Source organism: Paenibacillus sp. FSL R5-0623 (assembly GCF_037974265.1).
GTDB lineage: Bacteria > Bacillota > Bacilli > Paenibacillales > Paenibacillaceae > Paenibacillus.
On the sequence record NZ_CP150233.1, the window covers coordinates 5,997,835 to 6,055,505 of the forward strand.

35 protein-coding genes and 1 riboswitch (2 of these 36 only partly in view) are annotated in these 57,671 nt (G+C 47.7%); of the genes, 11 read left to right on the forward strand and 24 right to left on the reverse strand.

The features are described 5' to 3' along the window. From MKY92_RS26420 to MKY92_RS26470, 11 genes are all read right to left on the reverse strand, one after another. Positions 1-1,478, reverse strand: the 5' end (the start) of a protein-coding gene (locus tag MKY92_RS26420; protein WP_339298199.1) for an SDR family NAD(P)-dependent oxidoreductase. The gene continues 7,630 nt to the left of window position 1, outside the view; 1,478 of the gene's 9,108 nt are visible here — the first part of the coding sequence; its start codon is at positions 1,476-1,478; its stop codon lies beyond the left edge, outside the window. Positions 1,479-1,492: 14 nt separating this feature from the next. Continuing rightward, positions 1,493-5,509: an SDR family NAD(P)-dependent oxidoreductase gene (locus tag MKY92_RS26425; protein ID WP_339298200.1), complete on the reverse strand. Its 4,017-nt coding sequence runs from the start codon at positions 5,507-5,509 to the stop codon at positions 1,493-1,495. A 13-nt stretch (positions 5,510-5,522) separates the two neighbouring features. Then, a complete protein-coding gene (locus tag MKY92_RS26430; protein WP_339298201.1) occupies positions 5,523-13,229 on the reverse strand; it encodes an SDR family NAD(P)-dependent oxidoreductase in 7,707 nt (2,568 codons plus the stop codon). A gap of 19 nt (positions 13,230-13,248) precedes the next feature. Next, positions 13,249-17,052 carry an SDR family NAD(P)-dependent oxidoreductase gene (locus tag MKY92_RS26435; protein ID WP_339298202.1) on the reverse strand — a complete coding sequence of 1,268 codons (3,804 nt, stop codon included), beginning with the start codon at positions 17,050-17,052 and terminating at the stop codon, positions 13,249-13,251. 4 nt (positions 17,053-17,056) lie between these two features. Further along, positions 17,057-17,926 carry a phosphopantetheine-binding protein gene (locus MKY92_RS26440; RefSeq protein ID WP_076212947.1) on the reverse strand — a complete coding sequence of 290 codons (870 nt, stop codon included), beginning with the start codon at positions 17,924-17,926 and terminating at the stop codon, positions 17,057-17,059. Positions 17,927-17,951: 25 nt separating this feature from the next. Next, on the reverse strand, positions 17,952-18,668 hold the full coding sequence (locus MKY92_RS26445; RefSeq protein WP_179088547.1) for a thioesterase: 717 nt from the start codon (positions 18,666-18,668) through the stop codon (positions 17,952-17,954). Between the two features lie 14 nt (positions 18,669-18,682). Continuing rightward, positions 18,683-19,678, reverse strand: a complete 996-nt coding sequence (locus MKY92_RS26450; RefSeq protein WP_339298203.1) for a ketoacyl-ACP synthase III — start codon at positions 19,676-19,678, stop codon at positions 18,683-18,685. 295 nt (positions 19,679-19,973) lie between these two features. Then, the gene (loaP, locus tag MKY92_RS26455; protein WP_339298204.1) at positions 19,974-20,492 is read right to left on the reverse strand and encodes an antiterminator LoaP; all 519 of its coding nucleotides are present in this window, start codon (positions 20,490-20,492) and stop codon (positions 19,974-19,976) included. A 300-nt stretch (positions 20,493-20,792) separates the two neighbouring features. After that, positions 20,793-21,242 (reverse strand): nuclear transport factor 2 family protein, encoded by a 450-nt coding sequence (locus MKY92_RS26460; protein WP_074096526.1) that lies wholly within the window; start codon positions 21,240-21,242, stop codon positions 20,793-20,795. A gap of 222 nt (positions 21,243-21,464) precedes the next feature. Then, complete coding sequence (locus tag MKY92_RS26465; RefSeq protein WP_017692155.1) at positions 21,465-21,872, reverse strand: Rrf2 family transcriptional regulator; 408 nt, start codon at positions 21,870-21,872, stop codon at positions 21,465-21,467. Between the two features lie 106 nt (positions 21,873-21,978). Further along, complete coding sequence (locus tag MKY92_RS26470; RefSeq protein WP_339298205.1) at positions 21,979-22,818, reverse strand: helix-turn-helix domain-containing protein; 840 nt, start codon at positions 22,816-22,818, stop codon at positions 21,979-21,981. Positions 22,819-22,936: 118 nt separating this feature from the next. Between MKY92_RS26470 and MKY92_RS26475 the strand changes: the two genes are divergently transcribed. Then, positions 22,937-23,941 carry a Gfo/Idh/MocA family oxidoreductase gene (locus MKY92_RS26475; RefSeq protein ID WP_339298206.1) on the forward strand — a complete coding sequence of 335 codons (1,005 nt, stop codon included), beginning with the start codon at positions 22,937-22,939 and terminating at the stop codon, positions 23,939-23,941. 20 nt (positions 23,942-23,961) lie between these two features. Next, positions 23,962-24,909: an aldo/keto reductase gene (locus MKY92_RS26480; protein WP_076212957.1), complete on the forward strand. Its 948-nt coding sequence runs from the start codon at positions 23,962-23,964 to the stop codon at positions 24,907-24,909. A 126-nt stretch (positions 24,910-25,035) separates the two neighbouring features. Here the strand turns inward: MKY92_RS26480 and MKY92_RS26485 are convergent, their stop codons facing one another. Together MKY92_RS26485 and MKY92_RS26490 are read right to left on the reverse strand one after the other, a co-directional pair. Beyond that, positions 25,036-26,055: a Gfo/Idh/MocA family oxidoreductase gene (locus tag MKY92_RS26485; RefSeq protein ID WP_062836369.1), complete on the reverse strand. Its 1,020-nt coding sequence runs from the start codon at positions 26,053-26,055 to the stop codon at positions 25,036-25,038. Positions 26,056-26,110: 55 nt separating this feature from the next. Next, complete coding sequence (locus MKY92_RS26490) at positions 26,111-26,887, reverse strand: sugar phosphate isomerase/epimerase (RefSeq protein ID WP_339298207.1); 777 nt, start codon at positions 26,885-26,887, stop codon at positions 26,111-26,113. Between the two features lie 412 nt (positions 26,888-27,299). On the opposite strand from MKY92_RS26490, the gene MKY92_RS26495 reads away from it, so the two are divergent. The 5 genes from MKY92_RS26495 to MKY92_RS26515 all read left to right on the forward strand — a co-directional run bounded on the left by MKY92_RS26495 (position 27,300) and on the right by MKY92_RS26515 (position 33,798). Continuing rightward, positions 27,300-28,130: an AraC family transcriptional regulator gene (locus MKY92_RS26495; protein ID WP_221820625.1), complete on the forward strand. Its 831-nt coding sequence runs from the start codon at positions 27,300-27,302 to the stop codon at positions 28,128-28,130. Positions 28,131-28,366: 236 nt separating this feature from the next. Next, positions 28,367-29,068: a response regulator transcription factor gene (locus tag MKY92_RS26500; protein WP_221820623.1), complete on the forward strand. Its 702-nt coding sequence runs from the start codon at positions 28,367-28,369 to the stop codon at positions 29,066-29,068. 20 nt (positions 29,069-29,088) lie between these two features. After that, entirely contained in the window at positions 29,089-30,531 is a 1,443-nt protein-coding gene (locus tag MKY92_RS26505) for an ATP-binding protein (protein WP_339298209.1), read from the forward strand. 103 nt (positions 30,532-30,634) lie between these two features. Further along, a complete protein-coding gene (locus MKY92_RS26510) occupies positions 30,635-31,393 on the forward strand; it encodes an ABC transporter ATP-binding protein (protein ID WP_339298210.1) in 759 nt (252 codons plus the stop codon). Between the two features lie 11 nt (positions 31,394-31,404). Continuing rightward, the gene (locus MKY92_RS26515) at positions 31,405-33,798 is read left to right on the forward strand and encodes an FtsX-like permease family protein (RefSeq protein ID WP_339298211.1); all 2,394 of its coding nucleotides are present in this window, start codon (positions 31,405-31,407) and stop codon (positions 33,796-33,798) included. A gap of 83 nt (positions 33,799-33,881) precedes the next feature. Here MKY92_RS26515 and mmuM read toward each other — a convergent pair whose 3' ends face one another. The 8 genes from mmuM to MKY92_RS26555 all read right to left on the reverse strand — a co-directional run bounded on the left by mmuM (position 33,882) and on the right by MKY92_RS26555 (position 42,770). Then, a complete protein-coding gene (mmuM, locus tag MKY92_RS26520; RefSeq protein ID WP_339298212.1) occupies positions 33,882-34,949 on the reverse strand; it encodes a homocysteine S-methyltransferase in 1,068 nt (355 codons plus the stop codon). Then, positions 34,927-36,339, reverse strand: a complete 1,413-nt coding sequence (gene mmuP, locus MKY92_RS26525; RefSeq protein ID WP_339298213.1) for an S-methylmethionine permease — start codon at positions 36,337-36,339, stop codon at positions 34,927-34,929. Before mmuP ends, mmuM begins: the two co-directional genes overlap by 23 nt. Before the next feature lie 91 nt (positions 36,340-36,430). Then, a riboswitch (SAM riboswitch) is annotated at positions 36,431-36,532 on the reverse strand. 70 nt (positions 36,533-36,602) lie between these two features. Further along, complete coding sequence (locus tag MKY92_RS26530) at positions 36,603-37,811, reverse strand: Ger(x)C family spore germination protein (RefSeq protein ID WP_339298214.1); 1,209 nt, start codon at positions 37,809-37,811, stop codon at positions 36,603-36,605. Further along, positions 37,808-38,908: a GerAB/ArcD/ProY family transporter gene (locus tag MKY92_RS26535; RefSeq protein WP_339298215.1), complete on the reverse strand. Its 1,101-nt coding sequence runs from the start codon at positions 38,906-38,908 to the stop codon at positions 37,808-37,810. The genes MKY92_RS26530 and MKY92_RS26535 overlap by 4 nt, the downstream gene beginning before the upstream one ends. Before the next feature lie 34 nt (positions 38,909-38,942). Next, a complete protein-coding gene (locus MKY92_RS26540) occupies positions 38,943-40,655 on the reverse strand; it encodes a spore germination protein (protein WP_339298216.1) in 1,713 nt (570 codons plus the stop codon). A gap of 149 nt (positions 40,656-40,804) precedes the next feature. After that, a complete protein-coding gene (locus MKY92_RS26545; RefSeq protein ID WP_221820605.1) occupies positions 40,805-41,710 on the reverse strand; it encodes a PAS domain-containing methyl-accepting chemotaxis protein in 906 nt (301 codons plus the stop codon). 91 nt (positions 41,711-41,801) lie between these two features. After that, on the reverse strand, positions 41,802-42,026 hold the full coding sequence (locus MKY92_RS26550) for a hypothetical protein (RefSeq protein WP_339298217.1): 225 nt from the start codon (positions 42,024-42,026) through the stop codon (positions 41,802-41,804). Positions 42,027-42,326: 300 nt separating this feature from the next. Next, a complete protein-coding gene (locus tag MKY92_RS26555; protein ID WP_076253518.1) occupies positions 42,327-42,770 on the reverse strand; it encodes a VOC family protein in 444 nt (147 codons plus the stop codon). Positions 42,771-42,856: 86 nt separating this feature from the next. Between MKY92_RS26555 and MKY92_RS26560 the strand changes: the two genes are divergently transcribed. Further along, positions 42,857-43,825: a YafY family protein gene (locus MKY92_RS26560; RefSeq protein ID WP_339298218.1), complete on the forward strand. Its 969-nt coding sequence runs from the start codon at positions 42,857-42,859 to the stop codon at positions 43,823-43,825. 38 nt (positions 43,826-43,863) lie between these two features. Here MKY92_RS26560 and MKY92_RS26565 read toward each other — a convergent pair whose 3' ends face one another. Continuing rightward, positions 43,864-45,045, reverse strand: coding sequence for an MFS transporter (locus MKY92_RS26565; protein ID WP_339298219.1), 1,182 nt, complete (start codon positions 45,043-45,045; stop codon positions 43,864-43,866). A 169-nt stretch (positions 45,046-45,214) separates the two neighbouring features. On the opposite strand from MKY92_RS26565, the gene MKY92_RS26570 reads away from it, so the two are divergent. Both MKY92_RS26570 and MKY92_RS26575 read left to right on the forward strand, forming a co-directional pair. Beyond that, positions 45,215-46,096, forward strand: coding sequence for a LysR family transcriptional regulator (locus tag MKY92_RS26570; RefSeq protein ID WP_083684888.1), 882 nt, complete (start codon positions 45,215-45,217; stop codon positions 46,094-46,096). 21 nt (positions 46,097-46,117) lie between these two features. Beyond that, complete coding sequence (locus MKY92_RS26575; protein ID WP_339298220.1) at positions 46,118-46,792, forward strand: VOC family protein; 675 nt, start codon at positions 46,118-46,120, stop codon at positions 46,790-46,792. Between the two features lie 43 nt (positions 46,793-46,835). Here the strand turns inward: MKY92_RS26575 and MKY92_RS26580 are convergent, their stop codons facing one another. Beyond that, a complete protein-coding gene (locus MKY92_RS26580; RefSeq protein ID WP_339298221.1) occupies positions 46,836-47,201 on the reverse strand; it encodes a MerR family transcriptional regulator in 366 nt (121 codons plus the stop codon). A gap of 129 nt (positions 47,202-47,330) precedes the next feature. On the opposite strand from MKY92_RS26580, the gene MKY92_RS26585 reads away from it, so the two are divergent. After that, the gene (locus tag MKY92_RS26585) at positions 47,331-47,981 is read left to right on the forward strand and encodes a nitroreductase family protein (RefSeq protein WP_339298222.1); all 651 of its coding nucleotides are present in this window, start codon (positions 47,331-47,333) and stop codon (positions 47,979-47,981) included. Between the two features lie 358 nt (positions 47,982-48,339). On the opposite strand, the gene MKY92_RS26590 is transcribed toward MKY92_RS26585, so the two are convergent. Further along, positions 48,340-57,671, reverse strand: the final stretch of a protein-coding gene (locus tag MKY92_RS26590) for a non-ribosomal peptide synthase/polyketide synthase (RefSeq protein WP_339298223.1). 9,655 nt of this gene lie beyond the right edge of the window; only the last 9,332 of its 18,987 coding nucleotides appear in the window; the start codon falls outside the window, past its right edge; its stop codon occupies positions 48,340-48,342.

Genomic DNA, 57,671 nt, shown 5'->3' on the forward strand with positions numbered 1-57,671 from the left:
GCTGACTCAGACTTGGCGGACAACACGACCAGACCTTCCTTCGCATAAGAAGCGTCAACAACCGTGGCAACCGGTGCTTCTTCCAGCACCAGATGACAGTTCGTCCCGCTAAAGCCAAAACTGCTGACCGCACAGCGCATCGGGGACTCTTTCCGCTCCCATTTGCGGAGTCTTGTGTTAACATACACAGGTGATGTCTTGAAATCGATCTGTCCATTGGGTCTGTCAAAATGAAGAGACGGCGGAATTTCGCGATTTTTGATTACCAGTGCTGCCTTGATCAGACTGACCAGACCTGCCGCTTCATAGGGATGACCCATATTCGATTTCACAGTACCAATCGGACAAAACTGTTTCTTATCCGTGTACTTCTGAAAGGCAAGTTCCAAGCCTTCAAGTTCCAGCGGATCTCCCAGCTTAGTACCCGTTCCATGGGTCTCAATGTAGGACAGGGTCTCGGGGTGAATTCCCGCCTGATCCCACGCCCTAGATATCACATCAGCCTGGGCCACCGGGTTCGGAGCAGTAATCCCAATGGAAGCTCCGTCCTGATTAATGGCGCTGCCTTTGATGACTGCATAGATCTGGTCCTTGTCCTTGAGTGCTTTACTCAACGGTTTCAGTAATACCGTAGCAACCCCTTCGCTGATTCCAGCACCATCCGATGAATGGTCAAAAGCTCTGGTTCGTCCATCCGATGCTTCAAGTCCCCCGCGGTAATATTCCGTATCCAGAGGCATCAGGTTCACACGCAATCCACCAGCAAGTGCCATATCACAGTCACCATTCCGAATGGATTGGCAGGCAAGATGCACGGCCACCAATGAGGATGAACAGGCGGTGTCCACCACCATCGAAGGGCCTTTCAGATCCAGAAGATACGAGATTCGTGCAGGCATCATGGCAGAAATATTGCCCACAGCCGCATCCGAAGTTAACTGGATATCAATATCCTGGATCATTCGCAAGTAGCTGTCCTTAATATTGCTGGCAAATCCCAGGTACACACCTGTCCGGCTGCCAGCCAGGCTTTTCCCACCATATCCCGCATCCTCAAGAGCGCTCCAGGCTGTTCGCAGGAACAGCCTCTGAAAAGGATCCATTAGTGCCGCGTCCCGTGGGGGTATCCGAAATAATTTGTAATCAAATTGATCGATGTCTTTCAGATAGGAACCATCACTATATTTGATGTCCTCTCCATAGCCCGCATATCGGAGGTACGCATCAATATTTTGACGACGAGAGTCCGGAAAATTGGCAATGGAATCACAGCGATCACGGATGTTGTCCCAAAACTCGCCGATATTATCCGCAGACGGAAGCATGGCCGATATGCCAACAATGGCGATTCCCTCAGAGTCGCTTCGCTTCCCCTCCGATTTCAATCCTTTGAGCAGTTGGGCGGCAACTTGCTTATCAATCTTGCCCGCAGCTGCATTCTCAATAATGATTCTCAGCATCTGGCTTGTTTGGTTCATCGGGTTCTCCTTCCTCAACGATCCTCGAAGCTCTTGACTGCATCGTCAATGCTCAGGCTACCAGCTTCAATATCCTTAAACAGTTGTTCAAAATCATCCACCGGTGGGGCTGGCTCAGCAGCCGGTTTTATATCCAGCTTGGTCATGACAAATTGGGATAGCGCATGTACACTGGTGTACGAAAACAGATGGATTAGTTTCATTTTGCCTGGATAGGCTTCTTCAAGCAGAGAGAATAACCGATTTAACAGAATGGAATCTCCGCCCAGATCAAAAAAGCTATCGTGGATATCCAGCTCTTCAAAACCAAGCACTTCGTTATACATGCCTGCAATCTGCCTTTCGATGCTGTTGTAATCCTCGCCGTCTTTTCCTTTGAGTTCAACATGTGCATTCGCCGATTTGTTTCGTTTAGCTGCAGCAGGAGCCACCTGACGCGACTCTTCCAACTTCTCGGCTTCTTTCAGTCTGTTCGTCATCTCTTCGGAGAATCGGAATGGAAATTTGGTCAACAGTGCTTTGGCAAACCGTGGGTGGTATGTAAATTCCCCGATCAACACACGCGGCACCTCTTTGTTCAATGCTGCAAAAAATCCGGCCGTTGCCTGTTCGGTCGGAAGGGCTTTTGTAATGGCGTCCACATTAAAACCATAATCCACAGACATGCCCGCTTCTTTCCATGAAGACCAGTTAATAGACAAGGTCTTCAGGCCGCTTTTGCTGCGCGAGTAAGACAAAGCATCCAGATATGCATTGGCCGCTGAATAATCTCCTTGTCCAACCTCACTTGACAGCGACAGACCGGAAGAGAAAAAGACCAGGAAATCAAGCTCATCCTGACGGGTCAGTTGGTCCAGTATCCAGGCTCCCTGCACTTTTGGATGAAGGACTTCGTCAAACGTTTCCTGCGTTTTGCGGATCAAATATCCAACCGCCGGTACACCTGCACCGTGGATCACTCCTGTGATGGACCCATGCTTTTCCCTGACATCGGCCAGTACATCCAGCATCGCTTCATAATCCGATACATCGGCTGCATAACAGGATACTTCTGAACCCTGTTGTTCAATCTCCAGGAAATTGCGGAGACGAGCAGCCGTCTTGGATTCAAGCTCAGGGTCATTAAGCAGTGTCTCCCATTCCGATCTTGCAGGCACTGGGGTACGCCCAATTAACACAAGTTTGACCTCTGCTTGGGAAGCGAAAAATTTTGCCATTTCCTGACCAATCCCGCCTGTACCCCCAGTAATGACATACACACCACCCTGTTGAATATGGACAGGAGAATCTGTCAGCTCATCGGCTTGAACTTCACCCAATTCCTCGATATAACGGACCCCACTACGATAGGCAGAGGTATAACTCTGATCTTGGGAACCCATTTCCTGAAGCAGTTCATCTGCCCCTGCGCTTTCGTCCAGATCAATGCTTCGACAGGTAATATGCGGATATTCTAAGGCGAGCACTTTACCCAAACCGTATAACGAGGCCGCTTCAGGAGAAAGTCGACTCTCATCCGTTGTAACTTCGTAGACCTGTTCGGAGACCAGCATCATATTCAGTGCGTTGTCACTTCCGTGTTCAATGAGTGCACGAATCAGATAAAACAGGCTATATACGCCCTTTTGCTGACTATGTTCCAAGTCCTGAAGTGTATGAATTTCCGCAGAACCCGGCACCGCAAAGAGATGTACAATGTCACTTATGGATGTATTCCCCAGCGCTGCAAATAGCTCCGCAAAGTTGTTTTCCGAACCATTCACCGTGAACGAACCGTCCGGTTCATGCTTGAAAGATTCTCCGTAACGCACCTCAATTACTTGTCGCCCTGACTGCTTAAGGCGTTCAATCAATACACTTCCCCGATTACCCTCGTCCTTCAAAATCAAAACTGCACCTGTTCCTTGAATCGGTTCAGGCTCATTTAGATCCGCTCTCCTCCAGTTCATCCGATAGAATCGGGCTGGCGTCGGTTCTTCCGAGACCGCACTGTTGCACTTTACGGTAGCGGCGGTACGAGCCGTCTCAGGAACTTCAAACCAGCAGCGGGTTCGGGTAAATGGATAGGTTGGCAGACTTGTTTTGCGCAGTCCGTCTCCTGTGTATAGAAGCTCCCAGTTCAGTTCTGCACCTTGTACATAATGCAGTCCAATCTGGTTCAGGATGTCCTGTACAGCCTGCTGACCTTTGCCCATCTTCGCCAGTTCCGGATTCAAACTCGCAGTCTGACGGCTCTTCTGCCCTTCTTCGCCTGAATCTGGACGGTTTTGATCGCTGCTAACCTTGTGATAACCGTAATAGATCCCTGGGCTTTGGTGCCCATTGGGACCAGTACTTTTGCTTAAATTCTCATCGGCTCCGATCATTCGTCCAGCTTCATTTAATCGAAGCAAGAGCTCTTCCGCATCCTGCCCGGTGACCAGTAAACGGTAGGCGTAGTGCCCCCTCCCAGTGTTGGCGGTATAACACAGAGAAGGTACATTCTGAGCTTCAACTTGAGAGAGAACGTGAGTATATTCCGTAATCAGCGTCTGGAGCGCTGCCTGCGTTTTGGCCGATACGGTTAGAAGATGTTCTCCGCGTATTTCCAGCTCTTTAACCGTAGTGGTCGGCGCTTCTTCCAGCACAATGTGACAATTGGTCCCACTGATGCCAAATGCACTAACACCGCTACGTCGTGGCGTGGCAGCGTTATCCCACTCCCGCAACCGGGCATTCACATAGACCGGGGATGCCGCAAAATCGATGGCCCGATTCGGTCTGTGAAAATGTTTGGAGGCAGGAATCTGTTTATGTTTCAGTGACAAGGCCGATTTGATCAAACCCACGACACCAGCCGCCTCTGACAGGTGACCGATATTCGTTTTGACCGAGCCGATTCCGCAAAATTGACTTTTACCCGTGTGACGCCGGAATGCCTGCTCAATCCCTTGTACCTCAAGCGGATCGCCCAGCATGGTGCCACTGCCATGAGTCTCAATATAAGAGACCGTCTCGGGATCGATACCCGCATCCGCCCAGGCTTGAAGAATCGCTTCCGTCTGTGCCTCCGGGTTCGGGGCAGCGATACTGATGGATTTACCGTCCTGGTTTACGCCATACCCTTTGATAACAGCGTAGATCTGATCACGGTCTTCCAACGCTTTATCCAATGGTTTGAGCATCACCACCCCTGCGCCTTCACCAATACCCGATCCGTCCGAATCGTCATCAAACGCTTTGGTTCTCCAATCGGTGGACTCAATCCCAATTTTGATATGATCACTCTTTAGCGGAACCAGATTAATCTTGATTCCCCCAACGAGCGCCTGATCGCATTGCCCCTCCTTGATCGCCTGACACGCCAGTGTAATGGCCACCAGAGAGGATGAACAAGACGTATCCACCACCAAGCTCGGCCCTTTTAAATCCAGTAAGAAGGATAACCGACCAGCCGCTACAGAAGCCAGATTACCCACAAGCGAGTACGCAAAGGATTCCGGTTCCGCATCGTAGATAAAACGTGAGTAAAGATCCCGAATATTGTTGGAAAGGCCTAGGTATACCCCCGTGCGGCTGCCAACCAGTTTCCCTCCCCCATACCCTGCGTCCTCGATCGCTTTCCATGCCGTTTCCAGAAACAGCCTGTGATTGGGGTCCGTCAGACTGGCTTCTTTGGGTGACATTTTAAAATAGGCATAATCAAATTTATCAATCTCATCCAGATAGGCATTTTCGTTGAATTGAATCTCGTCTGGCGACATACCTAGATATTGCAGATACGAATGAATGTCCGGCACTCTGGATGCCGGAAAGGAACGAATGCTGTCCGTACCACTGACGATGTTGTCCCAGAATTCTTCGGGAGAATCAGCTTGCGGCAATTTCAAAGCCATGCCCACAATGGCAATATCTTTGGCAGTATTGGTTGACCCGGACGCAGTATAGGCGTCCTCCTCCGATTTGAGTTTTTTGAGCAGCTGCACGGCCACTGTTTTGTCCAAGCTTCCGTCTTGCAGATGTTCCATGACAAACTTGTATACACTCTCCACCACAGTTCCTCCTTTACAGGTTAATCAGGTTATTCAAAGCCTGCTGCAGCGTAACGTCGCCACTTTCCATCTGGTCGATTACACGCTTCAGATCCTGCTCCATGTCTTGTGGCTTCGAAGTAGCCTTCTCATCCATAAACCGAGCCAATCTGCTAATATTGGAGTTCGCAAACAAATCCGTGACTTTGGTCAAACCAGGAAACTGCTGATCAATCCGGGCCTGAACCTGTATAAGCACAATGGAATCAGCACCCATCTCGAAGAAACTGTCCCCTACATTAATCTCATGAAAACCAAGCATCGTTCGACAGATGGAAGCGAGTGCCTTTTCAGTTGGTGTATAGGATGCGTCTGATTTACCTGTCAAAACCACTTCTCCCTCACGTTCCTCTGACGAGGATACCCGGAGATGCTTGTTGGCCATTTGCTTCATCCGTTGGTCCAGTTGAACGCGAATAGCGGAAGAGAGATCAAACGGACTTTTGGCCAGTGCCGATATCAATTGACCCTCATAATGAATCTGACCAATAAGTACTCGGCGAACCGATGATTGCCGCATCACAAGAGATAATTGATTCATCGCTTGTTCCGTAGGCATGGCTTTGAACAACGTATCCACAGCAAACCCGTGCTCTGCTGACATACCCGTTTCCTTCCAGGTAGACCACTGCACAGTCAGCGTGCGCTTGCCCATCATTGATCTGTAGTCAGCATATGCATCTAGGTAGGCATTGGCAGCAATGTAATCCGCCTGTCCCGGGGCGCTGAATACCGAAGCGATCGATGAATATAGCACCATAAAATCGAGATGGTCCTGTTCGGTAAGTTGATCCAATACCCAAGTACCATGTACTTTGGGAGAGAATACCTCGGTGAATCCCGCCTGTGAACGGCTTGTGATCATTTCCGAGCTTCCAACCCCTGCGCCATGGACAACCCCTTTAATTTTCCCGAACGTTGCCCGAAGCTGATCCAGAACTACACGCATGGCATCCAGATCCGACACATCTGCAGCATGGCAACTAACCTGATGTCCCCGGCTCTCCAGTTCACGAATAACTGTAATTTGATGAATCACCTTGAATCTCGATTGTTCTGCAACAATGGCATCCCATTCCTCACGTGCAGGCATCGGTGTACGGCTGATTAATGCTAGGTTCACTGGAGCGTCGGAAGCCAGATATCGCGCGGTTTCCAAGCCAATTCCGCCGGTACCACCGGTAATGATGTACACACCATCGTTGTCAAAAATAAAGGCATCTTCAGCAGGTGCAGATTCATTCAATGCTCTGAACTCCTGAACATACCGTGTTCCATTACGATAGGCCACCTCATAATAGGAAGATGTTGTACCGATCTCTTGCAACAAATGCTCCAGAGAAGAGTTCTCATCCATATCTATACAACGGCAATGAACCTGTATGTTCTCCTTGCCTACCACTCTGCCCATTCCAAAGGCAGAAGCCAGATAAGGCTTTATCCGCTCCGTACCGGTAATGTAATTGACCTCACGGGATACCAGAACTAACTCCATGGGCTGGCTCAGAGAACTGGACAACAGCGCTCGAATAAACCGGAAGAACCCATATACACGTTCATCTAGAACAGACTCTAATGATTCCATGTCACTAGATACACTTGCTGCATGTTCATCACTGCCCACACCGTTTAGATACACCACTCTGGAAAGTTGGTCTAGGCCCGCCTGTTGCAGCACACGCTGATAGACTTCCACCTGTTCCAGATTTCGACTGTCCGGGTCAGATTGCAGAACATCCGCCTGAAGTACGGTATATACCTGCATCCCCGACTGTTCCATACGTGCTGCTATCTCAGCTGCATAATCGGACCCATCCAGAAGTACCAGTGTAGTACCATGGCTCGCTTCGATCAGCTGATCGGAATCCTCTTTCGCTATCTCCTTCTGCTGCCATACAAGCTCGTAGGCCTCCGGTACCGATCTGGTGCTCGCTTGTGCATACACTGAAGACTGCTCGGGAAGATCCACCCAGCAGCGTGTATTATCGTATGGATACAATGGAAGACTGATTTTACGAATTTCCTCTTCCCTGTACATCAGGCTCCAATCCACTTCACTGCCTGTAGTGTACAGTCTGCATAATTCATGTAATAAACCCGGATCTGGAGACTCCATGTATCGGGATAGGCAATCTCTGCCCTCCTGCTTCAAGATGGACTTCTCCTGCCCCGTCAATTCGTGGTCTTTCCCTTCGATCTTCTCTGTGACTACTTTATGCACGCCATAATAGAGCTGATGCTCACCTATGGATTCGAGACCTGATGTAGCGAGTAGCCGCAACTTCATGAGCAGATCGGATGTGTCCGTCACTCCAAAGGCAATCCGATATACATGATGCCAGCGCCCCGTATTCGCGGTATAACATATGTTTTTGAGCGAAAGTTCCTGCTGACGTTCTGAGATAAAACGGATATAGTTATCAACCAGCGCAAGTAATGACTTGCGGCTCTTGGCACTTAGCGTGAACACTTCCACATCTCTGGTAATCTTCCGTTCCTGGATCACAGGCGGCTCTTCCAGTACGAGATGGCAGTTGGTTCCGCTAAATCCAAAGGCACTGACTCCGCAGCGAAGCGGCTCCCCGTTCCCGTCCCATGGTCTCGATTTCGTGTTGACATACAACGGCGAATCCTGGAATGAAATGGATGAGTTAGGCTTATCAAAATGAAGCGTAGGTGGTAATACCCGATGCTTCAAGGCCATAGCCGCTTTAACCAGACTGCCTACACCAGCTGCTTCAAACAAATGGCCTATATTGGACTTGACCGAGCCTATAGCAACAAACTGATGCTTGTCTGTATATCGGCGCAGTGCTGTGGTAAGTCCATCCATTTCAATTGGATCGCCGAGCTTCGTCGCTGTACCATGCGTCTCCACGTAACCAATGGTCGAAGGATCAATACCGGCATCCTGCCATGCCTTCACAATGACATCCGTCTGTGCTTCAGGATTCGGAGCCGTAATGCCAATCGAAGCTCCATCCTGATTAATGGCACTTCCTTTGATAACCGCATAAATATTGTCTTTATCCGCAATCGCCTTGCTTAGCGACTTCAATACTACGGCGGCTCCGCCTTCACCAAGCCCCGAACCATCTGCTTCTTGATCAAATGGCTTGGTTAATCCATCCGAAGATTCAATGCCGACTTTCAAATAATCATGATCCAACGGACTGAGGCTGATCCGTGCACCTGCGACAATCGCCATCTCGCAATCACCATTACGAATGGCCCGGCAGGCCAGATGGGTAGCGACAAGTGATGCAGAACATGCCGTGTCGATCACCATCGTAGGCCCCTTGAGATCGAGTGGATAGGCAATACGAGTCGGCATCATGGCTGTGATGTTCCCGACAATGGACATCGGATATTGATAGGGGTCCAGATCACAGATCATTTTGAGATAAGAATCGTTCAGGCTACTGGCAAAACCCATATAGACACCTGTATTTGTTCCTTCGATGCGCCCTCCGTAACCTGCATCCTCTACCGCATGCCATGACGTCTTCATGAATAACCGCTGAATCGGGTCCGTTAATCCAGCCTCCTTCGGAGACAAACGGAAATACTTATAATCAAACTGATCAATATCATCCAGAAATGCACCCTGAAGGTACTGCACTTCTTTGTCCGCACCCAGCTTGGCATTCATCCATTGATGATAGGCATCCATGTCTTTTTTGCGTCCCTCTGGAAAATCCGTTGTACAGTCCACACCGTTCAAGATGTTGTCCCAATACTGCTCTGCCGTATCAGCCATTGGCATTTCCGCAGCAATCCCAATAATGGCGATGGCCTCATCCTGTTCAACGATTGGTTTCTTTTGCTCCAGAGGAGCAGCCGCTTTTGCTTTTACAGCCGTGCCGTTACCCTGGTTCACATGCAGTGCCAGCTTATGGATAGACGTATGTGCAAATAAATGAGCAATCTTCACTTTACCCGGAAACTCCTCGTTCAGCCTCTCATGCATACGGATCAGCATAATGGAGTTGCCCCCGAGATCGAAGAAATTATCATAGATATTGATCTCCTGATAACCCAGAATCTCACTGTATATGCGTGCTACCTGCTGCTCGGTTTCCGAATAGAGTCCCCCTTCATTCCCTGAAAGATCTACGGGCCCCGTATGCTTCTCCTGTGGTACGGTCCGGTTGGAACGATTCGATGCTCCCTGGTCAGCGATTTCCTTACTCCGCTTCACTCCAGCTTCCAACTTATCCGACAAACGGAACGGGAACTGCCCAAGTGCAGCGAGATGTTTACTTCCATAATTCATCGCACCGATGAATACTCGCGAGAGTTGTCTGCTCATGGCTGCTTCCATCGCTGCGATACCATCTGTTGTAGGAATGGTTTTAAACATGCCATCCACATTGATACCAAATTCCACGGACATCCCGGTCTCTTTCCACGATACCCAATCAATGGAGAGTGTTCTGCGACCCTGCCCCGTCCTCCATGCCGCGAAGGAATCCAAATAACAATTGGCAGCCGTATAATCCCCTTGTCCAATTTCACCGACCACAGATATACCGGATGAGAACAATACCATAAAGTCCATGTCTTGATCTCGCGTCAGTTTCTCCAGAATCCAGGTTCCCTTCACCTTGGGTCCAAGAATGGTCTGGAACTCCTCATCGCTTTTGCGATATATAAATCCGTCTCCGGGAATACCTGCTCCATGAATAACACCATGTATGTCCCCGTAGCGGTGGGTGATATCCTGAATCACTTCCGTCATGCCCGCAACATCGGCAAGATCTGCATTATAATAATGAACGGTTGCGCCCAATGCTTCCAGTTCAAGGATGCCTTGCATCTTGGAACCGCGGGAATCTTCGCCTGCTTCCAATATGTCTTCCCACTCCTCCTTTGCCGGAAGAAGTGTCCGACCAACAATCGCCAGCTTCACTTGCTCCGAAGAAGCCAGAAACCGTGCTGCTTCCAGACCAATACCACTTGTACCGCCTGTCACGAGATATAAACCGCCTGGACGCACCTTGAAAGGTACGCTCTCATGTTCATTAAGATCCATCTCTGTAAAGGTCTCCGTATAACGCTGGCCTTCACGATACGAAACAGCATAAGCTTCACCGTTGATATGTCTTTCCTTGAGGATATCCTTCACAGATATGGACTGATCCACATCTATAAACTTGCTCCGAATATGTCCATATTCCTGCTGAATCACTTTACCAAGTCCCTTTAAGAGTGCATTATGAGGGGTAATCCTCTCTTCTCTTCCTGTGACTTGTCCAGCGTACTCAGCAATCAGGTTCAGATGAATTTCTTCAGCAAAGCCTTTGCTCATAAGCGCCTGAATCAGATAGACCGGTGAGTAGAAAGCTTCCTGTTGTCTGGCTTCAATAGCTGCCAAATCTTCAGGATATAATGAATTGCCCATCATGGATAAATAGATGATTTCAGTAATTTCACCGTCTGTGAACATGTTTAACAGCTCAGTATAGGCCGCCGGAGCAGCTCCGCCGACTTCGTATTGATTCTCCGATATTTGCCGGAACTGGTTACCCGGTCTCACATGGACTACCCGCTTGCATTCGCCCTCCAGTTCTGCCGACAGTTCCTGTTCCAATTCGGTACCATTACCGATCATCATGACTGTGCCTGAAGAGGAAGGCACTGAGGTATACAAAGTCGTATCCCCATCGTCCTCTATCCAGCGCACCGTATGAAAATAGTCCTTTAACGACACAGCAGTCGGGTCTTGAATATCAATCCAGCATCTGCTGGGCTCAAACGGATACGTAGGTAAACTTAACTTCCGTACTTGTCTCCTTTGATATAGCTGCCCCCAATCCATCGTTGCACCCTCGGCATAGAGTAAAGCCAGCTCCCGAAGTGCTGATTCATCCCATACAAGAGGACTGGAAGCAAGTTCTTTGATCCGTTCCTGTGCCTGAGACGATTGACGTCTGGTGCGCTCACGTTCTTCCGATCCCATACGCTCGGCTCCTGTAGGCTTAGGAGCGGGAGCACCGGTATAGACTCCCTCTTGTGTCTTCAATTGGGTCCACGGTTGTTCCAACAGGTGAATCAGTTGAGCCGTGTCTTCCACAAGCAGGGACAGACGATGTTCATAATGCCCACGACCTGTAGCTGCCGTATAACAGACATTCGCAACAGGAACTTCACGATTCTCCTTCAGGAAACGCTCATACCGCTGGAGCAATCGAATAAGCGCTTCTTCCGTCTGAGCCGAACACACAAACAGCTGCTTGCCTAAAGCCTGATCCTCTCCTGGGTCTTGAGCAGTAACGGCTGGAGCCTCCTCAAGCACGACATGACAGTTGGTTCCGCTGAATCCAAAAGCACTGACACCACATCTGCGCGGGATTCCCTCTTCCGCTTCCCAGGGTCGGAGTTGTGTATTCACATACACTGGCGTTTGCTCAAACCGGATGTTGCGGTTGGGTTTGGCAAAATGAAGAGACGGCGGCAGCTTCTGATGTTTCAAGGCCATCACTGCTTTGAGCAGCCCGGTTACGCCTGCACATTCATATAAATGACCGATATTGGATTTCACAGAGCCAATCGCGCAAAATTGTTTTTTGGCGGTAAACTGTTCAAAAGCATTGGTAATCCCTTTAATCTCAATCGGGTCTCCCAGCTCCGTCGCTGTACCATGGGCTTCAATATAACGGATGGTCTCAGGGTCAATCCCCGCTTCTTCCCATGCCTTCACGATCGCTTCGGATTGGGCACGCGGATTCGGTGCAGTCAACCCAATAGAGGTTCCATCCTGATTGGCAGCAGTTCCCTTAATGACGGCGTAGATATGATCCCCATCCTCAATGGCCCGACTTAACGGTTTCAGAAGAATGGCGGCCACACCTTCACCCACACCTGCCCCATCTGAGGCATCATCAAATGTCCGCGTCTCCCCGTCGGAGGACTCAATGCCAAATTGCTCATATTTATTAAAAACAGGGAGCGTATTCACCTTCACCCCACCCGCTATGGCTGCATCACACTCACCACTTCGGATCGACTGACAGGCCATATGAACAGCAACAAGAGATGATGAACATGCAGTATCCACCACCATGCTGGGGCCTTTCAAATTCAGCAAATAGGATATTCTCCCCGCCAGTACCGCAGTCACATTGCCCGTTACCGAGATGGAGATGGATTCCGGTTCTACATCGGCGATAATATTGGCATAATTGTCTCGGGTGCTGCTGTAATACCCTACATACAATCCCGTATTGCTACCGGATAACTTTGCGCCTCCATAACCTGCATCTTCCACCGCTTCCCATGCCGTCTGGAGAAAAATTCTCTGGTCAGGACTCATCAGGGCTGCTTCTTTGGGTGTCAGCTTAAAGTAGCGATAATCAAATTTGTCCACTTCATCCAGGTAGGAACCTTTAATAAAGCTCAGCCCATCTTCATCCTGCTGTTTGAAACGTACATATTTCAGCACATCCTCTTGTCTCGCTTCAGGGAACTCCACAATGGAATTCACTTTGTTCTCGATATTGTTCCAGAACTCCTCCACATGATCAGCCATGGGCATATGCGCAGATATGCCGATAATGGCAATATCTTCACGAGTGTTCTTTTTCTGCTGTTTCAACAGCGTAATCATATCAATCGCCGTTTTTTTGTCGATTTTGCCACCAGATGTATTCTCAATAATGTATTTAAGCAACTGTTCCAATGTATCGTCCCCTTACATATCAGATATGTTTTAATCCTTTGAGCATATCCTCCATGCTGATCTTGCCATCTTCCAACTGATCAAAAAGAGAATGGACTTCCTCGTCCAGCGCAATTGCACCACCTACAGGCTCCTCTACCTGTTTCTTCTCCCGTTTGTGGCCCTTTTTATCAGCGAGATATCCACCCAATCGGTGCACAGACGGATGTTCGAACAGATCTGCAACAACGAGCACCCCCGGGTACTGACGGTCAAGTTGTGCATACATTTGTTTCACCAGAATCGAGTCAGCTCCAAGTTCGAAGAAACTGTCATGGATATCAATTTCATTAAAGCCCAGAATCGCTTGGCACACTTCGGCAACCTTTCTCTCCCATGGTGTGTATTCTCCGTCATCCGCACCATTCAGCACGGTATCCTGCCGGGCTACACTTTGCGGGGTCACTGGCGCTGGCGCCTTCGGTGATGAAGTTCTCTGTAGACGTGAATCAATCCAGCTCTCCACTTGAGGAGAAAGTCTAAACGGATAGTTGCGAATCATCTTCAACATGCCACGGTCTGTCGACATCTGTCCTATCAATACACGTTCAATCTGACGTCCTTCCACCTGATCCAGCCAAGTCAGAGCCTCTTTATTGGTCATGGCTTTGAAAAGGGTGTCTACTCCGTAGCCCGTTGCGGCAGCTGCGCCTGTTTCTTTCCAGGTTGACCAGTTGACCGTCATCGTTCCGTCCATCTCTTGGTTGCGATAGGCTGCGTAAGCATCCTGATACGCATTGGCAGCAACATAATCGGCCTGTCCCGGTCCGCTAAATAACGTTGCAATGGATGAAAACATCACAAAAAAGTCTGGATTGTCCTCTCTGGTGAGTTGATCCACGACCTGGGTTCCTTGCACTTTAGGGCATAATACACGTTCAGCTTCTTCTATCGTTCTATCCTTAAGTGGATGATCTCCACCTACAGCGACCCCTGCTCCATGAATGACACCTGCAATGCGAACGTATTTCTGACGTAATTCACTCAAAATCATTCGCATGGAAGCTTCATCTGAAATGTCTGCTTGGTAAGGAAGAACTGTCGCACCAGCAGCTTCCATTTGTTGCACAGATCGGATTTTCTGAGCTAACACTTCGTTGGAATGTGTAGCAACAATGCTATCCCACTCTTCTCGTGCGGGAAGCGAAGTTCTGTTCACCAGTGCGAGTGTAATTCCCGGGTATCGCTCCGCGAGTTGTAATCCAAGCTCCAGCCCAATGCCGCCCAGTCCGCCAGTAATGAGATACAATCCGTCATTGCGAATGTTGTAGTTCCATTTAGGATACGCACTCGGGTCCAGCGCTCCAAACTGCTGAATGTAACGCGTACCTGCACGATAAGCTACACCATAATCATCACTTTCATGATCCAGTTCAGCCACAATATCCTGGAGTGAAGTCTCAGCGTCCACTTGGATGGATCGGCATTGCAGGCGCGCATCTTCTTTTCGTCCAGCCAAACCCAGACCAAACATCAGGGCAGCCTGAGGAAATACATTTTCCTCAGTCCCAGTGATGGAATGGATTGGATTCGTCAACAACACCAGGTCAACAGGCTCCAGCGATTGGGCACCTATCATCTCCTGAAGGAGATAGAAGAATGGATGAAAGGACTGATCCTGTTGAAGATAGATAATCCGGGTGATCGTCAATTTTTCCAAATGAGCCCACAATTGTTCCATGCTCTCACGATGGTCTGAAATGACATACTTCTCGGAAGATACTTGAAGGAACGAAGGTCCATCAAACACTTCAATAACCTGATGCCCTTGCTGCTGTAGTGTCTTACGAAGAGATAGATCTTCTCTTTTTTCCTCTCTTTTTTCGTCCATAAAAATAACGATATGACCTTCCGATAACTTCCGATCGGAATTACGTTCCGGTTCAGGAACCCAACCCAACTCATAATGGTGAATGTTCTCCATAGCGCTGGCATCCGTCTTGGTTTGGGACGTTGGAGCAGATAGCTCAATCCAGCAGCGATGAGCTTCAAATGGATACGTCGGGATGCTGATTCGGCGAACATCCTCACCTGAATACAGGCTTGGCCAGCTTACCTCCCCACCCCCAAGATAGGTTTCACAATGAGCGTTTAAATGTAGCTGACTGGACTCCGGGACTCGCTCTCGAATGGATTCCAATCCGCCTTCTTCAAGTTCGGCCAGTTGGGCGAGCAAATCCTCTTTGCTGGAAGCAATCCGTACCAGACGGTGTTCATAATGGGTTCGGGAGGTGCCTGCCGTGTAACATATATCAGCTAACGTGTCATCGGTTGTTTTCAGATATTTCGTATATTTGGATATATATTGTTGCAGGGCTTGAAGCGTCTTGGCTGAAAGAGGGAAGAGGTACTCCCGCGTCTCAGTCTCGCTGTTGGTTTCCATTGCACCCGCCTGCTCCAGAATGAGATGGCAATTGGTTCCGCTGAATCCAAATGCACTGACACCCATTCGTACAGGTTCACCCTCAGCAGGCCAGATTCGGTTACGTGTATTTACATACACAGGCGTTCCACTAAAATCAATATTGCGATTCGGGCGATCGAAATGCTGCACCGCAGGTAAAATTCCTTTTTTTAAGGACAATACGGATTTAACAAGTCCTGTAATCCCAGCACTTTCATACAAATGTCCGATATTGGACTTCACCGAACCGATCGCACAAAATTGCCTCTTATCGGTATATTGCTCAAATGCTCCCTTAATGCCATCGATTTCAATCGGATCTCCCAAGACAGTCCCGGTTCCATGGGTTTCAATATAAGCGATACTTTCCGGATCGACCCCCGCAGCTTTCCACGCCTTCACAATGACCTCACTCTGGGCTCTGGCATTCGGCGCCGTAATCCCCATGGAGTTCCCGTCCTGGTTAATGGCACTGCCCTTGATGACTGCATACACCTGGTCCTTGTCCTTGATAGCATCCTGAAGTGGTTTCAGCATAATGACTGCCGCACCTTCACCTATTCCGGAACCATCTGAGCTATCATCAAAGGGGCGTGTCATGCCATTCGATGATTCAATGCCCATTCGGTAGTAATCCTTGTCCAGAGGAAGCACGTTGAGTTTTACGCCTCCTGCCAGCGCCATGTCACACTCACCCAAACGAATGGCATTACAAGCATGATGCACTGCAACCAGAGATGAAGAACAGGCAGTGTCCACCACCATACTCGGTCCTCTTAGATCAAGAAGGTATGATAAACGGCTAGGTAAAATGCAGGATAGATTGCCTGTGACCGAGATCGGCAGAGACTGTGGCTCCACATCATGAATCATCTCTTTATACCGATAACCTTCCAGATCGGATACCAGTCCAACGTATACTCCTGTATTGCTTCCCGCCAGCTTCTCACTGGTATATCCTCCATCTTCAAAAGCGGCCCAAGCTGTCTCCATAAAGATACGTTGAGCCGGATTCATTAAACTGGCTTCCTTTGGGGTAAATCGAAAAAAGGGATAATCAAAGGTATCGATATGTTCCAGATAAGAGCCATCCAAGTATTTGGTGTCTTCACCAGGGTTCATTTTACGAGAGATGTAATTATCGGCATCCTGGCGTCGCTGCTCCGGCAGGTCCCTCGTACAATCCAGACCATACAACAAGTTATTCCAGAATTGCTCCGCATCATCTGCCAAGGGCATACGAACACTGAGCCCAACGATCGCGATATCACCCGGACGGATAGTAGCTGGAGTTGCCACTGGAGGCAGCTGACTAGACGACTCTGTCTGAGCTGTGTCACGAATACCCAGTTCACTGAAATCCATCAGTTTGTTTTTCATTGTTTTATCCCCTTTCAGCCGCTGAGCGGAGACTTTCAATCACTTTGACAAGCATTTGATCATAGGTTCTGAAAAAAAGGTTCCATTGAACCGTATTCATTCCGGGTTTACAATACAGCGTTACCACCATATTTCGTTTTTCATTCTGAATTTCACAGATGACATCAAACAGTTCCTCCAGCGCCCCCCTGCCTCCACTGACATAATCTGCCTCGTAAAATAGCGGACGGATGGCGTCATGCTGTGATTTCATCCCTGCTCTAACCAGATCCTGGATATGATGACCAGGCTGTTCGTCTGCTGTATGTAAAGCTTGTTTAGCTAGGGCAAACAACTCATTGAAATCCTGCACCTCTTGCACATCTAGCGGAATGGAACTGATATGATTCATCCGATAAATCAGTGTATAGACCGTGAGTTGCGGCTGATTGCCAATCTCCGTCAACAGATATGCAAACAAAGACCATAACCATTCTACAGGCGTGCAGCCCGCCGTTTTGGACAAGTTCCTGATTTCATTAAAGCGATCCTTCTCGATCCGGAATTCATACCGATGGTCTTGAAGGGCCTGTCCACCATTCTGCATGTAATCCAATGGAACAGGGTATGCTTCCAGTTCCATGCCTTCCTGGTCTGCGATGAATTTGGCAAGTCTGGAGATCGTAGGATAGGCAAACATATTGGTTAACGTAATTTGGGCTGGATATAATTTTTCAAGTTGATTATAGACCTGAGCAAGAAGCAGAGAATCACTCCCTAAGTCAAAAAAATTAATCGTGGTTGTGACTCCTGCATCAGCTCCCAGCACAACATGAAATACGTCCAGAATAGTTGTCTCTAGCTGTTCAATTGAAGTAATCTGCCGTTGATTCATTGGACACCTCACCTCCGTATAGGATCTACTCCATATAACTTGTTAATGTCTGATTGATCATGCTAGTCACCCGATGCATACTGCCTTCAAATAAATAAAAATGCCCCCCTTTGTATATCCGGGCGGCACTTCCTTGTTCCGTATAACCTCTCCAACGTTCTGCACAATCCAGAATGTAACCTTCATCCTCTGCTCCGTTCAGTATCGTGATATCACATTGCAGCTTATAAGGCTTCTCTTCGTAGGTATACGTCTCATTCATCTCCAGATCCTTACGTAATATGGGGATAAACATATCCATCAGTTGCTGGTTCTCAAAGAACTCATCCGGGGTACCGCCCATTTCCTTAATGCGGTCGATGAACTGTCCTTCGGGCAAATGGTAATAGACCTGTTCTTTTTTATAATCCGGCGTCTCTCGCCCCGAGAAAAACATGTGTATGGGTTTCCTGAACTGCTCTTCATGCATTTTGTTATACAGTTCATAGATAATCAGACTTCCGAGGCTATGTCCAAATAGGGCATATGGCTCCTCATCTGGTAAATCGCTAGATATATAATCAAATACATCATCTACACTTTGCTGAATACTCTCATAGAGCGGCTTGGAGAATTTCAATCCACGTCCTGCAAGTTCAACCGGGTTCAGCACAATGGATTCGGATAACCCCTTTTTCCATTTGTTATATATTGATGCTGAACCACCTGCATAAGGGACACAATATAATCGCATCTTGGTCATAATCTCCTCTCCACTTACACGACTTCTCCCCATCTAATCGCTGTAGCGCAATAATACGTTCCAGCCCCGGCCCCAACCAACACAACACGATTACCTGCTTTCAGTGCCCCTTGCTTCACAGCCTCGGTCACCGCAATTGGCAAACAGGCGTTAGAGGTATACCCGTATTTTTCCATCGTCATATAGGCTTTTTCTTGTGGGATGCCCAAGGCAACGGCGAGTTCTCGAATCAGATTACTGTTCGTTTGCGGGAAAATAAACAGATCTACTTCCTCCATATTCCATTTTACTTTGCGCAAAAGACGGTTCACGAGCCGTGGAATACCTCGGACCAATTGTTCATATAAATATCGACCATTGGACGTATAGACGGAAACAGATCCGTCATGAATGTGTCCATAATGAACAGGCAATGTTCCATAACTGATATCTTCCATATTCTCGTGATGCATGATTCCGTTCAAAAAAACGCTGTGATAAGAATCATTTTCATCTAATTCCTGTAAGACAAATGCCCCTGCGCCGTCTCCCACACTGGAACATGCTGCCCGATCCTGCCAATCCGTTACTTTCGAATAGGTATCCGCGCCGATGACTAGAATATTGCTTATATCTTCTTCAGCCTGGAACGTATAATACGCATTCAATAATCCATAGCTGAACCCGGCACAGCCCGCGCGAAGATCCAGACAAATGGCTTGGTCTGCTCCAAGCTTTTCCTTCACAAGAGCAGACGGATGTGGTATTAAACGATCCGGTGTGAAGGTCGCCATAATGATCATATCAATATCCTCGGCATCCATCGCAGCCTGCTCTATAGCTTGTCTCGCAGCTTCCAATGCCAAATCACTGGTATACTCATGCTTATGGGAGATTCTTCGTTCGCGGATTCCAAGGTTATGGTAGATCCAGTCCGCATTGGCGTTAATGTCCATGGCCTCCAGCCCCTGATTCGTCAACACGGATTCCGGCACATACATGCCGATACCGCGAATGGTCATTTGTCTCATGCATCACGTCTTCCTTTCCTGAATCCAAGGTGAGCAGCCCTCTCTGAAAACAATAAATTTCCTGAAGACAACAAAAAAAACAGTTCAGCCGCTTGTTTGCGCTTTACTGTCACAGAAATACCTTATTCAACAACATGTAGTGATGACTGCTCAACGTACATGGCTTCGCCCTGTTGATACACAATGTGTATTTCAGTGTTTATGCATATGACTCCTTTGGTTGCAAAATGTGCCTAAGCTTCATTCTGCTCCTCCGGTTTTGGTTGTCGTATGTGACCATAACATGTCTGAGTACTCATTTTTCTTGTGTTGCATATAAAATTTCAACACCCAAATCAACTAATTTGGGTTCATCGTAGCCTGTTAGATGAAGCCACACCTTTGCTCTGCGTGTATGCTTGTCAATCTTCTTAATGATGCCTTCGTTTCCCATCAATGGGCCATCCAGCACCACAACTTTGGTATTTTCCATATATACGGTTGAATAATCGATAATATCTTCCGGATTGATGAGGTTAAGCAATGTGGTCATTTCATGATCCGGGATTGGCGTGCAGCTTGCATTAGTTCCCAGCATTTTAATGATATGAGGAATAGAACAGATTAAGTGGTATATTTCGGCGGACATGTTGACTTGAATTAATACATAACCAGGAAAGACTTTTTTGGTACAGGCTTCAAAAATACCTGATTTCTTCTCCGGAACTTTTCTCTTGGGGATTAAAACTCGGATGGAGGTTCCTAGATACATATGTAGGTATTTCCTAATGACTTCTTCGCTTCCTGTATGTACAAACAATGCGTACCAGTTCATGGCATCATCCTCTGATTAACAAATTAGCCAAGCGGAAATATACATAAAATATGAGAGAATTAAATCCCTAAGTTTCAATTTGTGTAATAAAATGTAATTGTTTTGTTGTGAATATCTTAACCCATGACTTTTGGAACGTCAATGCTATTAATTCAATTTTATGTAAAATAATCTTACAATTCACATAAAGCACTCACATTTTGTCTGATATCGAATTTCGGAACAATACTCGTCTCCATGGTAACCAAAAAATCACTTACAGCACCGAACCTCTGTAAGTGATCTTTATCCATCCTTATCCTATTCAAACAGGTCCAAACGAAGACGTTTCAGACTTGTATGTTTGATGTACCACTGCCCGTCGATTTTGACAAAAGTTTCGTGGTAGTGCCCAAATCCGTGGAAGGATTTGTTCTCATTGCCCTCCGGGAACGTGACCCAATCTTCCATTGGGGAGATGACCTTTGCTTCGTTCTCGGATACAAATTCAACTTCGGCGCTATGAACATGATGTACGGTTACGGCAACATCCACCAGATCACGGAAGACTTGTACGATCGTATCTCGGCCTGTTAATACCGGAATTGGATTGCCTTCTGTGCTGAAATCGGCCACTGCATCCGGAGCGAACACGTCACCCAAGGTATCCCACTGCTTCGTATCAATATAGCGGCAATAACGCGCCTTGGTGTTCCGAATGTTTTCAAGCGCGAGTAATTGTTCCAGTCCTGTGATCGTTGATTGGCTCATGTGTTGTCCCTCCAGAGATGTAAAATGTGATGTAAGATTTGGATCATGTATGTATGCATACTATACCTTCCTTATTGTACCATTCGGCTTCTATTAGGTACAACGAAATACCTACAATACAAAAAATCTTTCCTTACCTCTCGCGAGGTTGGGAAAGACCTGGATATACCTATGTGCCACACGAGTTAAGCGCGTCCATCGAAATTTCACTTCTAGTAAAAGTTACAGGGAATGTGCACCCTTCATCTGGGAAGCCAGTTCTGACATTTTTTTATTGTTCAAAAAACTTTCCATCTCTTCTTCCGCCTGAACCATCACCTGCTGGATCAAACAGCCAGCGTTATGATTCTGGGAACATTCGAACAGGGACGCCTGACCTTCAATCGCATGAATGATCTCCAGGAAAGAAGGATCAGGATTTTTACGACTAAGCCGATAGCCACCATTGGCGCCAGAAGTCGATTCGATCATGCCCGCCTTAACCAATTTGGTCAAAATTTTGGACAGATAAGTTGGTGATACCTTCTGCAATTCTGCAAGTTGGTGTACACTAACCAGCTGCTCAGGGGCAGTACTTACAAGATGAAGCATCGTATGCAAAGCATAATTTGTCGCTTTTGAATATTTCATGAGGGCACCTCATTATACACGGATTTAATTTATCCATAATAGACTTGATTGAGCTCTCTGTCAAACCACTATGCCTCAAGCGCTGGCAACAACGAAAGGATACGAGTTAATTGTGATACAATCCGCGGTAATCCGTAGGTGTCATCCCCTCATGGGCCATGAACTGGCGGTTAAAATAACTGGCATTGGGATACCCCGCTTCCTCCGCGATTTGTCCAATGTTGGCCGTAGGCCGTTCGAGTAACCATTGCTTCGCCATCTGTAGTCGTGAACGAGTGATAAACTCCATGGGTGTCATCTCCACAGCACTCTTGAACATTTTGCAAAAGTAATACGAACTCACACCTGCTAGATCCGCCCAGTCCTGTAACAGGAAAGGTTGGCAGGCCTCCTGCTGCATCTGTGGAAGAAGTGCAAGAACCCGACTCTCCGCCTTACTTGTGGTACGTGTGCTCTTTAAAGGTACCGCATGTTGCACGAACTCGGCGAGTACGGCATAAGTCAGTGTGGATAGCTGAGCCGGACGCAGCATCGTGTTCTGTTCCGCCTCAGTGAGCAAGGCCAGATGAGCATCTTCCCAAGAGCTGCGTTGCCGCAGTGTCCACAATAGATTGCGATGTAACCCCCGCTCGATCATATAATCATGCAGACGTTCACCGTAAAAATGAAGCCATCGTACATCCCATGGATCATCTTCACTACTATAATAATGCTGCCGTTGCTGCGGGAAATAGAGAACCGCCTGACCTGCACGAAGCTCATGCACCACCCCGTCCACTTCAACATATCCCTTGCCCGAAGCAACGTAGTGAATATTAAAGTTGTTCAGTGCGCCAGCCTCACGCAACACGGAATGCTGGACGTGGTCCATATAATGTCCAACGGACTCGGGATAACAAAAATATGGAATATCCTGTAGGGTAAGCAATACGGATTGTCTCATCATAGCCGGTTCTCCTTAATCAACAATATTGTGTTAACTAACTTCAATATATTATTATTTTAATTAATTGGTCTATTCTTTATAATCACAATATACATTCATACACAGGAGGATACAACACATGAATTCAGTTCAAAAATTGCGTTGGGGCATTCTTGGTAGCGCTAGTATTGCTGTGGAATCTGTCATTCCAGGCTTGCAGCAATCCGAGTTGAATGAAGTAACCGCGATCGCCAGTCGGGACGAAGATAAAGCCAAGCAGACGGCTGATCAACTTGGGATCGACAAGGCTTATGGCAGTTATGAAGCTTTGCTCGCGGATGATTCCATTGATGCGGTATATATCCCACTGCCGAATCATCTGCATCGGGAATGGACGATCCGTGCTGCTGAAGCAGGCAAACATATTTTGTGCGAAAAACCACTGGCTCTGACAGAGCAGGAAGCTCAGGAGATGGTTCAAGCTTGTGCAGATGCAGGTGTGCAGCTGGCTGAAGCATTCATGTACCGCCATCATCCACGATATGAGCAGATCCGGGATATCATCGCCAGCGGTGAGATCGGTGAGATCCGTGGTATGCACAGCACATTTTCATTTAATAACTCCAATGCATCCGGCAATGTCCGCTTTCGGAAGGAGTGGGGTGGAGGTGCACTGTATGATATCGGATGTTATTCCATCAGCGTAGCACGTCTGTTGCTTGGTCAAGAACCAAGCGCAGTTACCGTTATTGGCATGTTCTCTCCACAGCATGATCAAGTCGATATGATGGCTTCCGGACTGCTGGAATTCGATAATCACGTTGGCGTGACGTTTGACAGCAGCATGTGGGCAGCCTTCCGCAACACGCTGGAGGTATTGGGATCCGACGGGATTATTGAAGTACCTTCCGCATTTATCAGCGGACAGGACCGCAGTTCCAACTTCTATGTAACGGCTGGTGGTGAACGCAGAGAGATTGAAGTTCCGCAAGTGAACCACTACTCTCTACAGGGAGATGATATGGCACGTGCTGTACTTCAGAGCAAGGATCTGCGCTTCGCCCCTTCCGATGCAGTAGCTAATATGAAAGTACTGGAAGCTTGCCTTCGTTCAGCGGAAGAACGTACACGAATTACACTATAATTGAGAGGATGAACTGAGTTATGGAATATATCGAAATTGCTGGTGCAGGTAAACGTGTCTCCAGATTGATTAAAGGAACCGATTATTTCGTGCATAATGCCTATGATAAAGCAGCTACGAACATGGATGCTTTTCTGTCGATTGGCGGTAACACTGTAGATACAGCACATATCTATTGTGGTGGACAGAGTGAAGAAGTCCTTGGTCGTTATATGAAAGAACGCGGTAACCGTGACCAGATCGTCATTCTCACCAAAGGCGCGCATCATGACCAGAATGGGCCACGCGTGAACGCTGATGCCATCCGCAGTGACTTGATGGAAAGTCTGGAGCGTCTTCAGACAGATCACGTAGAGATGTATGCCTTGCACCGGGATGATCCCAATACCCCTGTCAGTGTTATTCTTGAAGCACTGAACGAACATATTGAATCCGGTAAAATCGGCGCAATTGGCGCCTCCAACTGGACCTGGCAGCGGCTCGAGGAAGCCAATGCATACGCTGCGGCAAATGGCCTGAAGGGCTTCACATTCAGCAGCCCAAATCTCAGTCTCGCCAAAGCAAACGAACCTTTCTGGGAAGGCTGTGTGTCAGCAGATGCAGAGACACTGGCATGGCATGAGCAATCCAAGTTGCCCTTGCTATCCTGGTCCTCCCAAGCGCGTGGTTTCTTCACTGGAAGATTCACACCTGAAGTTCGGGATAACGAAGATCTGGTGCGTGTATTCTACAGTGACGGCAACTGGGAACGGTTGCGCCGTGCTGAACAATTGGCGAATTCGAAGAAAACATCACCCATTCAGATTGCACTCGCTTATGTATTGAATCAGACGTTCCCAACCTGTGCCCTGATCGGTGCCCAAAATCAGGCGGAGCTGCTCTCCTGTGACGAAGGGTCCCGCATCACGCTGACTCCTGCTGAAATAACATGGCTGGATTTGGGCAGTGATGTACCGGCCGGCATCTAAAGAAAGTTAATTATTCATCAACAAATACAGAAGGACTTACCCCAGAGCACATCTCTGAAGGTAAGTCCTTTATATCATAGATTAAGCCATATAGAATGTTAGAAATTGCACTGTTATTCAGTTGAATTACAGCTTAATGATCTGACCTGTTTTCTCGGATTCGAATGCTGCCAGGATCACTTGCAGGGAACGTAAGCCCTCTTCCCCGGAAATCGCTGGAGGTGTTTGGGTTACAATCGACTCTACAAATGCGTCAATCACACCACTCGGCACTTGTTTCTCATTGGTAGCCATGGCACCAACTTTGTACGTCTCAACTGTACCATTGGTCAGTTCAACGATAACTTCATCGCCTTCCACTGTTCCGATCTTCATAACACCATTCTCGCACCACAGCACTGTACTGTTGTCTCCAGCTCTGTATTGTGTCCAGCTTGCTACGAGCGTTCCGATCGCTCCGCTCTTCATACGCAGCAAACAAGTTGCGTTATCGTCAACTTTAGTGCCTTCCTTGTGCAGCGTGCTGATGAAACCAGCCACTTCAGATACTTCATCATTCAGCAAATAACGGATGAAGTCTGATTTGTGTACGCCCAGGTCGCCCATCGCGCCCATAATCGCTTCTTCTTTACGGAAGAACCAGCTTTCAGCTCCGTCCACACTCCATGCTTCCGGACCCGGGTGACCAAACGATGTACGGAAATTCAGGACTTTACCGAGTTTGCCGGAGTCGAGAATTTCTTTTGCTTTTACGTGAGGAGGCATCAAACGCTGGTTGTGTCCAACCATCAAGTACACGCCATTTTTCTTGGCAGCTTCGATCATTTGCTCGCCTTCCTCAGTGGATACTGCCATTGGTTTCTCAACCAATACATGCTTGCCCGCATTTGCAGCAGCAATCGCCATTGGCGCATGCAGATAGTTTGGTGTACACACACTAACGGCATCCACCGTTTCGTTTGCAAGCAATTCTTCGTAACTGGAATACGCTTTACCGCCGTAAGTCTCGGCCATCTTCTCCGCACGCTCCACAATCGGGTCGGCAAAAGCGACAAGTTCTACGTTCTCATTGGCAGCGTACTCTGGAATATGTCTGCGCTCGGCAATGGCTCCACAGCCGAATACAGCAACTTTAATTTTACTCATGTACATAAGTCTCCTTTGACAAATAGATTCGCATTTTTCATGGTTTGATGGTCCATTAGAATTGATTCAGGTAGTTTTCTTTCAACCAGTTGTAGCTGTTGGATACGCTCTCAAGCGGAGGGTTCTGACATACGTCTTGTTCCACGATCAGCCATTTCACACCTGCATTCGTAGCGCCTTCAATAACAGCTGGCAGGTCAACCGAACCTTGTCCCAATTCCAGTGTTTTCATCTGGCCCTGTTCGTCTTTGCTGAAGTCCTTCAGATGAAGCAGCGGCAAGCGACCCGCATATTTATTAATATACTCGATCGGATTTTGTCCCGCAAATTGTACCCAACATACGTCCATTTCCACTTTTACCGCTTCCGGTGATGTTTGAGCAAACATGGCATCAAAGGCATTGGCATCGCCAACCTGACCGTGGAATTCAAAGTCATGGTTATGGTATCCGAAGATCAATCCTTGTTTCGCTGCTTCAGCTCCATATTGTTGTAACTCAGCGAATAGCTTGGTCCAACCTTCTGCATTCTCAGGACGATCTTCTGGCATCAGGTAAGGGCAAATGATATATTGTGCACCAATTGTTTTCAAGTAATCGATTTGTTTCTGCAAGTCTTCGCGCATCGCATGTAATGAAACGTGGCTGCTGAATCCTTTCAGTCCAAGTTCATCTAGTAGCGCTTTCATTTCCTCAGCTGGAATATCGCCATATCCGGCAAACTCCACACCTTCATATCCAAGGGCCGCTACCTTACGCAACGTACCACGAAAATCTGCTGCAGTTTCATCACGGAGTGTAAACAATTGCAAACCAATATTAAGTTTTTTCATGTAGGATACACCTCTGTTCTCAAATTTGCTTTCATTGCTCTATCTGGTATCATCCTAACGCAAAACAGGCTAGAATGAACATATACAATATAGTCAGAACATGAACTATCTGATCAAATTTTATTTCCATCATTTTGCATCTATTGAATGTAGCCAATTTCAACTGAAGATATTTACACTGGCACTCCGATGACAGAACAACCTTCCGATCGCTGTTATCCCCAGATTTTTTTGATTTCCTTTTCAAAAGGATAAAATCCGGAGATAAAGGCAAGTTTATGCTTCCGATGCAGCTTTCTTTCAGAAAGCTTTTAACTTCGTTTCTTCAGGTTCTTTCTGTCCTCTCCGTTTTCGTGTAAATGTTAAGTTAAACTTATGATGTAAAGGATGTACATATTGGGGGATTTTATCTTTGGATACGTTAGAGACATCTGTACTGATCTGTGACTACTCATACCACTATAAGGCGTTCACTCATAATATGAAGGGCGAGCTGCAAACCTATCTGTTCCGCCTGCAGACCGAAGGCTCATGCAAAGTATATGTACAGGATGAGGAATTCAGGATGACGAGCGGGGACTTGCTGCTCTTAAAGCCTGGTGACGACTATCATCTCGTTGTAGATGAACCACATAAGGAAGGACGTTTGTCCAGCGGAGATTATTATCTGTTCTGCGAGGGCAGCTGGATCGAGAACTGGTGGAAACGGCAGCATCGATCCACCGTGAGCCGAATTGGACTTGATGACAAGCTCATCAGCCTGTGGAGAAATATGTTACTTGAGAAACGTCGCGGACCTCTTGAGGAGAATGCGGAGCTAAAGGATGCGTTACTGCGCGGGTTATGTCTGTATATTGACCGGGCAATTAAAGAGAATATTCAGACTGATCGGGCAGTGTCCTCTGCGCTGAAGTTAAAACGTTTTATTGAGGAGCATGCCACGGTTACGTTCAAGCTTGAGGAAGCGGCTCGTTATGCGGGGCTCAGTCTGTCACGTGCAGTCCGTTTATTCAAGGAGCACTACAATCAGACCATGATTCAATATGCGATTGAGATCCGTCTGAATGCAGCGCTGGAACGAATGAAATACAGTGAAATGACACTGGAGCATATTGCGGAATCCTGCGGTTTTGCAAGCTACTCCTATTTCCACCGGGTATTCCGGGCGCACTTCGGTGTGTCTCCGGCAGAGTATCTCAAATCCAAGCAGCATGAGCCTATCGATGATCTGGAGCATGTATGATGTTAAGTATCAGAAACCCATGACCTTAAAGAGGTTCATGGGTTATTTTAATACATTGAACTGTGATCAACTCTCAGTACGACTGGAAGTCAGAACGTTTTATATAAGAATGAAGTACACTTCAATATTTTTTCATGTGACTCCAAGAGAACAAGACTGTACAATTATAAAGACTGTCACCTTACCTACTTCATATATCTCATTGAATTCCCATCTATCATACTGGAGCGATACATATGCTAACCCACCAGCGCAAAGTCCTCATCATCGAGGATGAATCCGATATTTCGCGCATTCTGCGAGATTATTTAACTAAAAATCAATATGAAGCCGCCGTGGCAGCCACTGGACAAGACGGGCTTCAGATCATGGATCTTATTCAACCAGACTACATCATTCTGGATATTATGCTTCCGGACATGGACGGGATCGAGGTCTGTCGAGAGATCAGAAGGCGCAACAATATCCCCATCCTCATTCTAAGTGCCAGAGGCAGTGATACCGATAAGGTACTTGGTCTTGGCTTTGGAGCAGACGACTATATGACCAAGCCCTTCTCGCTGAGCGAACTGTTAGCACGGATTAATGCCCACTTCAGGCGTTATGACAGCATGACATCCGTTGGAGACAGAACAGATCTGCTGCATCTTGGAAACCTGGTGATTGATAAAAAAGCCTATAAAGTTACATTAAACGGATCGGAAGTTTCTCTGTCTGCCAAGGAATTCGAATTGCTTCATTACTTGGCAAGCAACAAGAATCAGGTATTCTCCAAAGCCCAGTTGCTCGACGCCATCTGGGGATATGCAACCTACGGCGATGAAAATACCGTAACCGTGTACATTCGCAGACTGCGTGAAAAAATCGAGGCAGATGCCTCGCATCCGACCGTTCTGAAGACGGTATGGGGTGTCGGTTACAAATTCAATTACGAATAAGTGAGATTGGAGGCTCCCACATGTCATTGAACAGCTGGTCCAAACGCTGGTTGTTAACAACACTTGGGCTTCTCATTATTATCGTTTTAAGTATCCTTGCACTGTCGATGATGCTGTTACAAGATCAAAATTCAGGCGAATCCAATCTGTCTCTGAATCAGGTTCGACTCAAGATCAATCCGATCTTACTCGCTTTGGAGCAAAATCATCAGTATCTTAATGAACAAAATATTCGTGAAGACATACGTTCCACCGCCAGAGAGACCGGGGTTCTGCTTACCTATCTAAACTTGGATGGAAAAGTCATTCTGTCCTCCGACCCCACCTCTGAAGGAACGCAAGTTAATCTGCGTACAGCTCTTCATTATGATCTGCATCATGCCACGCAGGCCGCTGACGGTAACGATACGCTTGATATTGCGTTTCCCGTGATGGACGGACCGATGGGAAGTCAGATCGGCAATGCCATCTTTACCATCCCCCAAACGATGGTTACGGTTCAGCAACCGATGACTTTTCCGGTTATATTGATTAGCGCACTCATGCTCCTGTCACTGGTTCTGAGCTTATTTCTATTCTGGATGAAACGAAAACTGGACAGACACCTGCTCTCTCCCATCCATCAATTGAAGCAACATGCGGAATCCATGCTTAAAGGCAATTATGAAGAAAAAATCCAGTACAACCGGAACGATGAATTGCTCGAAGTATATGCCATGTTTGATCTAATGCGCACGGAGATTAAACATATGAGCGAGCAGCGTATTCAGCAGGAACAAGCACAAAAAGAACTCATCACCAATATATCTCATGATATTAAAACACCAATTACAACAATAAAAGCATACATAGAAGCTATTGAGGAAGGACTATGCAACGATCAGGAGACGCTGATGGAATATATGGGAGTCATGCGGACCCATACAGATAAAACGGCCCGCCTTGTGGAGGATCTACTGGTTCATGCACTTCAGGAATTGGGGCAAATTTCGGTGGAAATCCGTGAAATGTACAGCGGGCCTATACTGGAGACGATGTTGAAACCGATTGAACATGTTGTCCTAACAAAGGGGCTTATCTATAAAGGACCCAATTACATCCCCAATGTGTTAATCGCTATCGACCCCACTCGAATTGAACAGGTGATCTCCAATCTTGCCGCCAATGCCCTCAAGCATACAGCTCCAGGAGACATGATCCGTATAGATATGGAACTGGAATCCGGACACTTGAAAGTGACGATTGCCGATTCGGGTCAGGGAATACGTGTACAGGACATGCCGTTTGTTTTCCAGCGTTACTTCAGAGGCCAGGCGAGCCATGCAGAACAACGTGTTCAGGAAGGTACAGGGTTGGGCCTTTCCATCTGCCAAAGCATTATTGAAGCACATGGAGGCCATATTTCCTTTACTAGTAAAGAAGGGCAAGGTACTACCTTCCGGTTCTATCTGCCGATCTGCTGAGCCCACACTCAGCAGCTGTAATACTTTATTCATAATTTGATAAGGCTTCCTCAACATCCCTCCTCTAGAATGAATCCTATACTGCACTTGGGAGTGATTCGACTTGTCCAAAAAAGTGATTATCCGTGCACAGAATCTGTGCAAAACGTACAACAGCGGAAGTGAACAATATCATGCCATCCGTAATGTTGATCTCGACATCTATGAAGGAGAATTCACGGTCATCATGGGTAACTCTGGCTCTGGCAAATCAACCCTCCTATATCTGCTAAGCGGACTGGACCAGATCACAGCAGGTGAGGTCTATTTTCGCGATCAGCGGATTGACGTTTATAGTGAACGGGAAATGTCCGACTTCCGCACCCGCCGGATTGGTTATATCTATCAGAGCATCAATCTGGTCCCAGACCTTTCCATCAAAGAGAACATTGCTTTACCGGGATATATTGCTGGAAACAAAACGAAGGACATCCAATCCCGCGCTGCTGAGCTGATGAATGCCATGGATATTGATGGACAGCGTGACCGCCTCCCCTCCCAGACATCTGGAGGACAACAGCAGCGAGCTGCCATTGCACGGGCTTTGATCAATTCACCGGATATCATCTTTGCGGATGAACCGACCGGAAGCCTGAACATGGAACACGGCACAGCTGTTCTCGATATCCTTACAGACCTCAACCGGAAAGGACAGTCCGTTGTTATGGTGACGCATGATATCAAAGCCGCCTGTCGGGCAGATCGCCTGATCTACATTTTGGACGGCAAGATTGGCGGAATCCTTGAGTTTAACACCTATGACGAACATCAAATTCAGGATCGTGAAGCGATCATCTTCGCTTTAGTTACGGGGAAGGAATAACGATGGCTGTCATGTTTAAACTTAGCTTGTCGTATCTGAGCAGGAACAAAATACAAAATGCGCTGATTGCGCTGCTCCTGCTACTCTCGACACTTCTTGTATCTACAGCTATTGTCATTCTGGCGAACACAGGCAATCAGTTTTATGAAATGCATACCCGAACCCATGGATCTCATCAGATCCTGACGTTTGAAAAAGGGCTCAATGATCCTGACGCTGTGCACAACTGGTGGGCTTCTCAGGATGGAGCTCAGGTGTCCCCTTTGCTAACGTATCGTACATTGTCAGGCATCATTTTGAATGAAACTCACATCCCTAACATCTACCTGTACATGTTTAATACGCCTCCACCGCCCTGGGGTGTGGATGAACTAATTTTCTCAAGTGGGACGCCCGACACAGTTCCCGAACAAGGCTCCGTCTGGATTCCAACGTCCATGGCAAATACCTATCATATTTCGGTAGGTGATACCATTGGCTTCAAAACCGGCTCAAGCACACTCGAATTGAATGTATCGGGTATTGTGATCGATGTACCATACGGGGCACCCTTCTCCAATACAGCACGGGTCTGGATGAATCCTACCGATTATCAACATGATCTCGCTACACTTACTGGCAACGAGAATCGTATGATGGGCATCCATTTTAACGATTACAGCATGAATTCGGTGTATTGGGAACGATACAATCGTGAGACAGGTATTCCGTTTCTGGAATCCAAAATGGAGTTCGAGGCGATTGCCTCTTTCTATCTGATCATCAATCAGGTTATTGGATTCATCATGATATTCATGGGTGTTGTCATGCTCTCCATCGCTTTGATGACCATCGGGTTTACGATTGCAGATGCCATCCTGGCCAATTACAGAACGATAGGAATCCTCAAATCACTAGGTCTGACTTCCCGAAAAACGATAGGCACCTATGTTATTCAATATGCAATGTTATCCATCGTAGCCATTATCCCAGGACTTGCACTCAGTATATGGATATCCAAATGGATCATCAATATTTCTGTATCCTCTCTTCGAGTGGGGAATCAGAACATTCCAGTCCATGGATTGGATGCGGCCATACTGTCCGGCGTACTACTATTTGCTCTAGTGATTATGTTCACTGTGTTATATGCCAAAAAGGCACGCAGCATACAGCCCGTGCAAGCTATTCGTTATGGTATGTCGGAGATAGATCACGGCCGGATGGCTGGCAAAATGAATTCGCCATTGGCCCACTGGATCGGCTTCACACGACTGCCTGTGACCGCCGTGCTTGGATTCGGACATGTGTTCAAAAACACCAAAAGCTCTGTTCTAACACTCCTGCTAACCACCATGGCTTCCTCCGTACTTGTTCTGGGTTATGTTCTGCTGACCAGTATAACCGGAATTGAACAGACCGCAGCTAAATGGGGGTATGACAATGCCAATATCGCAGCAGTGGTCGTGAACAAAAGTAACGTTCCAAAGACTGAATTAAAACAAACGTTAGAAGAGGATTCAAGGATTAGCAATGCAGGCTGGCAAGGGAACACAACGGGTGTAATTAGCCCGGAGTCTTCGGCAACAGTCAAGGGCCAATCCATCAGTATCAACTTGAATGTACTGGACGGGAGTTATCAAGAACTTGGATTCGAAACGTTAAAAGGGGTTAACCCACAACATGCGAATGAAATTGCCCTTGGTGTAAGTGTATCCAACACATCAAATAAAGATCTCGGTGATTTTATCGATATCTATATTGAAGGAGAAAAGCGTACATTCCTCATTACAGGAATCTATCAGGCGATCGCCAACATGTCTGTTTCAGGCAGAATCACCATTGATGCCATGAGAAGTGTAAACCCCCGTTATAGTGAATTTGATGTTATCTTTATCAATGTGAACGATATGGCACAAGCGGATAAGGTTGCCTCGGAATTAAATGAGCAATTTAAAGATTTCGCTTCGGTAGTTACTCAGAAGACATTGCTTGATTCCGTTTACGCGGAAGCTGCTAACATCCTGATCTATCCGATGAGCCTGATTGGATTGTTGTTTATCACTGTGACGTTTATCATTATTTTCAGTACCTGTAGAATCAATATTCGTAAAGAAAGCAGAACGTACGGGATATACAAATCGCTGGGAATGACATCCCGCCAAATCAGGTTATCGCTCACCATGGGAATGTTCATACTGTCCTCCGTGGGAGCCATACTGGGTATTTTCGTCGGCGTATATCTGCTGCCTCTTCTACTCGAAATGGTCCTTTCCGGTTATGGTATCGTACAACTTCCACTGATCCTGCATTGGGGTGGCATGGTACTGTTCACCTGTCTAACCATCATTGCAGCCAGTCTTGGCTCATGGTTCTCTTCAAGAATTATTCGGGAAGCATCGCCACGTATGCTGGTTATCGAATAATGTAATAAGGATGCCTTAACACAATAAAACAAGCCCTTCCATACCTCTATAGGATGTGGAAGGGCTTGTTATTATGATAAGAACTATTTCCGCCACTTCTTCGCAAGTTCACCAATCTGATGTGGGGTAGTGCGGCAACAACCACCAATAATTTGCGCGCCCGCCGCAACCCACTGCTCAGAAGCATCACTCATACTGCCACATGTACCCTGTCCACTCCACGTCTTCGTTGCCGCATCGTATACTTCTCCCGAGTTCGGATACACAATAACAGGTTTATCGCTGGTACGGCTCAAAATACCCACTGCTTCCGTCACCACTTCCATCGGAGCACAGTTCAGGCCAATCGCCGCAATCTGCGGCTCAGAGCCAAACTTCTGTGCACATACCTCAAGCGGTGTGCCCTCGCTGATGCTTGTCCCGTCTTTTAAAGAAAAAGATAACCAGGCATACGCATGAGGAAACTCCTTCAGTACATCAACCAGCACCTGTGCTTCCTGCAAGGAAGGAATCGTCTCAAAAGCCAAAATATCTGCTCCTGATTCAAGCAACGCTGCCATACGTGGTCGATGGAAAGCAGCCAACGTCACATCCGACACGCCGTAATGTCCTACATACTCTGAACCATCCGCCAGATAGGCGCCGTACGGCCCAACGGACCCAGCAATAATTGGACGTGGACGAGTACAATCTCCTTCGTGATCTACTGTACGATCTGTTATTTGCTCCTCATTCTCCACCGTCTCGGCACGTACCGAAGGAGCTTCTACAAGCTGACCTGTTGAGCTTTCTCTCCCTATTAAACTACTCTGCACTTCTGCCCATACGTCATCTCTCGCCTGAGCAGCCAATTCCACCGTCTTGCGGATCAGCTCCAGTGCTGCCTGTTCACCAATCCCTCTCTTGCGGAAGCCATCCACCGTCGCCTGATAACTGGATGTAATCGCACAGTCGGCTCCTGCTCGAAAATAATCTGCATGGACCTGAACGATAACATCCGGATTCTCGAGCAACACACGAGCCGACCAGAGCGGATCATCCAGATTACATCCATGCTGTTCGAGTTCCGTTGCCAACGCTCCATCCAGAATCATGACTGGATGTTCACGCAGGATCTGTTCTATGGGGTTAGTCTGTTGTACTAGCGTCATGTACTTGTCCTCTTTTCTTATTCACACGTTCTGTCAGATAATAAGCGGCGTAACACACTGCGATAAATGGAAGCCCACAATACAGTGCAATTCGCTGTGTCGGGTCAAAAGCAATACCTATGCATGAAGCCAGACATAATATAAATGAAATAATTGGTACAGCCGGGTACAGCGGTGTGCGGTAGACCAAATCTTTGACCGCATGGCCTTCCCGGATATACTGTCTGCGGAACATGTACTGGGAAGCGCTGATGCTCATCCATACCGCAACGACAGCCAGACCTGAAATGGAAACCAGTGTAATATACACGGTACCTGGCGCAATGATACTGGACAGCAAAGCCAGCGCACCACCAACCATACTGATCAGAAGTGCATTCAATGGCACACCCTGTTTGGTCAATTTGGCAAACCACGGGGAGATCGTTTTTTTATCAGCCAGAGACCAGAGCATCCGCGAAGAAGCATACAGGCCTGAATTGGCAGCAGAGAGAATCGCCGTCAGAATAACAAAGTTCATAATGTCTGCTGCATAGGGTACACCCACCCGCTCCATTACCGCTACAAACGGACTTTCCAGTACACTGGCATCCGACATGGGCAGCAAGGCCGACAAGATAATAATCGTTCCGATGAAGAAAATAACCAAACGCCACAGCGTTGTATGAATAGCTTTGGGTATTGTCTTTTCCGGGTTCTCCGTCTCACCGGCAGCAATGCCGATTAATTCGGTGCCTGAGAAGGCAAAGTTTACAGCAAGCATGGTCATCAATATCGCTGTAGCCCCATGAGGGAACCACCCGGATGCGGTAATGTTCGATAGAAACGGCGCTGGTTCAGCATCCGCCATCGGAATGAACCCAAACATGGCTGCGCCACCGATAATAATGAAAATTACGATAGTCACTACTTTTACAGATGAGAACCAGAACTCGGATTCCGCAAATAATTTCACCGTTAAAGCGTTAAACAGAAAGATCATCAGGGCAAAGAGCGCGCTCCATATCCATACGTTCACCGATGGGAACCAGCGCTGCATCAGCAATCCGGCGGCTGTGAATTCGGAGCCAAGCGCAACAGTCCAGGTTAACCAGTATAACCAAGCCACCGTGTAGCCTGTTGCCGGTCCGATATATTTGGCTGCATAACTATGAAATGCTCCCGTCTCTGGCATATGAACAGACAGTTCACCAAGACAGAGCATCACCAGATATACAACGATGGCTCCGATCAGATAAGACAGAATGGTCCCAAGTGGTCCAGCCTGCTGAATCGTGTAACCCGAGCTTAGGAATAATCCTGTTCCAATCACTCCACCAAGAGAGAGCATGACCACATGCCGTGCCTGCATTTTCCGCTGAAAATGCCCTTTGTCGTTGTTGTTCTCCATACCTGCTGCTCCCTACTTCTTCATCCAGAAAAAACAAAAAAGACCCACTCTGCCTAAAGAGTGCGCCGTTACTGACAAATAAAAACAAACGCTCCTATCTATCAGGCTTTCACCCGCTGGAATTAGCACAGTATCCTTCAGATCTGTTGCTGAGGTTTCTAAGGGCCAGTCCCTCCACCTCTCTGGATAAGAAAATGATTTTTTACTAATATAGCGATCTATCATGAATGTGTCAACATTTAAATCATAAATGAAACACATCGCTATTCGGTGGATGATCCCGGATTGGTAATGCTAATCTTCACATCGTACGTAATTGGCACGGTACTAAAAATGTTATCCCAATCATCTTTGACTTTCTTCCATGTTTTGGGCTCTTTAATACGTAAGCTATCCCGAAAATCCGCAACATCCACTTTGTAGGTATGCTGCAGCTTGTATAACACCTGACGAATCTGTTGTTCCGCCAGTTCAGCAAATTCTTTTTCCAGTTCCCCGCGATAAGCCCCTTTTTCCTCTCTTTCCGGAGCATGCCAATCCTCCATTAACCAGCCTTCGGATTCGGTCTTTACATGGAATGAAATATCATTGCCAACAACCTTGGGAATTACTTTTGTTTTCTTCTTTTTCATTTCATATACAACAGTGAATCCCTCTTTGTTGTAAGTCTTCAAGACGCCTCCTTTTTCCTTAGGCCTGAGCCACGATAAACCTTCCAGATCCGTTTGACTTAGTTCTCCAATAAACTTAGTTGTTTTCCCATCGAATATGCTGCCACCTGAGAACTTGCCCTCTCCATTGGAGTACAGTACATTCTGGAGCAAGAAACTGGAACCAGACTGCATTTGGGCATCTAATTTGGAGAGCAAAACAGGGTCCAGGATTTTGTTGGACAAGTATGAATTACCGGTAATTCCTGTTAGATAAAATGCTGGAATCCGAGAGGGATCATCCGAAGTCAGGACATCCACGGCGCGATGGTGACTTATCAGCACCAGACAATTTGGACGAATATCGTTATCCCGAAGTACAAAATCCAGCAGCTGGTCCAGACCATACTTTTTGGCAATATCCTTGGAGACGACGATGACCTTTAGATGATGTCCGATAAGTGGACGGTCTCGCCTTAGTGCGAACTGACGAAAGATTTGCAGCAAGGAATCTCCAGTAAGCTGTTCATTGGAGTAGGAAGTCTTTCCCGAAGCAGGTGAACCGGATTGTCCGCTCTGTTTAATGTTCGAACCGCCCGTGCCAGGAGCAATCTGCACGGTAGCCGTTATATAATTATTCTTTGGATACTTTCCTCCCTGGGCAGCGATGTCCTTCTCAAATTCTGTTTCTTTCGCGATATCGATCCCGAGACCAACATAGACACTTAGTTCCTCGATCTCCCTACTGCTCCAGCATCCGGATATTACCAGAAGGACAGACAGAGCATAAACTACACGTAAACGCATAAAAAAACGAATCATGCATGTTTGCCTCCTTTTTTGCGAATCAGACTTATTATCAGCAGCAACAGTGGTAAAGTGGCAAACAAAAGTACGGATGAGTTGCCCAACATATCACCCAGTGCAAAGGTTTCGTCTACGGTTTTCGGCATCAATGCTGTTAGATATATTACTGGCAGAAGGGCGTACATAATGACTTTGATTTTCTTTGTACGAAACAAATCCCGAATACCTACCGAAGCACAATAGTGTGTGATCGTGAAACTCGAGAAGATCTGCATAATCCAGATGACCAATAACAAGGATTCGAACCGCTCAAAGATTAAACCTTGAATCTCAAAGCTTCTTACGAGATCCAGCGTGGGCCAAGTACGTGTTTTGATGCCGTCGAGTGACAGACTGCCTACAACCATCACTACAGTAATCAGATAAATCATAGTCGATATGATGATGCCCCAGCTCATGGCTACATTGCTCTTTTTTGGGTTTTTCATATATGCAGTCATGACAAACATGACTTCGTACCCCGTGTAAGCCAGCAGCGAAGGTTTCAAACCTTTGAGGACTGGCATGATACCCTCTCCGAGAACGGGTCTCAGATTGCCGATCTCAAATAACTGATTACTAAGCAAAATTTCAATCACAAATATAATCAGTGTAATCGGCAAAATAATCTCAAATACACGCACAATGACGGCGAGTCCACCAGAGATCAAATATATGCCAATCCACATAAACACCATCACAATGGCCCATGTCGGAGTACGCTCTAGCAAATACATGCCTGTCACTTCAGCCATGACCCTGATTTCGAATGCGGCAATCACCATAAAGTAAATAATCATGGCGAATCCCAATATGTAAGCAATCCAGCTCCCCGTAATCTCACGGGTGAACTGGAACACTGTTTTCTCCGGAAATCTGCGACACAGGGTAACCAGAATAATTCCGACACCCGTGATAATCAGTCCAGACAAAATGATGGAGATCCAGACATCCGGTGTTCCGACAGCTTTACTCGTCGTTCGGGGGAGGGTCAGGATCCCCGCGCCAAGCATGTAATTAACAATAACTACGACGGCCTGCCTTGTGCTAATATTTCCTTCAGAACCGTTCACTTCATCCCACCTCATACCTCGTGATTTGCTTGATTTATTTTTTGCGGTCTTTATCTATTGGATTAGACATCTCGGGACGCTTCCTCATCATATTTAGCGGAGCACGGATAAAGAAATCCTTCCATTCCCCAAAGTGATAAGGAACGGCCGGTGCAACATAAGGTAGGCCAAAGCTCGAGAGTCTCGCCAGATGGGTACATATAAGGAGAAAGAACATAACCACGCCAAACAATCCGAGTACAGCTGCGCTAAACATGGCAGCAAATCGCAGAATTCGCAGTGTGATGCCGGCACTATAGACAGGGATCGTAAAGGAGGATATGGCGGTAACCGCAACAACGATGACCAGGAATTGGCTTATAATTCCTGCCTGTACGGCCGCCTGGCCGATAATCAGACCTCCAACGATACCCAGCGAGGGTGCAATCGGCTTAGGTAAACGAATGCCAGCCTCCCTCAATATCTCGATCGAAACTTCCATGATCAGTACTTCGATGATTGAAGGAAACGGCACTCCCGTCCGCGTTTCAATGATCGTCAATACCAGCTTGGTTGGGATAAGTCCCGGATGGAACGAGATAAAAGAGATATAGAGCGCAGGTGCGAGCAAGGCCAGCATGGCGGACATAAAGCGCAGCATTCGCAGGAATGTTCCAGGAATCCATCGTTCATAATAATCCTCGGGAGATTGGAGCAACATGCTAAACGACACTGGCACAATTAAGACAAATGGCGTCCCATCCAATAAAATAGCCACTCGCCCTTCCAGTAAAGCACCCATCACCCGGTCTGGTCTTTCTGTATTCAACACTTGTTGAAACGGACTGAGCGTATTGTCTTCGATGAGCTGTTCAACATACCCAGATTCCAACATGGAATCCATATCCATCTCTTCAATTCGCTTTTGGACTTCCGCCACGAGATTAGGATCAGCAATATCCTGAATATAGGCAACAGCCAAATCTTTCTTGATCCGTGAACCTACTTCATACTTCTGAATAAAGAGGCTCTGATCACTACCATACCGACGCAAAATGCCTGTATTATCACTTAACTGTTCAGTAAAACCAATTCGGGGGCCACGCAGCAGCCCCTCTGACACCGGTTCATTCACACCACGTGTTTTAATCTTATGAGCTCCAATTAATAGAGCCCCCGGCAATCCATCAACCAACAGTGCATTCTTGCCAAAAAGCACGCCAACTGAGACCTTTTGGAGGGACTGTGTCTCCTCAACCAGACTGACAGGTAATAATTGATCTTGCAGATAGGCCGACAGTAAATGTGCATTATCCGGATGGAGGAACCCCTCCCGCTTAAGCTCTGGAACGCCTTCCATCATTAACGGTGTAATCAGGTGATCATCGATTAAGTCTTGATCTACCAGGCCTTCGGTATAGATGACAGCTGCCCTTGTATTGGTACCTCTAATGGTAAATTCCCGAATGTGCACATCAGCATTTTGACCAAAGCTTTCTCTTACACTGGTCAGATCCGTATTGTACTTGCCGGTCATTTTAATATTGGCATATTGGCCTGTTTCGGTTCCCTGACCCTGACCCGCGGTAGCAGGAGAAATATCTTTCGAGGATATGGAGGGTTTCTCGGAACGAGAGAAGGTTCCACGCTTAATGGCGGCATTGATCCACCGCATGGTTACTGTAATGCCGATCGGTATGATAAGGACCAAGAATGCCTGAATCCATATGGTCCAATCCGGCACGTAGGATACAATTGTTGACCACATGTTCCCACCCCAACATTTCTCTGCATGATGAAGCTGCAGGTATTCCCAAGTATTGTGTCCCCGTTTGATCACAATAATTCCCGTTTTTTTGTGTACTGAACGACAAAAAAAACGGTTCCTGTGTAAGGAACCGCTATTACTATATATTCTTATACGATTCTGGTCACATGCTCCGCTTTGGCATCCAACAAGTGAGCTGATGCAGCAATTGCTGTAAAATCATTCAGAGCGATCTCAATCTGCTTCTGGCTCTGCTCGACATATTCTTCTACTTTTTTGGTACCGCCTGTGATATTACCTATCTCCTTTGTTATTCCGGTAACGCTATCACGAATCTCGTTAATCGAACTCTCCACCATTGCGGATAGTTTCTTAACTTCTTTAGCCACGATATCGAATCCTCGTCCAAATTCTCCTGCATGTGCAGCCTCAATGGCAGCATTCAACGCAAGCAATTGCGTCTGAGACGAAATCTCGCGTATCGTTCGTACCACGCCCTGAATCGATCCGGCCTGTTCCTGCAAATGAGTCAGCGTTGCACGGTTAGTAGCGGACACCTCTGAGATATAGGAGATACTGGACATTAATTCCTGGCTCCGTTCAATGCCTACATCTGCCTGCCCATTTAGTTCATGAGACATCGCTTTTAGCTCATTCACTACGACCGAAATGTTGTTCTGACGGTTGGTAATGTTGGTGGCGATTTTGGAGACACCCAATATCTTCTGATTTGTCTCATCGTACACCGGCATATATGTCGCCTCAAGCCATACGGAATTTCCCTTTGCATCCTTGCGTTCAACCTTGTCCTGGAAGCTGACACCATTAAATATGCTATTCCAAAAAGCATCATAGTCCGGGGTATTTGCAAATTGACCGAAGCATAGTTGCTGATGCTTCATGCCGTACATCTCATCTACCGTATATCCCATCGTCTGGGCAAAGACTTCATTCACGTAGGTTACCCGGCGATCCAGATCAAATCGAATGATAGCAAGACTTTTCTCCATCGCCTTGATGACCATTGCATCGGTGACAACATCTTTCTTTTCCATATCTAATACAGACACTTGATAACCCCCACAGTTCATTCCATAATAGACAGCCTTTAACTAGCAAAAACGATCATAACAACATATGTATCCATCAGGTTCTAGATGACTCTACTATTGATACCCGATTTGCAGCATTTTGGATCACCTGTTGTCGTTTATTTTTCCAAAAGAAAATCTGCTTCACCTCATCCGCTGGCAATGGCTTGCTGTAGTAGTATCCCTGCACTTTATTGCAACCTTGTTCAGTCAAAATATATAGTTGTTTCTGCGTTTCAATGCTTCTGCAATATCCTGGATAAAAGGCTTCCATCATCATACTTTTGGAGCATATTCATCGTCCAGAAAAGAGATGTTATAACTTATATTATCCGTAAAATATCTCTGTATCTACTTGTACGTATCGTAACATAAGGCAAAAAAGGATACACTTCTGCACTTGTAACGTATTTGTAACATAATTTCTGTTTTTTTAGTAACCGTTTAGTGCCTTTATACAAGAAAAACAGAGAAACCGAAAAAAAGAAGAGCGCATGATATTCATGGCTCTTCTTTTTTGATGTTTTTAAGTTAGTTAAAGGTTACATACCGAGTGCTTAACCGGGGGCCTGAACTCATTTTAAAAATCGTGCACAGTGACACACAGCTGAATCGCAATGCCAAATGGGTCCCGTACAATACCGTATCCTGGGCTGAATTCATTTTGTTCATATGGCACCAGTACCTTCACACCCTCATGTTGCATCAGAGAATGATACAGTTGATCGATTGTATCTTTGTCCTTGGATTGAATACATAGTGACGTACTGTTCCCCAGCTGCCATGCTCTCTCCGTGTCCATTGCTTCTTCCGCAATCATGACTTTGTTAACCCCAATCTCCAGCACCGAATGTGTAATATACTCATCTTGACCGGCAGGGTACTCGAAGCCCGGGTTCATCTCCTTCATCTCTTTATAACTTTTCTTGAATATCACCTTGGCGCCCAGAAACTCTTCATAAAAAGCAATGGCCGCCGCCGCATCCCCGTTCATCGACAAAAATGGTATCACTTCAAAATTCATTATATTGCCTCCTTGTTCCTGTTGGATTACACTTATCACTATAACAACGAAAGGTGCCAATCCATGGCACCATTAAGAGGTTTGATATGAAAAAATCAGAACGTATGAACCAGATGCTGCGCTTCATTAATCAAAAACAACAGTTCACCCTGCAAGATCTCATGCAGGAGTTCCAGATCTCCAAACGAACCGCGTTAAGAGATATCGCTTCATTGGAAGAGTTAGGTGCCCCCATCTATGTCGAATATGGACGCTACGGCGGATATCGACTGCTGCAACAGATGCAACTGCCTCCCATTTCGTTTAATACGGGTGAGCTTCATGCCCTTTATTTTGCAATGCAGGCTCTCCGCAGCTTCTCCAGCTTACCCTTTCAAGTCTCTTTCCGTACCATTCATGAGAAATTTATGAGCGCGTTATCCGACAAGCAACGACAGGATATTGAGAACATCCAACACCGGGTTTCCTTCCAACATACGGAGCAGATCCGCGATAGTGCACATTTGGAGTTTCTGTTGATGGCTGCTGTGCAGAATATAGTGATCCAGATTACGTATGTTAATCAGCGTAGATCCTCTGATCAAAGGCCATCTTCTACAAACACCAATATCCGCACCATTCAACCCATCGCGCTCTATGCCAGGAAAGGCTATTGGTACTGCCAAGCCTATGATCTGCATAAACAAGCGTATCGTGTATTCCGCTGCGACCGCATCATTTCAGCCGAAACAACGGAGATTGAACCTCTAACTCATGTAAATGAACGCTATTCACAGGATGCCCAGTCTCTATGGAAACCATCGAAACAAGCAATTCCATTCAAATGCCTGATTGATGAAGCCGGGATGGAGCTATTCCAGCAAGAACATTATCCATCTATGCAGATCATCGAGAAGATGGGACACATGTATCTTGTCGGTTCGTATGAACCTCACGAGCTTGATTTCATAGTGAGATATCTTGCGAGCTATGGTAAATCGATTAAGATTATGGAGCCCGTCATCTTACAGAAAGCATTAAGGCAGTACTATCTGGACTTGTTGGATCATGTATAAAGATCATATCTCTATATCCATTTTACTTTACATGCCTTTTAGCTCTGCTCCTGGCTAACTTTCAAACTTTTTTTATTGCCAATAGCCAATTGAACGATAATCTGCAACACGATGATGATAGCCAAACCATAAAATGCTTGCACGAAGCTGCCTGTTAGATCTCGGAGCCAACCAATCGCCAGCGGCCCAAGTGCTCCAAGAATGTAACCACCAGATTGAGTCATAGCGGACCAGCTACTAGCTTCCTGAGCATTGTTTGTCTCATCAATCGGCAACATGAGTGCAATCGGGAACAGTCCACCTGCACCAATCCCGAGCGGGATCGCCGCGAGCCATGGACTGACAGAGAGATTCAGCATCAGGACACCTGTTAACTCCAACATCGCACATCCAACAAGCCAGAAGACACGCCTTTGGTATCGGTGTACAAGCATGGGAATGAATAACGTTGAGGGCAGTGATATCAATGTAAATAACGTTTGGATGTTGCCAGCAGTCTCTTGGCTATATCCATGGCTTTGAATGGCTGGCGCAAGCCACGCGGTTAATGAATAGAAGATCGCGGCCATCAGTCCGAAGAACAGTGTCAGCACCCATGCACGCCCGTTCTTCACCGGAAGTGGTGCATGAATGAGAGCCGAAGTTTGTCCGGATTGTCTCTCTGTACGCGCAGACCAAGCTAATTTTAACCAGATCGGCAATGCAATGGCTGCGAGTAATGCCCATGTAGCCAAAGAACCTCTCCAAGATCCACCCAATATCTGCTGAAGCGGAACCGATAATCCCACACTAATGCTGGCCCCCATCACCATTGCTGTAGAGTAGATGCCGACCATGGCTGCCACTCGGTTAGGGAAATACTGCTTAATGAAGCTTGACAACAGCGGCCCTGCCAATGCAATCCCTACACCTGATAGAAAAGAAGTAAACATCATCAACGGAGTTGCGCCTACGAACAATCGTAATCCTGTACCTATCCCGATAAGGATTAAAGCCAGCACAATGGCTCCTTCATTCCCCCACCTTCTACTTAGTCTTACAGAGAATGGAGCGAATATGCCCATACATAATACCGGTAGTGTAGTTAACAGACTTGCGGTCATGCCGCTCAAACCCAGATCATTCTGTATGGGACTCATCAGAGGAGAAATGGAAGTAATCGGTGGTCTTAAGTTCAGTGAAGCCAGAATAAGCGCCAATACAATATAAAAAAGTTTCATTATGAATCACCTCATGGGAGTAGTCTCGTTGCCTTCACCAAAGATCCTATTCTTTAATGACAAGATCTTCGAGTGGTGCACAAATTAAGTATAGAATCATTAGAATGATTGAACAATACTATTATTTCTATTAAAATGATTACTAAAACCAATGATTAGAGGTGAACTCATGGAGATTCGTCAAATGGAAAACTTTATTACAGTGTGTGAGGAGCTTCATTTTACACGGGCAGCTGAGAAACTTGGCATATCTCAACCTACGTTGAGTCAACAGATACGTGGATTGGAGGATGAACTTGGTGTTCCTTTGTTTGACCGTGTCGGCAAAAAAATTGTGATGACCCAGGCAGGTACTCTGTTTCTGGAACACTGTGTACAGATGATCCGGCATTTACAGAATACCCAAGATGCGTTGGCTGAATTTCGGAATGATCAGCGGGGACGATTGGTGATTGGTGTTCTTCCATCCGATTTGGATTACCGTATCACTCCGCTGCTCGTAGATTTTCATGCCCGATTCCCCAAAGTGCAATTGAAAGTTATCTCTTCGATCTATGTCGTAAATCAAGTGTTGGAAAATGAAGTCGACATCGGCATCGAGATCACGTCTGCCCCTGATAGAAGGCTTGTGCGCATTCCTTTGTGCAGTGAAGAATATGTACTCGTCGTTTCCGAGAATCATGATTGGGCTGAACGAAGCACAATTGAAATTCAAGAGCTACGTGATATCCAAACGGTGATGTTCCCCGAAGGATTTACGGGCAGAGAATTGGTCGATGGCTATTGCCGTAAATATGGATTCACCCTAAATACCATCATGGAGACCAGTTCGGCAACCTCCATCATTAGCTTGGTCAAAGCCAACGTCGGAGGAACACTGCTGCCTTATCCTCTGATCAAAGCCATGAATGAGCCTACGCTACGTTGCATCCGAATTACAGACGATCCGCCGTACCGGCACTTTGAGATCATCCATCGGTCCGACCGTTACCTAACGCAATCGGCCAAGGCATTTATTGAGAAAACAATCGAGTATTTCAATCAAAGGTGAGATTAAAAGGAGGATTTTGAAATGAAAATAAGAGAAGTTGGTTTGTTGACACATCAGGTCGAGGCCATAAAAGAGTTTTACGGTACACTACTGGAACTGGATCTTGTGGAGGATAATGCAGCAAGTGTTACATTCCGTGCGGGGAACTCGGTCCTATCTTTCAAGAAGGCGCCAGAACAAGAGAAGCCCTACTATCATGTAGCATTTACGATTCCAACGAATACACTTGCTGATGCAAAAAGGTGGGCTCAAGACCGTAACATTCCATTGCTCTCGAAAGATGGACAGGATGAATTTTATTTCCCCTACTGGGATGCAACTGCCTTCTATTTTTATGATCCAAGCGGCAACTTGATGGAATTTATTTCTCACCATTCACTCGATAACGCAGTCGATGAAGCTTTTGAAGCAAAGCATCTGTTATGTATTAGTGAAATCGGTCTGCCCGTCGATGATGTTCCTGAGATGATGAACACATTGAATAAGCATTATCAACTTGAACCATTTGCCGGAGACGGAAAACAATTCTCCCCCACGGGTGATGCAGAAGGCATGTTTATTGTCATTGATAAACAGAAGCCCTGGTTCCCAGATGGACGTATGCCTGGTGTATTTGCCACGGAGGTAAAGGTGGAAACTAGGCAGCCAGGTAGTCTGCGTATACAGGACGATATGTACTCGATTGAATCGATATGATGTAAGAACGTACTGAATGAAAACCTTAAGAGGGACTTCCGGCTTAATACTTACCAAAACCATCCTCACACGTGATATCCGATTTAAGAATTTCGAACAGATTTTGTTTGGAATTCTCTAATTTATTTTGTATTTCTTCAATTTCTGATATTTTCGCTTGGATAATGCTTGCTTGATCATTACTTGAAAACCCATGTTTAGAGATCATAGATTGGATCTCATGGATCGTAAAACCAACAGCTAAACATTGTTTGACCACTTCCAGATGCTGAATAATGCTCTGCGCATATATTCGATAGTTATTATGATCTCTCAGCATATGTTCATCCGGGATAATACCTATTTTCTCGTAGTAACGAATCGTGGATATCGGAAGGTTTACATGGTTCGCTACTTCACTAATCTTCATATGGATTTCCCCCGTTTCTTCTTCTTGCTATAAAGTATACTTCATAGTTTACAATCCTCATAGTGAGACAGATGGAGATATAATTTATACCCTACTCTCACCAATATAGATATGAGGAGAGATTTCAATATGAACACAATTACCGGTCAATTCAACAAAACAAATGATTTTGATAACATCGTCTTGGAGCGCCATTCCGTTAAAGCCTACGACCCTGAAGTGAAGATCAGCCGCGAGGAGATGACCGAAATACTGGCGAAAGCTTCACGTGCCCCTTCGGCCATTAACATGCAACCTTGGCGTTTTCTTGTTATCGACAGTGCTGAAGGCAAAGAGAAGCTTGCACCACTGGCCTCTTTTAACCAGACACAGGCACTAACATCTTCCGCTGTCATTGCCGTGTTTTACGATGCCAACAACGTTGAATACATGGAAGAGATTTTCAGCAAATCAGTGGAACTTGGGTACATGCCCCAAGACATCATGGATATGCAGATGCAGCAGGTAAAACCTTATTATGCGAACATAAACGCATCCGAATTGCGTGACATGAACCTCATTGACTCAGGCCTCATATCCATGCAACTCATGCTCGTTGCCCGTGCCCATGGTTATGATACCAACCCTATGGCCGGTTATGACAAAGGTCAGATCGCAGAAGCGTTCGGCCTGGATAAAGAACGGTTCCAACCCGTGATGTTGATCTCCATAGGTAAAGCAGCTAAAGATGGCTATCCTTCCTATCGTCTCCCGGTTGAAACGATTACAACTTGGGCATAATCAACAGCTACTCTCAAGACTAAAATGACTATGGATGATGCTATAGTAAATACTAAGTCTGAAAAATAGATGAAAATCACTGTGCATCCCATAATACCAGAGTACTCATCCTATATCAGTTAAAGGCTTTCATTATAATAGCCTCATACTGATTTGGACATAGTAACATTAATTATACGTTCATAAACAAAGGGTCCTGATGACAACTGTCATCAGGACCCTTTGTTACATAACTTAAATACTTTTGTCAGGTGATAAAAAAGTCGTGAAACCACCACAAATTTTCATTACCACTTCCTCAATATACCGAATGTCGCATATAACGTGCTTAAATTTTTCACCCAATCCGGGTAAAGGATTAGAAAATAATATCAATAACCTCTAGCTCATCTTGCTCCTGTTCAGTTTGGCCATTCAGGGAAATATTCTTTAACAGCACCGAAGGCTGTTCGGCAATTTGGTTGATGATCACGAGCAGGTCCTGAGCGAAATTGTCGATCAGATTGCGCGTAAACAACTTGGTCGCATATTCAAACTGCCCGTTCATTCCCTCATCCAAGAGCGAAATGACCAAGGTAAGGTCAAATTGGGAAACCGCATGCGTTTCCGGATAAGATTCGATCTGGATATCCCCGAAGCTTTGAACGTTATCTTCCTTCGTTTCCAGTGTAAACATGACATCAAATACAGGATTGCGACTTTGATCTCGCGGTACCTGCAGCTTTTTCACAAGTTCTTCAAACGGATAATCCTGGTGGTCGTAGGCCCCCAGCATCGTTTCTTTGACTTCGTTCAAGTAAGCGAGGAACGTCTTCTCCCCGGATGGATAATGGCGAATCGCCAACGTGTTGACAAACATTCCGATGAGCGGCTCCAGGTCGGCATGTGTGCGGCCCGAAACCGGTGTGCCTACAATGAAATCTTCTTGTCCCGAGTACTTGCTGAGCAGGATTGAATAGGCCGCCGATAACAGCATATATAGGGTAGCACCATTCTCATCGGCAATGCGCTGCAAGCTGTCGGTCATCTGCTTGTCGATACTGAAAGGCAGCACATCTCCCTCAAAGCTGCGAGCGGCAGGTCTGACAAAGTCCGTAGGCAACTCAAGCGTTGGCAGTTCACCTTCCAGCATGTCCAGCCAGTAGGCTTCCTGGTGTTTCAGCCGTTCTTTTACAGGTCCGGACTGCTGCCAAGCGGCGAATTCCTTGTATTGAATCCGAAGCGGTTTCAGCGTTTCACCGTTATACAGGCGCAGCAGTTCTTCAATGAAGATACCCATCGACATGCCATCCGTGACGATATGATGGATGTCCAGCATAAGCAGATGACGCTCCGCTTCCCATTCAACTAAGCCCACACGCAGCAGCGGCGGCCGCTCCAAATCAAAGACACGTACAAAGGCATCTGCAATGCTTTTTGTTTCACTTTCCGTCGCTTTTGTATACTCGACGGCAAACTCCAAGTCCGAATAAACCCGTTGTACCGGTTCGCCGTCGACCATTTCGAAGCCAGTTCGCAAAACTTCGTGACGAGCGATTAATCCTTTGAGCGCCGCCTCGAATTGATTCCGCTCCAAGCACCCGACGAGAACCGTCATGCCGGACATGTTGTAGCTAAGCTCGGCGCCTTCCATCTGTTGCTGGATGTACAGCCGCTTTTGCACAGAGGAAAGCGGATAATACTCCCTTTTATTCAGAAGCGGAATGGAAAGGAATTCCTGCTGCTCCAATCGGCTAATCACTTCAGCCATCGCTTCAATAGTCGAGTACCGGAATACATCGCGCAGTGGCAGGTCCACGTGCAGCTCCTTGTGCACCTTGCTGACCAGCGTTGTCGCCCGCAGCGAGTGACCGCCTAGGTCGAAGAAGTTGTCCGTCACACCAATCGTAACTGACCCGAGCACGTCCTGCCAGATGGAGACCAGTTTCACCTCCAGATCGGTGCGCGGCGCCACGTATTCGCGCCCTGCACTTGCTCCCTCTTCCGGTGCTGGCAGAGCTTTCCGGTCGATTTTCCCGTTTGGTGTCAGAGGTAAATGCTCCAGCTCCACGAAGTACGACGGGATCATGTAACCCGGCAGCTCGCTGGAGATTGCTCGTTTCAGGTCGGCCGCCGTCAGTTCGATATCCGTTGTGTAGTAGGCGCACAGCGCCTTTTGCCCATTCTCATGACTTCGAACCAGCACCACCGCTTCGCGTATACCTACCACCCGCAACAGCTGTGACTCGATCTCACCCGTCTCGATCCGGTAACCCCGAATTTTCGCTTGGTTGTCGATTCGGCCGATGAAGTCCACGTTCCCGTCTTCCATCCACCGCGCCAAGTCTCCCGTGCGGTACAGCCGCTCGCCCGCGACAAATGGGCTGCCCACAAACTTCTCCTCCGTCAGCTCTGGACGGTTCAAGTACCCGCGCGCCACGCCGACTCCGCCGATAACCAATTCACCCAGCACGCCGACCGGTACGGGATTCAGATGTGCATCTACGATGTAAAACTTCGCATTTAACCACGCTTTTCCAATCGGCACATGACCTGTCTGCGGCAGTTTCTCCAACTCCTCGTCATAGAAACTGGAGTCAATTGCCGCTTCCGTCACACCGTAGGCGTTAATAATGCGGAACGATGAGCCAAACCGTTCCTGCAAGGTCCGGTAATCTGCCACACTGCAGCTGTCCGAGCTTGTGATCAACAGCTCCATCCCGCTCAACTCCAGCCCTTGCTCATGCACGTATTCCATAAACGGTACGATCAGCGCCGGCGTTGATTCAAAGATCGTCACTTGCTCCCGCTCTATCCAGTAGTGCAGACGAGACGGATCGATCCGGTCGTCCTTCGGTACAATGACCATGGTACCGCCGTTGTACAGCGTCCGCGCAATGTCACCCACGAACACGTCAAACGAGAAGCTTGCGAGCTGCAACAGACGCACCGGGAACTGATCCAACCGGTATTCCCGTCGGTAACCCGCTGCCGTGTTCACCAAGCTTCGGTGCTCGATCATCACGCCTTTTGGCTTGCCCGTCGTTCCCGATGTATAGATGACGTACGCCAGATCCTCCGGACGGGCTTCATGGAAGCTGTCCATACCGACAACATCAACATCATTTGGATGACTCTCGTCACCACCGTTCACAGCCCCCGTTAGCTTGCCGGGGTCTATACCGGAAACCATACCAGAGTCCATCGGTGCATTCTCCCTAACTTCGCTGTATGACGTTTCGTCGTCGAGGTACAGCACCTTCGCCAGTGCCAGCTCCTCTTCGCTGAGCCAGGCTTCGGCACGCTCTCGCAGCGGCGTTTGCGTCAGCAGTACCTTCACTCCGCTGTCTTCCAGCATGAACCGCACGCGGTCCGCCGGATAGTCCGGGTCGAGCGGTACATACGCCCCGCCCGCTTTCCAGACGGCCAGCACGGCCACCAGCAAATCGACCGAACGCTCGGCGAGAATGCCGACGATTGACTCCCGGCCGATGCCACTTGCGCGCAGCGTTACCGACAGGCGGTTCGCCCGCTCATTCAGCTCCGCATACGTCAGCCGATCGTTTTCGTACACGACCGCCTCCGCTTCCGGAGTGCTCTCCGCCTGTTCCTCGAACAGTCGGTGGAACGCGGCCACAGGAGCCACTTCCAGCTGCGCCGGGTTAAACGCGCGTACAAGTTCTTCTTTTTCCGCCGCCGTCAAAATATCCAACTCGGAAATCGTCGCTGACGGGTTGCAGAGAATGGATTCAAGCAACTGCAAGTAGTGGGCAGCCAACTTCTCCACCGTTTCGGTTTTATATAGAGCCGTGGCGTATTCAAACAGATATTCCAAGCCTTCCTCAATCTCCGTAACGTCCAAGCTGAGATCGAATTTGGACACAATTTCTTCGCTGGCATACGTCGACAAATGCAGTCCCGGAAGCTGGATTTCCACATTTTCTGTATTCTGCAAAGCAAACATCGTATCAAACAGCGGATTACGGCTTAAATCACGAGCCACGTTTACCTTATCTACCAGTTCCTCAAACGGATAATTCTGATGTTCAAAAGCACCCAGCGTTGTCTCCTTGATTTCCTTCAAGTAGTCAAGGAACGTCTTACCAGCAACCGGATAACTGCGGATGGCCAATGTATTAACAAACATCCCGATCAGCGGTTGAACGTCGCTGTGATTTCTTCCCGCAATCGGCGTACCAACCACCACGTCTTCCTGACCTGAATATTTATGCAGAAGCACGTTATACGCCGCAAGCAGAACCATGTAAAGCGTTGCGCCGTTCTCAGCTGCAAGCCGTTTCAGGCCTTCGCTTTTCTCAATATTCATAAACAATTGAAGTGTTCGGCCCTCGTAGCTCTGCATAGCCGGGCGCGGATAGTCCGTTGGCATTTCGAGAACTGGCAGTTCTCCGCGGAACATGTCGTGCCAGTAGGCTTCCTGTTTGGCAAGCTGAGCTCTCTGGTTATCCGATTGCTCCCATACTGCATAATCTTTGTACTGAATGCGGAGTGGCTTGAGCGGCTCCCCGCTGTACAAGTCCACGAACTCTTCGATCAGTACGTCCATTGAAACGCCATCCGATACGATATGATGTGTATCGAACATCAGAATGCGCCGGTCTGGCGCCAGTTCGGCAATGCCCACCCGCAGAAGTGGCGGCTTCGCCAGATCAAACGCACGAACGAATTGGCGCACCGTTTCTTCCGCCTGCTCCCCGCTGATCTGCACATATTCCACCTGGAAGGCGACTTCTTCGTAAATCCGCTGAACCGCTTCGCCTTCAACCATCTCAAAGCCGGTACGCAGCGTTTCATGACGAGCTACGAGCCCGCGGAACGCTTCTTCAAACCGGTGCCGGTCGAGCTGCCCTTCGAGCAGCATAGCTCCCGGTATGTTGTAGCTCAGCTCGCCTCCTTCCAGCTGGTTCAAGATATAGAGACGTTTCTGAGCAGAAGAGAGTGGATAGTACTCGCTAGGTTCCGCAGCCGGAATAGCCGTAAACGAGCCAATCTCCAAACGCTCCATAGCCACAGCCATTTCCTCAACTGTCGAGTAGCGGAATACGTCGCGAAGCGGGAATTGGGTGCCCAGCTCCTTATGCATTTTGCTGACAAGTGTTGTCGCCCGCAGGGAGTGTCCTCCGAGGTCGAAGAAGTTGTCCGTTACGCCTACCGCCTTCTCCCGAACAAGCACTTCCTGCCAAATGGCGGCCAGTTTTTCCTCCAGTTCGGTGCGCGGCGCCACGTATTCGAGGCCTCCACCTGCTCCCCCTTCCGGCGCTGGCAGCGCCTTCCGGTCAATTTTCCCATTCGGCGTTAGAGGCAATTGCTTCAGTTCGACGAAATACGACGGAATCATGTATCCCGGTAGCTCACTGGAGATCGCCCGTTTCAAATCTGCCGCCGTCAAGCCTTCTTCCACTGTATAATAAGCGCACAACGCTTTCTGCCCCTCTTGATCTTCCCTGACAACAACGACCGCTTCCTTCACGCCACCTACACTCAGCAGCTCTGCTTCGACTTCGCCCGTCTCGATCCGGTACCCCCGGATCTTCGCCTGATTGTCGATCCGGCCGATGAAGTCCACGTTGCCGTCCTCCACCCACCGCGCCAAATCTCCCGTGCGATACAAACGCTCACCAGTGGTGAAAGGACTGTGTACAAACTTTTCTTCCGTCAGCTCTGGACGGTTCAAGTACCCGCGCGCCACACCGACTCCTCCGATAACCAATTCGCCCAGCACCCCGACTGGAACAGGATTCAGATGTGCATCCACGATGTAAAACTTCGCATTCAACCACGCTTTGCCAATCGGCACATGGCCTGTCTGAGGAAGTTTCGACAACTCCTCGTCATAGAAACTGGAGTCAATTGCCGCTTCCGTCACACCGTAGGCGTTAATGATGCGGAATGACGGACCAAACCGTTCCTGTAAGGTCCGGTAATCTGCCACACTGCAGCTGTCCGAGCTAGTGATCAACAGCTCCATCCCGCTCAACTCCAGCCCCTGCTCATGCACGTACTCCATAAACGGCACGATCAGCGCCGGCGTTGATTCAAAAATCGTCACTTGCTCCCGCTCTATCCAGTAATGCAGACGAGACGGATCGATCCGGTCGTCCTTCGGTACAATGACCATGGTACCGCCGTTGTACAGCGTCCGCGCAATGTCACCCACGAACACGTCAAACGAGAAGCTTGCGAGCTGCAACAGACGCACCGGGAACTGATCCAACCGGTATTCCCGTCGGTAGCCTGCTGCCGTGTTCACCAGGCTGCGGTGCTCGATCATTACACCCTTTGGCTTACCCGTCGTCCCCGACGTGTAGATCACATACGCCAAATCCTCCGGGCAAGCTTCATGGAAGCTGCCCATACCGACAACATCAACATCATTTGGATGACTCTCGCCACCACCGTTCACAGCACCCGTTAGCTTGCCGGGGTCTATACCGGAAACCGTACCAGAGCCCATCGGGGCATTTGTCCGAACTTCGCTGTATGACGTTTCGTCATCGAGATACAGCACCTTCGCCAGTGCCAGCTCCTCTTCGCTGAGCCAGGCTTCGGCACGCTCTCGCAGCGGCGTTTGCGTCAGCAGTACCTTCGCTCCGCTGTCTTCCAGCATGAACCGCACACGGTCCGCCGGATAATCCGGGTCAAGCGGTACATACGCCCCTCCCGCTTTCCAGACGGCCATCACAGCCACCAGAAGGTCCACCGAACGCTCGGCGAGAATGCCAACGATTGTCTCCCGACCGATGCCGCTTGCACGCAGCGTTGCTGACAGGCGGTTCGCCCGCTCATTCAACTCCGCATACGTCAGCCGATCGTTCTCGTAGACAACGGCTTCCTCTTCCGGTGTGCGCTCCGCCTGTTGCTCGAACATTCGATGGAAGGCGGCTACAGGAGCCACTTCCTGCTGCACCGGATTAAACACGCCGACAATTTCTTCTTTTTCTGCCGCCGTCAAAAGCTCCAACTCATTTACACGAACATTCGGATTAGCCGCAACCTGCTCCAATGCACGGGCAAAATGACCGTGGATCTGCCTGATGTCTTGCTCTCTGAACGTCAGTGCATTGTACGTAAACCGCAGCAAAATATGCTCTTCCGGAATGACGGTAATGTCCAGGTCATAGTTCGTTTGTTCCGGCGATTGGATATTAGCAATTTTCAGCGCATCTTGGCCTCCGCCGACAACTTGTTCAATCTGTTCTTCCATCGGATAATTTTCAAAGACCATGATATGGTTGATCAAGTCGCGCTTTTGCTCGCTCAGCGACTGAATTTCGAACAGCGGGAACGTTTCGTAAGCTCCCGATGCCAGCGCTTGATCCTGTGTTTTTCTCAAAATATCGGCTACCGTCTCCTCGGCTTTACCTTGAATACGGACCGGAATCGTATTAATAAACAGGCCAATCATGCTTTCGATGCCCGGAATCTCCGCCGGACGCCCGGATACAACGGAGCCGAACACAACATCCTCGCTGTTGTTATATATCTGTAAGACCAGTCCCCATACAGTCTGCATAAACGTGTTGAGTGTCACCTGTTGCTGGCGCGCCACACGCTCAATTTGCTCAGTCAGTCCCTTGCTGAGTTCCACATCGATTTCAGCCATTTCATAAGCATGCTGTTTCAGCTGCGTTCTCTCCTGCGGCAGCCTGGTCTGCTGATCGTAACCCGCCAAATACTCCGACCAGTAACCCGAAGCTTTCGCTACATCTTGAGCTTCCAGCCATTCGATATACCGAGAGTAAGAGGTAACCGAAGGAAGCTCTAGCGCTCGCTTCTCCTGAAAGGCAAAGTAAGTGTCGAACACTTCCTTGATCATGAAGGACATGCACCAGCCATCCATCAAAATGTGATGATGACTCCAGATCACATGGTAGGACTCGTCGCCTGTGCGCAAAACGGTCACACGCATAAGAGAGTCATGGGCCAAATCGAACTTGTTCGCTTTATCTGCGCTGACAAAATCGGCTATCGTTTTCTCCGGGTGTTCATCTCTCGCCGAGCGAAGATCTTCAAAGTACACTTCACATTTCCGCTCGCGGAATACCACTTGAATCGGCTCGTCTCTCCAGCCGGTAATAAAGTTGGTCCGTAGCGCCTCATTTCGCTGTACCAGCGTATCCAATCCCCGGGTGAAGGCTTCCACATTCAGGCTTCCATACAGATCGAAGGTCACCTGTTCGAAGTAAGCTTCCGAATCGGCATCTAGCAGGCTGTGGAACAACATCCCTTTTTGCAGTGGAGTCAGGGTGTATACATTCTCCAGTTCGCCGAGTGCCGCCGTATGTTCGGACAGCCGCTCCAGTTCCTCCACCGTCACATCTTGAAGCAGTACGTCACTAGGCGTAAGCTCCGGCTGCTCTTTCGATACGCAATGGCTGATGACCTCACGCAAACTCGATTGAAGCAGGGAGCCCAAGCGCTCAACCGTCTCCCGTTGATACTGGGTTTCCCCATAACGGATCGTGAGTTCCAACACGCCTTCCGACACCATACCGTTGATATCGAGGACATAATCCATCACAGCATTTGGACTTGAATCGGAGCCCGGACTGAACGGAGACGGCTGCGAGCCACTGCTTTCGTAATCCTGGTCGAACTGGCCCAGATAGTTAAAACTGATCTCCGGCTCCAAAACGAAGCTCTCTCCGGCACGCGGCGCCGACAAATAACGCAGGATGCCATAGCCGATCCCTTTGTTCGGAATGCGACGCAAGTTTTCTTTCACCTGTTTCACCTGATGACCGAGTGCCTGAACGTGACCTGTCTCCAGAACAACAGGGAATTGGCTTGTAAACCAGCCTACCGTGCGCGAAATGTCCACATCTGGCAAAAGTTCTTCCCGGCCGTGGCCTTCGAGATTCACCAGCACGCGTTCCTGACCGCTCCAAGCTTGTACTGAGAGGCCCAGCGCGGCAAGCAGCAAATCGTTCATTTCCGTATGGTAAGCACGGTGAGCCTGCTTAAGTAATTGTTCGGTTTCGTCCACTGTCCATCGAACGGTTACGAGCCCACTGTCCTTCAGCTTGGATCTGCCTTGTTCATAATCTTTTGGAAGCGGCTCATAGGCCAATTGCTCGATACACTGCCAATACGCTCTCTCGCTTTCCATCGCGGACCCGTTCGCATAATCAGCGAGCTGTTTCGCCCACGTTTGGAATGAATCCGTTTTGAGCGGCAGACGGATCAGCTGCCCTTGCAGCGCCTGCTCATAGGCGGCAGCAAAATCCTCAAGCAGAATCCGCCAGGATACGCCGTCTACAACCAAGTGATGGATCGCGATGAGCAGATGGTCGCCATCGTCGCAGCGGAACAAGCCAAGCTTCACCAGCGGACCGTTTTCCAAATCGATGCTTGCTTGAATGTCATTTGCCTTAACCTCTACCGCTTCTTTCACGTCACGGACTGCCTTGAAATCGACAACTTCCAGATCGAACAGCACTTCATTCTCCCCGGCACCTCGGTTCCAGGCGTTATAACCATTCTCGGTCTGACGATAAACCGTACGAAGAGCATCGTGATGCACGATAAGCTGACGCACTGCTTGACGTAAAGCTTTTTCATCAAAGCCTTGCTTGGAGAACTGCATGAACGCCTGATTACTGTGATGTACATCGGCCGAATTTTGTTCAAAGAACCAGCGCTGAATCGGGGTCAGGATAACCTCTCCCGTCACTTCGGCCTGGCTTGCCG

Coding starts and splice junctions, on each gene's coding strand:
- MKY92_RS26435 (WP_339298202.1), bottom strand. CDS start 17,052: ATGAAAAACAAACTGATGGATTTCAGTGAACTGGGTATTCGTGACACA.
- MKY92_RS26440 (WP_076212947.1), bottom strand. CDS start 17,926: ATGAATCAACGGCAGATTACTTCAATTGAACAGCTAGAGACAACTATT.
- MKY92_RS26445 (WP_179088547.1), bottom strand. CDS start 18,668: ATGACCAAGATGCGATTATATTGTGTCCCTTATGCAGGTGGTTCAGCA.
- MKY92_RS26450 (WP_339298203.1), bottom strand. CDS start 19,678: ATGAGACAAATGACCATTCGCGGTATCGGCATGTATGTGCCGGAATCC.
- loaP (WP_339298204.1), bottom strand. CDS start 20,492: ATGAACTGGTACGCATTGTTTGTACATACAGGAAGCGAAGAAGTCATT.
- MKY92_RS26460 (WP_074096526.1), bottom strand. CDS start 21,242: ATGAGCCAATCAACGATCACAGGACTGGAACAATTACTCGCGCTTGAA.
- MKY92_RS26465 (WP_017692155.1), bottom strand. CDS start 21,872: ATGAAATATTCAAAAGCGACAAATTATGCTTTGCATACGATGCTTCAT.
- MKY92_RS26470 (WP_339298205.1), bottom strand. CDS start 22,818: ATGATGAGACAATCCGTATTGCTTACCCTACAGGATATTCCATATTTT.
- MKY92_RS26475 (WP_339298206.1), top strand. CDS start 22,937: ATGAATTCAGTTCAAAAATTGCGTTGGGGCATTCTTGGTAGCGCTAGT.
- MKY92_RS26480 (WP_076212957.1), top strand. CDS start 23,962: ATGGAATATATCGAAATTGCTGGTGCAGGTAAACGTGTCTCCAGATTG.
- MKY92_RS26485 (WP_062836369.1), bottom strand. CDS start 26,055: ATGAGTAAAATTAAAGTTGCTGTATTCGGCTGTGGAGCCATTGCCGAG.
- MKY92_RS26490 (WP_339298207.1), bottom strand. CDS start 26,887: ATGAAAAAACTTAATATTGGTTTGCAATTGTTTACACTCCGTGATGAA.
- MKY92_RS26500 (WP_221820623.1), top strand. CDS start 28,367: ATGCTAACCCACCAGCGCAAAGTCCTCATCATCGAGGATGAATCCGAT.
- MKY92_RS26505 (WP_339298209.1), top strand. CDS start 29,089: ATGTCATTGAACAGCTGGTCCAAACGCTGGTTGTTAACAACACTTGGG.
- MKY92_RS26515 (WP_339298211.1), top strand. CDS start 31,405: ATGTTTAAACTTAGCTTGTCGTATCTGAGCAGGAACAAAATACAAAAT.
- mmuM (WP_339298212.1), bottom strand. CDS start 34,949: ATGACGCTAGTACAACAGACTAACCCCATAGAACAGATCCTGCGTGAA.
- mmuP (WP_339298213.1), bottom strand. CDS start 36,339: ATGGAGAACAACAACGACAAAGGGCATTTTCAGCGGAAAATGCAGGCA.
- MKY92_RS26530 (WP_339298214.1), bottom strand. CDS start 37,811: ATGATTCGTTTTTTTATGCGTTTACGTGTAGTTTATGCTCTGTCTGTC.
- MKY92_RS26540 (WP_339298216.1), bottom strand. CDS start 40,655: ATGTGGTCAACAATTGTATCCTACGTGCCGGATTGGACCATATGGATT.
- MKY92_RS26545 (WP_221820605.1), bottom strand. CDS start 41,710: ATGGAAAAGAAAGATGTTGTCACCGATGCAATGGTCATCAAGGCGATG.
- MKY92_RS26550 (WP_339298217.1), bottom strand. CDS start 42,026: ATGATGATGGAAGCCTTTTATCCAGGATATTGCAGAAGCATTGAAACG.
- MKY92_RS26555 (WP_076253518.1), bottom strand. CDS start 42,770: ATGAATTTTGAAGTGATACCATTTTTGTCGATGAACGGGGATGCGGCG.
- MKY92_RS26560 (WP_339298218.1), top strand. CDS start 42,857: ATGAAAAAATCAGAACGTATGAACCAGATGCTGCGCTTCATTAATCAA.
- MKY92_RS26565 (WP_339298219.1), bottom strand. CDS start 45,045: ATGAAACTTTTTTATATTGTATTGGCGCTTATTCTGGCTTCACTGAAC.
- MKY92_RS26570 (WP_083684888.1), top strand. CDS start 45,215: ATGGAGATTCGTCAAATGGAAAACTTTATTACAGTGTGTGAGGAGCTT.
- MKY92_RS26575 (WP_339298220.1), top strand. CDS start 46,118: ATGAAAATAAGAGAAGTTGGTTTGTTGACACATCAGGTCGAGGCCATA.
- MKY92_RS26580 (WP_339298221.1), bottom strand. CDS start 47,201: ATGAAGATTAGTGAAGTAGCGAACCATGTAAACCTTCCGATATCCACG.
- MKY92_RS26585 (WP_339298222.1), top strand. CDS start 47,331: ATGAACACAATTACCGGTCAATTCAACAAAACAAATGATTTTGATAAC.